Origin of the sequence: Vitreimonas sp. (genome assembly GCF_036392335.1) — a bacterium.
In the GTDB taxonomy this organism is placed as follows: Bacteria; Pseudomonadota; Alphaproteobacteria; order Caulobacterales; family Aquidulcibacteraceae; genus Vitreimonas.
Window position 1 is genome coordinate 57,117 of the sequence record NZ_DASVYD010000014.1, and the last position, 51,719, is coordinate 108,835.

At 63.7% G+C, this 51,719-nt stretch carries 73 protein-coding genes and 1 tRNA gene (2 of these 74 cut by a window edge); 10 read left to right on the top strand and 64 right to left on the bottom strand.

Going from position 1 to position 51,719, the window contains the following annotated elements:
• The 11 genes from VF769_RS02305 to VF769_RS02355 all read right to left on the bottom strand — a co-directional run.
• Positions 1–751, bottom strand: partial view of a phosphatidate cytidylyltransferase gene (locus VF769_RS02305; protein ID WP_331006751.1) — the 5' portion only. 56 nt of this gene lie to the left of the window's left edge; the window shows 751 of its 807 coding nt (coding positions 1–751); it begins with the start codon at positions 749–751; the stop codon falls past the left edge of the window.
• Positions 752–791: 40 nt separating this feature from the next.
• Positions 792–1,535 carry an isoprenyl transferase gene (locus VF769_RS02310; protein ID WP_331006752.1) on the bottom strand — a complete coding sequence of 248 codons (744 nt, stop codon included), beginning with the start codon at positions 1,533–1,535 and terminating at the stop codon, positions 792–794.
• An 81-nt stretch (positions 1,536–1,616) separates the two neighbouring features.
• Complete coding sequence (frr, locus tag VF769_RS02315; protein ID WP_331006753.1) at positions 1,617–2,183, bottom strand: ribosome recycling factor; 567 nt, start codon at positions 2,181–2,183, stop codon at positions 1,617–1,619.
• 11 nt (positions 2,184–2,194) lie between these two features.
• Positions 2,195–2,938: a UMP kinase gene (gene pyrH / locus VF769_RS02320; RefSeq protein WP_331006754.1), complete on the bottom strand. Its 744-nt coding sequence runs from the start codon at positions 2,936–2,938 to the stop codon at positions 2,195–2,197.
• A gap of 141 nt (positions 2,939–3,079) precedes the next feature.
• Positions 3,080–4,021 carry a translation elongation factor Ts gene (tsf, locus tag VF769_RS02325; protein WP_331006755.1) on the bottom strand — a complete coding sequence of 314 codons (942 nt, stop codon included), beginning with the start codon at positions 4,019–4,021 and terminating at the stop codon, positions 3,080–3,082.
• Between the two features lie 63 nt (positions 4,022–4,084).
• Positions 4,085–4,897: a 30S ribosomal protein S2 gene (gene rpsB, locus VF769_RS02330; protein WP_331006756.1), complete on the bottom strand. Its 813-nt coding sequence runs from the start codon at positions 4,895–4,897 to the stop codon at positions 4,085–4,087.
• 152 nt (positions 4,898–5,049) lie between these two features.
• Positions 5,050–6,417: an oxygen-independent coproporphyrinogen III oxidase gene (gene hemN / locus VF769_RS02335; RefSeq protein WP_331006757.1), complete on the bottom strand. Its 1,368-nt coding sequence runs from the start codon at positions 6,415–6,417 to the stop codon at positions 5,050–5,052.
• Between the two features lie 24 nt (positions 6,418–6,441).
• The gene (locus VF769_RS02340; RefSeq protein WP_331006758.1) at positions 6,442–6,867 is read right to left on the bottom strand and encodes a DUF1178 family protein; all 426 of its coding nucleotides are present in this window, start codon (positions 6,865–6,867) and stop codon (positions 6,442–6,444) included.
• Positions 6,864–7,691, bottom strand: coding sequence for a carbon-nitrogen hydrolase family protein (locus VF769_RS02345; protein WP_331006759.1), 828 nt, complete (start codon positions 7,689–7,691; stop codon positions 6,864–6,866). The genes VF769_RS02340 and VF769_RS02345 overlap by 4 nt, the downstream gene beginning before the upstream one ends.
• On the bottom strand, positions 7,691–7,948 hold the full coding sequence (grxC, locus tag VF769_RS02350; protein ID WP_331006760.1) for a glutaredoxin 3: 258 nt from the start codon (positions 7,946–7,948) through the stop codon (positions 7,691–7,693). The genes VF769_RS02345 and grxC overlap by 1 nt, the downstream gene beginning before the upstream one ends.
• 17 nt (positions 7,949–7,965) lie before the next feature.
• Entirely contained in the window at positions 7,966–8,727 is a 762-nt protein-coding gene (locus VF769_RS02355) for a ComF family protein (RefSeq protein ID WP_331006761.1), read from the bottom strand.
• Here VF769_RS02355 and VF769_RS02360 point away from each other — a divergent pair.
• Positions 8,727–9,602, top strand: a complete 876-nt coding sequence (locus tag VF769_RS02360; protein WP_331006762.1) for a methyltransferase domain-containing protein — start codon at positions 8,727–8,729, stop codon at positions 9,600–9,602. The two genes, VF769_RS02355 and VF769_RS02360, sit on opposite strands and share 1 nt — an antisense overlap.
• Here VF769_RS02360 and VF769_RS02365 read toward each other — a convergent pair.
• From VF769_RS02365 to VF769_RS02380, 4 genes are read right to left on the bottom strand one after another with little or no spacing between them, the layout of a single operon-like run.
• A complete protein-coding gene (locus tag VF769_RS02365) occupies positions 9,599–10,213 on the bottom strand; it encodes a GNAT family N-acetyltransferase (protein WP_331006763.1) in 615 nt (204 codons plus the stop codon). The genes VF769_RS02360 and VF769_RS02365 overlap by 4 nt on opposite strands.
• Entirely contained in the window at positions 10,210–10,767 is a 558-nt protein-coding gene (locus VF769_RS02370; RefSeq protein WP_331006764.1) for a demethoxyubiquinone hydroxylase family protein, read from the bottom strand. Before VF769_RS02370 ends, VF769_RS02365 begins: the two co-directional genes overlap by 4 nt.
• Entirely contained in the window at positions 10,764–11,252 is a 489-nt protein-coding gene (locus VF769_RS02375; RefSeq protein WP_331006765.1) for a disulfide bond formation protein B, read from the bottom strand. The genes VF769_RS02370 and VF769_RS02375 overlap by 4 nt, the downstream gene beginning before the upstream one ends.
• Before the next feature lie 52 nt (positions 11,253–11,304).
• On the bottom strand, positions 11,305–11,967 hold the full coding sequence (locus VF769_RS02380) for an exopolysaccharide biosynthesis protein (protein ID WP_331006766.1): 663 nt from the start codon (positions 11,965–11,967) through the stop codon (positions 11,305–11,307).
• A gap of 154 nt (positions 11,968–12,121) precedes the next feature.
• Here VF769_RS02380 and VF769_RS02385 point away from each other — a divergent pair.
• The 3 genes from VF769_RS02385 to VF769_RS02390 all read left to right on the top strand — a co-directional run bounded on the left by VF769_RS02385 (position 12,122) and on the right by VF769_RS02390 (position 14,086).
• A tRNA-Leu gene (locus VF769_RS02385) sits at positions 12,122–12,208 on the top strand.
• Between the two features lie 102 nt (positions 12,209–12,310).
• Positions 12,311–12,553, top strand: coding sequence for a GIY-YIG nuclease family protein (locus tag VF769_RS18410; RefSeq protein ID WP_349258081.1), 243 nt, complete (start codon positions 12,311–12,313; stop codon positions 12,551–12,553).
• A gap of 84 nt (positions 12,554–12,637) precedes the next feature.
• Entirely contained in the window at positions 12,638–14,086 is a 1,449-nt protein-coding gene (locus VF769_RS02390; RefSeq protein WP_331006767.1) for a DASS family sodium-coupled anion symporter, read from the top strand.
• On the opposite strand, the gene gshB is transcribed toward VF769_RS02390, so the two are convergent.
• From gshB to VF769_RS02405, 3 genes are read right to left on the bottom strand one after another with little or no spacing between them, the layout of a single operon-like run.
• Positions 14,083–15,021, bottom strand: a complete 939-nt coding sequence (gene gshB / locus VF769_RS02395) for a glutathione synthase (protein ID WP_331006768.1) — start codon at positions 15,019–15,021, stop codon at positions 14,083–14,085. The genes VF769_RS02390 and gshB overlap by 4 nt on opposite strands.
• Positions 15,021–16,400 (bottom strand): class II 3-deoxy-7-phosphoheptulonate synthase, encoded by a 1,380-nt coding sequence (locus VF769_RS02400; RefSeq protein WP_349258083.1) that lies wholly within the window; start codon positions 16,398–16,400, stop codon positions 15,021–15,023. Before VF769_RS02400 ends, gshB begins: the two co-directional genes overlap by 1 nt.
• 41 nt (positions 16,401–16,441) lie before the next feature.
• Positions 16,442–17,734, bottom strand: coding sequence for an MgtC/SapB family protein (locus VF769_RS02405; RefSeq protein WP_331006770.1), 1,293 nt, complete (start codon positions 17,732–17,734; stop codon positions 16,442–16,444).
• Positions 17,735–17,851: 117 nt separating this feature from the next.
• Here VF769_RS02405 and VF769_RS02410 point away from each other — a divergent pair, with 117 nt between their 5' ends.
• The 3 genes from VF769_RS02410 to msrB are packed head-to-tail and all read left to right on the top strand — an operon-like array spanning position 17,852 to position 20,041.
• A complete protein-coding gene (locus VF769_RS02410) occupies positions 17,852–19,117 on the top strand; it encodes an AAA family ATPase (protein WP_331006771.1) in 1,266 nt (421 codons plus the stop codon).
• A complete protein-coding gene (locus VF769_RS02415; RefSeq protein ID WP_331006772.1) occupies positions 19,114–19,527 on the top strand; it encodes a hypothetical protein in 414 nt (137 codons plus the stop codon). Before VF769_RS02410 ends, VF769_RS02415 begins: the two co-directional genes overlap by 4 nt.
• Positions 19,528–19,576: 49 nt before the next feature.
• Complete coding sequence (gene msrB, locus VF769_RS02420; protein ID WP_331006773.1) at positions 19,577–20,041, top strand: peptide-methionine (R)-S-oxide reductase MsrB; 465 nt, start codon at positions 19,577–19,579, stop codon at positions 20,039–20,041.
• On the opposite strand, the gene VF769_RS02425 is transcribed toward msrB, so the two are convergent.
• Positions 20,038–20,262: a hypothetical protein gene (locus tag VF769_RS02425; protein ID WP_331006774.1), complete on the bottom strand. Its 225-nt coding sequence runs from the start codon at positions 20,260–20,262 to the stop codon at positions 20,038–20,040. The genes msrB and VF769_RS02425 overlap by 4 nt on opposite strands.
• A 222-nt stretch (positions 20,263–20,484) precedes the next feature.
• Between VF769_RS02425 and VF769_RS02430 the strand changes: the two genes are divergently transcribed.
• Both VF769_RS02430 and VF769_RS02435 read left to right on the top strand, forming a co-directional pair.
• Positions 20,485–21,228, top strand: coding sequence for an arginyltransferase (locus VF769_RS02430; RefSeq protein WP_331006775.1), 744 nt, complete (start codon positions 20,485–20,487; stop codon positions 21,226–21,228).
• A gap of 26 nt (positions 21,229–21,254) precedes the next feature.
• Positions 21,255–21,746, top strand: coding sequence for a cupin domain-containing protein (locus tag VF769_RS02435; RefSeq protein WP_331006776.1), 492 nt, complete (start codon positions 21,255–21,257; stop codon positions 21,744–21,746).
• Here the strand turns inward: VF769_RS02435 and VF769_RS02440 are convergent.
• The 22 genes from VF769_RS02440 to VF769_RS02545 form a co-directional block, all read right to left on the bottom strand.
• Positions 21,743–22,264, bottom strand: a complete 522-nt coding sequence (locus VF769_RS02440; protein ID WP_331006777.1) for a hypothetical protein — start codon at positions 22,262–22,264, stop codon at positions 21,743–21,745. The two genes, VF769_RS02435 and VF769_RS02440, sit on opposite strands and share 4 nt — an antisense overlap.
• Positions 22,265–22,421: 157 nt before the next feature.
• Entirely contained in the window at positions 22,422–23,249 is an 828-nt protein-coding gene (locus VF769_RS02445; RefSeq protein ID WP_331006778.1) for an alpha/beta hydrolase, read from the bottom strand.
• A 56-nt stretch (positions 23,250–23,305) separates the two neighbouring features.
• Positions 23,306–24,838 carry an acyl-CoA carboxylase subunit beta gene (locus VF769_RS02450; protein ID WP_331006779.1) on the bottom strand — a complete coding sequence of 511 codons (1,533 nt, stop codon included), beginning with the start codon at positions 24,836–24,838 and terminating at the stop codon, positions 23,306–23,308.
• Positions 24,835–25,395, bottom strand: a complete 561-nt coding sequence (locus VF769_RS02455; protein WP_331006780.1) for a hypothetical protein — start codon at positions 25,393–25,395, stop codon at positions 24,835–24,837. The genes VF769_RS02450 and VF769_RS02455 overlap by 4 nt, the downstream gene beginning before the upstream one ends.
• 9 nt (positions 25,396–25,404) lie before the next feature.
• The gene (locus VF769_RS02460) at positions 25,405–26,121 is read right to left on the bottom strand and encodes an ATP12 family chaperone protein (protein ID WP_331006781.1); all 717 of its coding nucleotides are present in this window, start codon (positions 26,119–26,121) and stop codon (positions 25,405–25,407) included.
• Between the two features lie 5 nt (positions 26,122–26,126).
• Positions 26,127–27,929: a 2OG-Fe(II) oxygenase family protein gene (locus VF769_RS02465; RefSeq protein WP_331006782.1), complete on the bottom strand. Its 1,803-nt coding sequence runs from the start codon at positions 27,927–27,929 to the stop codon at positions 26,127–26,129.
• The gene (locus tag VF769_RS02470; RefSeq protein WP_331006783.1) at positions 27,926–28,921 is read right to left on the bottom strand and encodes an RluA family pseudouridine synthase; all 996 of its coding nucleotides are present in this window, start codon (positions 28,919–28,921) and stop codon (positions 27,926–27,928) included. The genes VF769_RS02465 and VF769_RS02470 overlap by 4 nt, the downstream gene beginning before the upstream one ends.
• Positions 28,918–29,277 carry a fluoride efflux transporter CrcB gene (crcB, locus tag VF769_RS02475; protein WP_331006784.1) on the bottom strand — a complete coding sequence of 120 codons (360 nt, stop codon included), beginning with the start codon at positions 29,275–29,277 and terminating at the stop codon, positions 28,918–28,920. Before crcB ends, VF769_RS02470 begins: the two co-directional genes overlap by 4 nt.
• On the bottom strand, positions 29,274–29,783 hold the full coding sequence (locus VF769_RS02480) for a CC0125/CC1285 family lipoprotein (RefSeq protein ID WP_331006785.1): 510 nt from the start codon (positions 29,781–29,783) through the stop codon (positions 29,274–29,276). Before VF769_RS02480 ends, crcB begins: the two co-directional genes overlap by 4 nt.
• Positions 29,784–29,830: 47 nt before the next feature.
• Entirely contained in the window at positions 29,831–30,544 is a 714-nt protein-coding gene (locus VF769_RS02485) for an RluA family pseudouridine synthase (protein WP_331006786.1), read from the bottom strand.
• Positions 30,541–30,831: a DUF6958 family protein gene (locus VF769_RS02490; RefSeq protein ID WP_331006787.1), complete on the bottom strand. Its 291-nt coding sequence runs from the start codon at positions 30,829–30,831 to the stop codon at positions 30,541–30,543. The genes VF769_RS02485 and VF769_RS02490 overlap by 4 nt, the downstream gene beginning before the upstream one ends.
• A gap of 15 nt (positions 30,832–30,846) precedes the next feature.
• Positions 30,847–31,593 carry a Sir2 family NAD-dependent protein deacetylase gene (locus tag VF769_RS02495; protein WP_331006788.1) on the bottom strand — a complete coding sequence of 249 codons (747 nt, stop codon included), beginning with the start codon at positions 31,591–31,593 and terminating at the stop codon, positions 30,847–30,849.
• Positions 31,590–32,894, bottom strand: a complete 1,305-nt coding sequence (locus VF769_RS02500; protein WP_331006789.1) for a replication-associated recombination protein A — start codon at positions 32,892–32,894, stop codon at positions 31,590–31,592. Before VF769_RS02500 ends, VF769_RS02495 begins: the two co-directional genes overlap by 4 nt.
• 67 nt (positions 32,895–32,961) lie before the next feature.
• Positions 32,962–34,425, bottom strand: coding sequence for a Do family serine endopeptidase (locus VF769_RS02505; RefSeq protein ID WP_331006790.1), 1,464 nt, complete (start codon positions 34,423–34,425; stop codon positions 32,962–32,964).
• A gap of 61 nt (positions 34,426–34,486) precedes the next feature.
• Positions 34,487–34,951, bottom strand: coding sequence for an SRPBCC domain-containing protein (locus VF769_RS02510; protein ID WP_331006791.1), 465 nt, complete (start codon positions 34,949–34,951; stop codon positions 34,487–34,489).
• Complete coding sequence (locus VF769_RS02515) at positions 34,948–35,283, bottom strand: metalloregulator ArsR/SmtB family transcription factor (protein ID WP_331006792.1); 336 nt, start codon at positions 35,281–35,283, stop codon at positions 34,948–34,950. Before VF769_RS02515 ends, VF769_RS02510 begins: the two co-directional genes overlap by 4 nt.
• A complete protein-coding gene (locus VF769_RS02520) occupies positions 35,280–35,753 on the bottom strand; it encodes a VOC family protein (RefSeq protein WP_331006793.1) in 474 nt (157 codons plus the stop codon). Before VF769_RS02520 ends, VF769_RS02515 begins: the two co-directional genes overlap by 4 nt.
• A gap of 114 nt (positions 35,754–35,867) precedes the next feature.
• Positions 35,868–36,287, bottom strand: coding sequence for a 50S ribosomal protein L17 (gene rplQ, locus VF769_RS02525; protein ID WP_331006794.1), 420 nt, complete (start codon positions 36,285–36,287; stop codon positions 35,868–35,870).
• 35 nt (positions 36,288–36,322) lie between these two features.
• Positions 36,323–37,342, bottom strand: a complete 1,020-nt coding sequence (locus VF769_RS02530; RefSeq protein ID WP_349258084.1) for a DNA-directed RNA polymerase subunit alpha — start codon at positions 37,340–37,342, stop codon at positions 36,323–36,325.
• A 64-nt stretch (positions 37,343–37,406) separates the two neighbouring features.
• Positions 37,407–37,796 carry a 30S ribosomal protein S11 gene (rpsK, locus tag VF769_RS02535; protein WP_135210229.1) on the bottom strand — a complete coding sequence of 130 codons (390 nt, stop codon included), beginning with the start codon at positions 37,794–37,796 and terminating at the stop codon, positions 37,407–37,409.
• Between the two features lie 12 nt (positions 37,797–37,808).
• Complete coding sequence (gene rpsM, locus VF769_RS02540) at positions 37,809–38,189, bottom strand: 30S ribosomal protein S13 (RefSeq protein ID WP_135210230.1); 381 nt, start codon at positions 38,187–38,189, stop codon at positions 37,809–37,811.
• Positions 38,190–38,300: 111 nt separating this feature from the next.
• Positions 38,301–38,717, bottom strand: a complete 417-nt coding sequence (locus tag VF769_RS02545) for a helix-turn-helix domain-containing protein (protein WP_331006796.1) — start codon at positions 38,715–38,717, stop codon at positions 38,301–38,303.
• Between the two features lie 75 nt (positions 38,718–38,792).
• On the opposite strand from VF769_RS02545, the gene VF769_RS02550 reads away from it, so the two are divergent.
• Positions 38,793–39,359, top strand: coding sequence for an NADPH-dependent FMN reductase (locus VF769_RS02550; protein WP_331006797.1), 567 nt, complete (start codon positions 38,793–38,795; stop codon positions 39,357–39,359).
• Between the two features lie 87 nt (positions 39,360–39,446).
• Here VF769_RS02550 and VF769_RS02555 read toward each other — a convergent pair whose 3' ends face one another.
• The 23 genes from VF769_RS02555 to rplC all read right to left on the bottom strand — a co-directional run.
• Positions 39,447–41,096 (bottom strand): hypothetical protein, encoded by a 1,650-nt coding sequence (locus tag VF769_RS02555; protein WP_331006798.1) that lies wholly within the window; start codon positions 41,094–41,096, stop codon positions 39,447–39,449.
• A 32-nt stretch (positions 41,097–41,128) separates the two neighbouring features.
• Positions 41,129–41,695, bottom strand: a complete 567-nt coding sequence (locus VF769_RS02560; protein WP_331006799.1) for an adenylate kinase — start codon at positions 41,693–41,695, stop codon at positions 41,129–41,131.
• The gene (gene secY / locus VF769_RS02565; RefSeq protein WP_331006800.1) at positions 41,692–43,044 is read right to left on the bottom strand and encodes a preprotein translocase subunit SecY; all 1,353 of its coding nucleotides are present in this window, start codon (positions 43,042–43,044) and stop codon (positions 41,692–41,694) included. The genes VF769_RS02560 and secY overlap by 4 nt, the downstream gene beginning before the upstream one ends.
• Positions 43,045–43,108: 64 nt before the next feature.
• Positions 43,109–43,594, bottom strand: a complete 486-nt coding sequence (rplO, locus tag VF769_RS02570; protein WP_331006801.1) for a 50S ribosomal protein L15 — start codon at positions 43,592–43,594, stop codon at positions 43,109–43,111.
• Between the two features lie 105 nt (positions 43,595–43,699).
• A complete protein-coding gene (rpmD, locus tag VF769_RS02575; protein WP_331006802.1) occupies positions 43,700–43,885 on the bottom strand; it encodes a 50S ribosomal protein L30 in 186 nt (61 codons plus the stop codon).
• Between the two features lie 3 nt (positions 43,886–43,888).
• Positions 43,889–44,590 (bottom strand): 30S ribosomal protein S5, encoded by a 702-nt coding sequence (gene rpsE, locus VF769_RS02580; RefSeq protein WP_349258082.1) that lies wholly within the window; start codon positions 44,588–44,590, stop codon positions 43,889–43,891.
• A 10-nt stretch (positions 44,591–44,600) separates the two neighbouring features.
• Complete coding sequence (gene rplR, locus VF769_RS02585) at positions 44,601–44,963, bottom strand: 50S ribosomal protein L18 (RefSeq protein ID WP_331006803.1); 363 nt, start codon at positions 44,961–44,963, stop codon at positions 44,601–44,603.
• Between the two features lie 3 nt (positions 44,964–44,966).
• Complete coding sequence (gene rplF / locus VF769_RS02590) at positions 44,967–45,500, bottom strand: 50S ribosomal protein L6 (RefSeq protein WP_331006804.1); 534 nt, start codon at positions 45,498–45,500, stop codon at positions 44,967–44,969.
• Positions 45,500–45,895, bottom strand: coding sequence for a 30S ribosomal protein S8 (gene rpsH / locus VF769_RS02595; RefSeq protein WP_331006805.1), 396 nt, complete (start codon positions 45,893–45,895; stop codon positions 45,500–45,502). The genes rplF and rpsH overlap by 1 nt, the downstream gene beginning before the upstream one ends.
• Positions 45,896–45,908: 13 nt before the next feature.
• The gene (rpsN, locus tag VF769_RS02600; RefSeq protein WP_331006806.1) at positions 45,909–46,214 is read right to left on the bottom strand and encodes a 30S ribosomal protein S14; all 306 of its coding nucleotides are present in this window, start codon (positions 46,212–46,214) and stop codon (positions 45,909–45,911) included.
• Positions 46,215–46,264: 50 nt separating this feature from the next.
• Positions 46,265–46,819 (bottom strand): 50S ribosomal protein L5, encoded by a 555-nt coding sequence (gene rplE, locus VF769_RS02605; RefSeq protein ID WP_331006807.1) that lies wholly within the window; start codon positions 46,817–46,819, stop codon positions 46,265–46,267.
• Positions 46,812–47,141 carry a 50S ribosomal protein L24 gene (gene rplX, locus VF769_RS02610; RefSeq protein ID WP_331006808.1) on the bottom strand — a complete coding sequence of 110 codons (330 nt, stop codon included), beginning with the start codon at positions 47,139–47,141 and terminating at the stop codon, positions 46,812–46,814. Before rplX ends, rplE begins: the two co-directional genes overlap by 8 nt.
• Complete coding sequence (gene rplN / locus VF769_RS02615) at positions 47,141–47,509, bottom strand: 50S ribosomal protein L14 (protein ID WP_325061109.1); 369 nt, start codon at positions 47,507–47,509, stop codon at positions 47,141–47,143. The genes rplX and rplN overlap by 1 nt, the downstream gene beginning before the upstream one ends.
• Before the next feature lie 3 nt (positions 47,510–47,512).
• Positions 47,513–47,752, bottom strand: coding sequence for a 30S ribosomal protein S17 (gene rpsQ / locus VF769_RS02620; protein ID WP_331006809.1), 240 nt, complete (start codon positions 47,750–47,752; stop codon positions 47,513–47,515).
• A 3-nt stretch (positions 47,753–47,755) separates the two neighbouring features.
• Complete coding sequence (gene rpmC / locus VF769_RS02625; RefSeq protein WP_331006810.1) at positions 47,756–47,965, bottom strand: 50S ribosomal protein L29; 210 nt, start codon at positions 47,963–47,965, stop codon at positions 47,756–47,758.
• Positions 47,965–48,381 (bottom strand): 50S ribosomal protein L16, encoded by a 417-nt coding sequence (gene rplP, locus VF769_RS02630; protein ID WP_331006811.1) that lies wholly within the window; start codon positions 48,379–48,381, stop codon positions 47,965–47,967. Before rplP ends, rpmC begins: the two co-directional genes overlap by 1 nt.
• A 6-nt stretch (positions 48,382–48,387) precedes the next feature.
• Complete coding sequence (gene rpsC, locus VF769_RS02635; protein ID WP_331006812.1) at positions 48,388–49,197, bottom strand: 30S ribosomal protein S3; 810 nt, start codon at positions 49,195–49,197, stop codon at positions 48,388–48,390.
• Complete coding sequence (gene rplV, locus VF769_RS02640; protein WP_331006813.1) at positions 49,197–49,595, bottom strand: 50S ribosomal protein L22; 399 nt, start codon at positions 49,593–49,595, stop codon at positions 49,197–49,199. Before rplV ends, rpsC begins: the two co-directional genes overlap by 1 nt.
• Position 49,596: 1 nt before the next feature.
• The gene (rpsS, locus tag VF769_RS02645) at positions 49,597–49,875 is read right to left on the bottom strand and encodes a 30S ribosomal protein S19 (RefSeq protein WP_331006814.1); all 279 of its coding nucleotides are present in this window, start codon (positions 49,873–49,875) and stop codon (positions 49,597–49,599) included.
• A 4-nt stretch (positions 49,876–49,879) separates the two neighbouring features.
• Entirely contained in the window at positions 49,880–50,716 is an 837-nt protein-coding gene (rplB, locus tag VF769_RS02650) for a 50S ribosomal protein L2 (protein WP_331006815.1), read from the bottom strand.
• A 1-nt stretch (position 50,717) separates the two neighbouring features.
• Positions 50,718–51,014, bottom strand: a complete 297-nt coding sequence (locus tag VF769_RS02655; RefSeq protein WP_331006816.1) for a 50S ribosomal protein L23 — start codon at positions 51,012–51,014, stop codon at positions 50,718–50,720.
• Entirely contained in the window at positions 51,011–51,661 is a 651-nt protein-coding gene (gene rplD / locus VF769_RS02660; protein WP_331006817.1) for a 50S ribosomal protein L4, read from the bottom strand. Before rplD ends, VF769_RS02655 begins: the two co-directional genes overlap by 4 nt.
• An 8-nt stretch (positions 51,662–51,669) precedes the next feature.
• Positions 51,670–51,719 carry the final stretch of a 50S ribosomal protein L3 gene (gene rplC, locus VF769_RS02665; RefSeq protein WP_331006818.1) on the bottom strand. The gene runs 760 nt beyond the window's last position, so only the last 50 of its 810 coding nucleotides appear in the window; the start codon falls outside the window, past its right edge — the gene reads right to left on this strand; it ends in the stop codon at positions 51,670–51,672.

The window sequence follows — 51,719 nt, forward strand, 5'->3', positions numbered from 1 at the left end:
CCCCAACCAACAGCGACGCCGCCATAAGACTATCGATCCGGTCGAGTACGCCGCCATGACCCGGGATGAGCCGGCTGGCGTCCTTCACCCCGAAACGGCGCTTCAAGAATGACTCGAATAGATCGCCCATAAGCCCCGTGAACCCAATAACCGCGCCGATGCCAAGCCACGCCAGGCGCAAATTGGACTCGGCTTGAAACAGAAAGCTGCAGCCAAGGCCAGCGGCGGCGCCAGCCAGAACCCCAGCGACGATGCCCGACCATGTCTTGTTTGGCGAAAGCCCCGTCGCGATCTTGGGCCCGCCAATGAGCTTACCGCCGAAATAGGCGAAAATGTCCGTCGCCCAGATGATGGCGAAGAGCGCCAAGATGGTCTCAAGACCTTCAGGCCCGCGGTCGCGCAGCCACAGAAAGATAGCGCACGGGAAGCCAATATAGATGGCGCCGCCGACGGTTTCGACAAAATGGGTGATGGAGCGCCGGCGCAAGCCTGACGCCAACGAACACACCAAGAGCCAGACGGCAGCGTAGTGCAGATGCTGCCAGCTCGCGAACAACACCGCGCCGAGCGAACCCGCGAGTGAGAACACAAATGCCGGCATGAGCGCGTGGGGCTCGCTCATCCGCGCCCATTCATAGCTCATGGCGACAACGGCGGCGCCGCACGCGGCCGCGAGCCAGGGACCGCCGAACCAGGCCGCTGTCGCCCCGGCCGACGCCAACACCAAGCCCGATGCGATCCGAGCGCCCAAATCGGACCAATCACTGCGCGCGGGGTGCGCATCGACGGCCTCAGGACGCGACAGGTTCCGTCCCTCCGAAGCGGCGTTCGCGCTTGTTGTACTCAGCGATGGCGCTCTCAAGCGCACGCTTGTCGAAGTCGGGCCAGAGCGTGTCGGTGAATACGAGCTCCGTATAGGCCGCCTGCCACAACATGAAGTTCGACAAGCGATATTCGTTAGATGTGCGGATCAACAGATCCGGGGGCGGCCAGCCGGCCGTGTCCAGGTAGGCGCCGAACGTGTCTGGATTAATGTCTTCCGTCCTGATCTTGCCGGCGGCGACATCGGCGACAAGCCGGCGTGCAGCTCGGGCGATCTCATCTTGACCGCCATAATTGAAAGCGATGATCAGATTGAGCTTGTCGTTCTGGCGCGACTTGGCTTCGGCGTTTTCGATGATCTCGGCGATGTCCGGTTGGAGGCCTTTGCGTTCGCCGATCACACGCACGCGGACGCCTTCATTGACCAGTTTGTCGAGGTCACGCGCCACATAGAGCCGCAGCAGATCGAACAGCGCGCTCACTTCTTCCGCAGGCCTACGCCAATTCTCGGTCGAGAAGCCGAACACCGTCAGATATTGGACGCCAAGTTCACCGGCGGCCTCCACTGTTCGCCGCAGCGCTTCCACACCCTCGGCGTGGCCAAACGTGCGGGGCCTGCCGCGCTGCTTCGCCCAACGGCCGTTTCCGTCCATGATAATGGCGACGTGGCGCGGTGAAGACGCCGGCGCTTGGGAGGCGGAAGGCTGTGCCATGATGAGCGAATAGCGCCATCGCGAACGGCGAGTAGCGAGCGGGCGTCTCACGCCTCACCGCTATTCCCTATTCGCTGTTCGCTACACTTGCGTGATTTCCTCTTCCTTGTGCTTCAAGGATTCATCGATCTTCTTGATGTGCTCGTCGGTCGCCTTCTGCACCTCGGCGCCGAGCTTCTTATGCTCGTCCTCGCTGATCGCGTGATCCTTCTCGAGCTTCTTTAAATGATCCATCGCGTCGCGGCGGACGTTGCGCACGGCAACGCGCGCGCTTTCGGCGTACTTGCCTGCAACCTTCGCCAGCTCCGCACGACGCTCGCCGGTCAGCGGTGGGATCGGAATGCGCAGGGTCTGACCGTCCATGATCGGATTGAGGCCCAGACTCGAGGAGCGGATTGCCTTATCCACGGCCGAAACCGCGCTCTTGTCCCAGACTTGCACCGAGATCATGCGCGGCTCAGGCACGGTGACGCTGGCGACCTGATTGAGCGGCGATACGGCGCCATAAACTTCAACCGTGATCGGATCGAGCAGCTGCGGCGAAGCACGGCCAGTGCGAAGACCGCTGAACTCGTTCTGCAGCGCAGTAAGCGCGCCATCCATGCGCTTCTTGTAATCATCGAGTTTGAAAGGAGCAGGCGCGGCCATGTTCTTGGTCCCTAGTCGCTAATGGTGGTGCAAACGCCGCGGCCGGCCAACACATCGGCCAAGCCCCCGCGTGTGTGGATGGAGAAGACGACAATCGGAATGCCGTTGTCGCGCATGAGCGAGATCGCCGACGTGTCCATCACGCGCAGGTCGCGGGCGATGACTTCGTGATAGGTCAGATGATCGTAACGCGTCGCATCCTTCACCTTTTTCGGATCGTCGGAATAAACGCCGTCGACTTGCGTGCCCTTGAACAGCGCGTCGCAGCCCATTTCCGCTGCGCGCAATGCGGCGGCCGTGTCCGTAGTGAAGAATGGATTGCCCGTACCGGCGGCGAAGATGACGATGCGGCCCTTCTCCATGTGGCGCATCGCGCGGCGACGAATATATGGCTCGCACACTGTCACCATCGGGATCGCCGACAGCACACGCGCTTGGCCGCCAATGGCTTCGATGGCGTTCTGCATGGCGAGCGCGTTCATCACCGTGGCGAGCATGCCCATGTAATCGGCGCTGGCGCGCTCCATGCCCTTCGCCGCGCCTTGCATGCCGCGGAAAATGTTTCCACCGCCGATGACAAGACACATTTCGGTTCCGGCGTTCACCGCGTCGACAACTTCACGCGCCATGCGTTCGCAGGTCGCCTGGTCGATGCCGTATTGGCCCTCGCCCATCAGCGCTTCGCCGGAGATTTTCAACAGCACGCGCTTATAGGTGCGCGGCGCGGGGCTCGTTTGTTGTTCGGCGAGGCTCATGAGGCAGAATCTATAGACTAGGCGCGGTGCGAGAGTCAGCCGCAAGTTCAGAGGTTTGCGTCTGCGGGGAACATATCCACAACACAAAAAGGGCGCGAGGTGATCCTCGCGCCCTCAAAGCTCAGCCGTTGCTCTCCCGGCTCAGGTCTTTTGGCCCGACATCGCCGCAACTTCGGCCGCGAAATCGTCTGCCTTCTTCTCGACACCCTCGCCGACGCCGAAACGCACGAACGACTTGATCGTGACCGGTGCGCCCGCCGCCTTGGCGGCCTCAGCGACGGCGGCTTCCACCGTTTGATCCGGGTTCAGAACAAAGGCCTGCTTGGTCAGCACGGATTCCTCGAAGAATTTGCGCATGCGGCCCTCGATCATCTTGTCGAGCACTTGTTGCGGCTTGCCGGCGGCCTTCGGGTCTTCCTTCAGCTGCTCCAGCAGAACCGCCTTCTCGCGCTCGACGCGATCAGCCGGGATGTCGGCCTCGCTGAGCGCCAGCGGGTTGGCCGAGGCGATGTGCATGGCGAGCTTCTTGCCGAAGCTTTCCAGCTCCGCCTTGTCGCCCGTGGATTCCAGCGCCACCAGCACGGCGATGCGGCCCAGATGGTCCTGGCCGTCCACCTTCGAGTGCACGTAGGCGGCGATCACGCCATTATCGACCTTCAGCTTCGCCGAGCGGCGCAACGTAATGTTCTCGCCGATCGTGGCGATGAGCTGCGTCACCGCTTCGGAGACCTTTTGGCCTTCGTGCACGCTGTCGAGCAGCGCATCGTGGGTGTCGACCACCAGAGCCAGCTTGGCGAAATCGCCAGCGGCTTTTTGGAAGTCGGCGTTGCGGGCGACGAAGTCGGTCTCGGAATTGAGCTCGACCACCGTGCCGTGATCGGCCGCCAGCGCGATCGCGACGATGCCTTCCGCGGCGGCGCGGTCGGCCTTCTTCGCCGCCTTGGACAGGCCTTTCGCGCGCAGCCAATCGACTGCGGCTTCGAGGTCGCCGTTGGTCTCGGCCAGCGCCTTCTTGCAATCCATCATGCCGACGCCAGTTTTCTCGCGCAGGTCTTTGACCAGCGCAGCGGTAATTTCCGCCATGTTCGTACTCCTAAATTTCGAGCGGGCTCATGCGAAGCGCGCCCAAACTAGACTGCGTGCGTGTCAGTAATTCGCGCCGGTCGGGCCATCCATCGGGCTTTCGACCGGGACCGGCGGACGTTCTTCGCGAACCGCCGCTTCGACCGGCGGACGCTCCGAAGCGCCGATATCGCGACCGCCACGGACTTGGTTTTCCGTGAGACCGTCGAGGATCGCGTCGGCGATCAGGTCGCAATAGAGCTGGATCGCGCGCGCGGCGTCGTCATTGCCCGGGATCGGGAACGTGACTTCATCCGGATCGCAATTGCTGTCGACGATGGCGACAACCGGGATGCCAAGCTTCTTGGCTTCCTGAATGGCGATCGCTTCCTTGTTGGTGTCGATCACGAACATCAGATCCGGCACGCCGCCCATCAGCGCGATGCCGCCGAGCGAGCGATCGAGTTTGTCGCGTTCGCGCGTCAGGTTCAGCACTTCACGCTTGGTGAGGCCCACGCCGCCGCCGTCGATGATGTTCTGCAGCTCGCGCAGACGCGCGATCGACTTCGACACCGTTTGCCAGTTCGTCAGCGTGCCGCCGAGCCAGCGCGAGTTCACAAAATACTGGGCCGAGCGTTGCGCCGCCGCTTTGATCTGATCCGCGGCTTGGCGCTTGGTGCCGACGAACAGCACCCGGCCGCCGTTCGCGGCGACTTCGCGCACCTTCAGCAGCGCTTGGTGCAGCAACGGCACCGTCTGCGACAGGTCGAGAATGTGGATGTTGGCTTTTTCGCCGAAGATGTAGCGATCCATCTTCGGGTTCCAACGGTGGGTCTGGTGACCAAAGTGCGCGCCAGCTTCCAAGAGCTGACGCATGCTGAATTCAGGCAGCGCCATATGTCGTTCCTTTTCCGGTTTGCCGCCACGGGAGAACCTGGGTTGCCCCAGACCGGATGGAGGAAACGGCCGCTTTCAGACCGCCCCGCCGCTCCCGCGTGCGAAGTGAGCCGGGGATATAGAGAGGCCGGGGCGCAGAGGCAAGCGGCACCCTACACCGCCCGCGAATGCCGCGCCGTGCCGGTATCCCTATACGCATCGAAGGTCTGAGCCGCCAATCTGGCGAAAGCGCGCGCAGCGTTCGGCACTGCGATCCGGTCCTCCGCCAATTCGACTAATCCGTCGGCCGCCAGCGCCCTAAGCTCGCTTGCGGCCTCCGGGAACGCGGCCAGCCCGCCATACCCGGCGAGGTCCAGCTCAAAATCACACAACAAGCGCATGATCAGCTCGCGCCGACGGCGATCCTCATCAGTCAGTCCCCTGCCCCGCTTGGTGGCGAAGCCGCCATCCATGACGGCCTTTCGCCAAGCGCCGACCTCGGGCTCGTTCTGAGCATAGCCTTGCGGCAAGGTGGAGATGGCCGAAGGGCCGAGCCCAATCAGCGCATCGCAGGACGTCTCGACGAAGCCCTGAAAATTGCGCGCAAGGAGGCCGCCCTCAGCCGCTATGGCAATGGGATCGTCGGGGCGGGCGTAGTGATCGTAGCCGATTTCAACATAGCCGGCGGACGCGAGCGTCTCGCGGATCGCCTCCGCCAAGTCGTGCCGCGCGGCGGCCCCTGGGAGGGCGGCGCTGTCAATCAAACGCTGGCGAGTCTTGAACCACGGCACATGCGCATAGCCGAACACCGAGAAGCGCGCCGGCTTCAACGACAGCGCCATTTCCGCCGTGCGCCGCACGCTATCGAGCGTCTGCTGCGGCAGGCCATACATCAGGTCGAAGCTCAGCGCCTCCACGCCGCCTGCACGCAGCATCGCCGCCGCGTCGCGCACCTGCTCGAACGGCTGCACCCGCCCGATGGCGCGCTGCACCGCGTCGTCGAAATCCTGTACGCCGAGCGAAGCGCGGTTCACGCCGATGCGCGCCATCGCGGCGACGTGCTCCGGGGTCAGCAAGCGCGGATCAATCTCGACGGCGTGGCGTTCGCAGGCGCTCACATCAAAGCGCTGCGCCAAATGGGCGGCGATAGCCTCGAAGCGCTCAGGGCTCAGCGAATTGGGCGTACCGCCGCCCCAATGGATTTCCGTCACATGCCGCGCGGCTATGGCGGCTGCGACGGCGTCGATCTCGGTTTGGATCGCCTCGACGAATTGCGCCACCGGTTCATCGCGCTTCACCGAGAAGGCGTGGCAGCCGCAATACCAGCACATCTCGCGGCAATAGGGCGTGTGCAGATAGAGTGAAAGCGAAGCGTCCGCCGGCAGTTCGGCAAGCCAGTCAAGGTAAACGCGTCCGTCGACGGACGCGTTGAAATGCGGGGCGGTCGGATAGCTCGTATAGCGCGGGGCGCTCTGCTCAGCGTATTTTAGAAATCTCGTATCCACACGGCGCAGATGGCCCGCGCCGCCGGTCGAAGGCATTGATCTACGTCAAGCGCGCCTGCGTCAGTTGAGCTTCTTCGGCGGCGTTGGCGCAAGGTCCGCTGGCAAGGGGGCCGCCGCGATCCCCTCTTCGGCGAGCTCGCGGGCCTGCTCCGGCGTGGCCTCGCCCCAGATCGCACGTTCTTCGCTTTCGCCGGCATGAATCTTCCGCGCCTCATCGGCGAACTTATCGCCGACATAGTCGAAATTCTCCCGGATGTGCTCGCGCACCTTGGCCGCCATAGCCATGGCGACGGCGCGCTCTTTGCGCGCGTCCTTCTTGCGCCCCGTCACCACCGACGGCGCCATCGGCGCTTTCTCGACATGCTTGGAACCACAATGGGGGCATTCCACCAAGCCGGACGCAGCCTGCTTGTCGTAATCGGCGATCGAGCCGAACCACGCTTCGAACTCGTCGCCGTTGTCGCACCGCAAATCGTAGCGGATCATGGCGCCTTGAATTCCCTCCCGCCTTGCCACGCCGGGATTCTCGCCCGCGCGCTGGCGACCTCATCTAAGTCGAGATCAGCGATGATCAAGCCGGGCTCATCGTGGTCGAGCTGCGCCAACACCTTTCCCCAGGGGTCGATGATCATCGAATGACCCCAGGTCGCGCGGCCGTCCTCGTGCTGTCCACCCTGCGCCGGCGCGATGACGAACGAACCCGTTTCAATCGCACGTGCACGTAGCAGAATTTCCCAATGCGCTTGGCCCGTCGGCACGGTGAAGGCGGCTGGCACCGCGATGATCTCCGCGCCCGCGCGCGCCAGCGATGCATAGAGCGGCGCAAAACGCACGTCATAGCAAATGGTGAGACCGAGCTTCGCGCCCATCGGCCCCTCGACGACAACAGCTTGGCCGCCGCCCTGCACGGTGTCGCTCTCGCGATAATTCTCCGTGCCGCCGAGCGTGACGTCGAACAAATTGATCTTGTCGTAGCGGGCGACAATTCTGCCGTCGGGATCGAAGAAAAACGAGCGGTTGAACACTTTGCCGTCGCCGGCCGCGATCGGACCCGAGCCCATCAGCAGCCACACGCCGAGTTCTTGCGCGGCGCGGCCCCAGGCCAACAATTCTGGATCGCCCTTCTCGGGCCCCACGGCCGCAAACATGCGCGCGCGATTGCGGTCCATGCGCGTGGTGTTTTCCGGCGTCGCGATCAGGCGCGCACCGGCGGACGCGGCCTCGCGCAAGAGCGGCATGGCGGCGGCGCGGTTCGCGGCGGGCTCGATGCCCGAACGCAACTGCACGACGGCGGTACGAAGTCTACGCATCAGGTTCCCGATAGCAGCGGGTCGAGGCCGCCGTCGCGCTCTAATGCGTGCAAATCGTCACAGCCGCCGACATGCGTGTCGCCCACGAATATCTGCGGGAAGGTCCATCGGCCGGAGCGCTGGATCATCTCCTGACGTTTCTCCGGATCGGAAGTGGCGTCGATTTCCGTGACCTGCACGCCCTTGCGCCGCAGCAATTCCATCGCGCGGGAGCAATAGCCGCAATAGGCGCGCGTATAGACGACAACTGGCCGCATAACCGACTCAACACCTCCTAGAGCGTAATATCAGTCGGCCGAACCACCCGCGCCAGGGTCACGGCATGGACTTCAGCAGCGCCAGCCTTACGCAGAGCGCGGGCGCACGCCTCCAATGTCGCTCCTGTGGTGAAAACGTCATCCACCACAAGGATAGTCTTTCCGGCATAGCGCCCCCGCGCCTTGATCGCCCCGCCGACATTGCGCCGGCGTTCCGAGGCGGAAAGCCCGGCCTGGCTCTTGCGCCGCTTCACCCGCGCCAGCGCGCCGGGTTTCCAGGGCTTGCCGCTGGCCTGGGCAAGCGCTTGGGCCAACCAAGCGGCCTGGTTGAAACTGCGGGTCGCCAATCGGGTCCAGTGCATGGGCGTTGGGGCGATCAAATCGGCCCGCGCCAGCGCCTCGCGCGCAGCCGCCCCCATCCAGCGCGCGAAAACCGGGAGCCCGTCACGGCGTCCGCCGTGCTTCAGGTCCAGAACGAGCTTGCGGGCGTTGTCGTCATAGGCGAGCGCGGCGCGCGCCGTGTCATAGGCTGGCTTGCGTCCCGCACAAGCGCCGCAGATGCCAAAGGCGCCGGGATCACTCGGCAGGGGGAAGCCGCAGCGGCTGCATTGCGGATCGCCCAGGAATTGGAGTGCGCCCCAAAGCGCCGGCTCGATCACGCCCGGGCGATCGACGATCTGCTCGGACAAGAGCGAGCGCGGCGGCCAGATCAGGTCCGACAGCCGCGAGATCGCGCCACGTTTCCGGAAAGCGGCGCTTGGGCGATAGGATGCGCGCAATGAATGCTCCCCGCCCATTCGAGCCACGGCTTGTGCGACAACGCAAGCGCCGCGCCCGCGCAACCTTTCGCGACGCTTCGTTTTTGCACGAACGTGTGGCCGCGGACCTGGCCGATCGACTTGAAGCGATCCCACGTCCGTTTCCACGCGTGCTGGCGCTGGGCGGCGAAGGCTTGTTTTCGGAGGAGATCGCGGCGCGACCGGAACTGGCGGCGCGTGTGGGACACGTGGTCGAAGCCAATCTGGCGGAGATTGATCCAGAGCATTTGCCCTACGCCCCGCGCGCCTTCGATTTGATCGTGTCGCCGCTAGCACTGCATTGGGTCAACGATCTGCCAGGGGCGCTGATTCAATTACGCTTGGCGCTGAAGCCGGATGGCTTGCTGCTGGCCTCGTTGTTTGGCGGAGAAACCTTGCACGAGTTGCGCTTGGCGCTCATCGAAGCGGAATCCGAACTGACCGGCGGCGCCGGCCCTCGCGTCGCCCCGTTCGCGGATCTGCAGGACATCGCCGGCCTGCTGCAGCGCGCAGGCTATGCGCTACCGGCGGCCGACCGTGATCTGCTCGTCGTCCGCTACGGCGAGCCGATGCGCCTGTTGGCCGATCTCAGGGCGATGGGCGAAACGGCGGCGCTCGCAGAACGCAGCCCGCGCGGGTTGAGCCGGCGCATCCTCGCCCGCGCATTCGAGATTTATCGTGCGCGCTTCAGCGATGCGGATGATCGCGTGCGCGCCACGTTTGAGATTCTCACCGCGACAGGCTGGGCGCCGCATGAGAGCCAGCAAAAGCCGTTGCGGCCCGGCGCCGCGAAAACCCGGCTTGCCGATGCGCTCGGTACAAAAGAGCAATCCACGGGCGAAAAGCCCGGCGATTAACGCGGCGGGCGCGTCATGCACCAGAAATGCAGGTTCGGCAGTTCGAACTCGCCAGTAATCTCGAAGCCATGCCGTTGATAGAGCGCGACATTGCGCGGGATGGATGCTTCCAGATAGGCAGGCAAACCCTTCTCATCCACGAGCGCCAAAGTGTGCTTAAGGATCGCAGAGCCGACACCATGCCCTTGCGCGCTTGAGTGCACGCCAAGAAAGCTCAGATGCGCGTGCGGTGCGTGCGGATGATGAGTCGAGAGGCGCTTGCCGAGATCCATCGCGCGCGCCATGCCCTCGACGCCCGCGATCGACAGCAGCAACGGCGTCATCACGATCTGCTCGACGAACGTGTAATCAAACGCCTTCGCGCCCGGCGGCAACCAGAGTGCTGCGCCAAGCTGACGCCCATCCGCTTCGGCGATCCACAATTCGCGCTTGGGATGCACGACATTGCGCACGGCGGCGTCGAAAAAGCGCTTACGCACGCGATCCTTCACCGCGCCCTGCTTGAGCCAATAATTCAGGCCGTCCTCGTCGACGAAGGCGTCGGTCAAGATCGCCGCGACCTGCGGGTTTTCGTCGTCGCGCGCACGACGCACGAGGGCGGGCGCGTTCATATTCTCTCGGAGATTCGGATTGCGGCGCGGCAACCGATTTTGATCAGCGCCGACAACACTGGATAACCGGGCGCGTTGCGCGCGCCTTGTTCGACGGCCGTATCCTTATGCGCGATCTCGTCTTCGCGGAACTTGTCAACGACGTGTTTCAATTCCTCGTCGACGCCCTCAAGCGCCGCACTCTGGCGTCCGTAATGCTCTTCGATCACTTCTTCGACGGCTTCGGTGCAGGCGTGCGCCGCTTCCTCGCCCAGCAAGGCCGTCGCAGCTCCCAAACCGAAACCGGCCACGCGCCAAATCGGCGCCATCACGGTGGGGCGCACGTTTCGCTCGGCGATGAGGCGATCGAAAGTGGCCAGATGCTCCTGCTCGCCCGCCTCCATGTCCGCGATCAGTCGCGCGGCGTGCTGCTTGCCCTGGATCCGCTCGAACACCGCGCGTTGGCCGCGGTAAATCTGCACCGCGCCGAACTCGCCCGCGTGGTCGACGCGGATCATCGATCCAATTTCGCGGTCGCGAGCGTTCTCGCCCGGCATCGGTGGATGTGGTCTCATGCTTTGCGCTCCGGACTCAGAGCTATGGCGAACGAGGCGATCGCCAAGAGGGCCGACACGATCGCGTTGTAGCCGGCCATCGAAATCCCAAACATTTGCCAAGCGATCTCATCGCATTTCGGCGCGACAACCGGCGCGTCGAGGTCGAATGATAGGTTGTCTGCGTCGATGCGCGCATCGCAGGTGGCGACAACCCAATGCTGCTCCACGGCGACGTGATACAGCGCCATGCCCATGCTGCCGATGAAGACAAGGCCGATCAGCGCCGCCATCCAGCGGGCCAGATTGGGCCGCATCCGAAGCACGGCGAAGCACAACGCGCTCACGCCGACCACCGCCCAATGCCAATTGCGCTGATCGAGACAGAGCGGGCATGGATAGAGGCCGCCGAAACGCTGAAAGGCATGCGCCGTCGCCAACATCGCTGCGGAGGCCAGCAAAGCCAAAACCGGCCAGATCGGACGCAGTCGGTCTAACAGAGCCATGTGTATTCCTAGCTGGGGGTCCAATAGGCGCCGCCGTGGCGCCAAGCCGCACTCATCGCTCAAACCATTGAAGCAGCCAGGGCGCGTGCGCGGCGACGAAGTCGACCGCGAATCCGGCGCCAAACGCCAAGCCCGCGATTAGGGCCCCGAGTAAACTCACCCAGCCCAGCGCGACCGCGGCGCCTGCCAGCGTGAACAGCCCATCCCGCTGAATGAGGCCAAGCGACAGCAATGTCAGCGCGATAGAGGGAATTGTGTTGGTGATCGGCAGCATCACCGTGAGGGCGGCCAGCGCCATGATCAGCGCCGCAAGGCGCTCCCCCAGGCCTGTCGCCAGGAACCGCCAACGCGGACGCGCCAATTGTTCGGTCCACCGTAAACGCTTGTCGGCGAAGCCGGCGATTGCGGAGAGCCAGCTCTTGCGCACGTGCGCCCGCAGGAACCAGCCCGGCAGCCACGGCTCACGTCGGCCGACAACCACCTGCAGCGCCAGCAAGAATATGCCGACGGCGATGACCTGTGCGCCCGGGAGGCCCGGAACCAGACACGGGATTGTTAGGAGCAGGATCAGCAAGCCGAACGCGCGCTCGTCGAGCCGATCGACGATGCCCGAAACCTTGACGCCATCCTCCCCCGCGCCCGCATCAATGGCTTGGAGCACGTTGATAAAGCTCCGGCTCGGGTCGTCCCGAACCATGTCAGGCGTGGATGTCATGCTTGCCTTCCGGACGACGATCGCGGCTCGGCCCTAGCACGGAGCGGCGCAGGGCGTCAGCTGCCGCTTACCGCAGAGGCGTTAAAGCCAGCCTGCCAAATTGACAGTCCGGCCAACGGGCCCTAACGCTCCTGCCCCGCGCCGTTGGCCCAATGCCCCAGTGGCGGAATCGGTAGACGCAGCAGACTCAAAATCTGCCGTAGGCAACTACGTGCCCGTTCGAGTCGGGCCTGGGGCACCATCCTGCTTCGCCCGTGCGGGCTTCGCAGGACTGGCTAGAACAGATGAGCGGTGCGAAGCAGGATGCCCTCCGAAGCCTTTGGCGTAGGAGGGCCGCCCCAAAATGCACTTCGTGTATCTGCTCAACAGCGTCTCGAACCCGACACAGCGATACGTCGGGGCGACCAGCGACCTAGATTCCCGGCTGGCCGATCACAACGCCGGCAAATCGCCCCATACGTCAAAGTTCAAGCCCTGGCGGTTGGTTACCTACATCGCTTTCACAAACAGGCTGCAAGCTGAGGCTTTTGAGAAATATCTCAAATCAGGCTCCGGCCACGCATTCGCCCGTAAGCGGCTTTGGTAACGACTCCATCCGAAAAATTTGACGGTACAGCCGACGTGGGCAGGATGCGCGCGATCGGCGAGTCACGCCGGCGGGGGAAGCGTCTTGAGCCAAGCCGACATTGCAGTCGAGGAGACTGGCTTTGGCCGGATCGGTCGTTGGGTGGGCCTGATCCTGGGGCCTGCCGTTGCGATCGGCCTCCAATTCATGCCAGCCCCGGACGGGCTCTCCCCGGAAGCGTGGCGCGTCGTGTCATTGGCGGCGCTGATGGTGATCTGGTGGGTGACGGAGGCCATTCCGATCGCCGCCACGGCGCTGCTGCCGCTGGCCGCCCTGCCCTTATTGGGCGCGGGCAGCATGAAGGACGCCGCCGCGCCCTACGCCGACCCGATCGTTTATCTCTTCATCGGCGGCTTCATCCTGGCAGCCTGCGTTGAGCGCTGGAGACTGCACGAACGTATCGCGCTGTCGATCGCCTCAATCGCCGGCGGACGACCAATCGCGCTGGTCGCGGGCTTTATGATCGCGTCGGCGCTGATTTCGATGTGGATTTCGAATACGGCGACCACGTTGATGCTCGCCCCCATCGCCATTGGCGCGGCGCGGGCGCTTTCCATCGACGGCAAGCCAGACATGGCGCTGGGCGGCGCGCTGACGCTCGGCGTGGCGCATGCAGCCAGTATTGGCGGCGTCGGCACGCCCGTGGGGTCGCCCACCAATCTCATCGGCATCGCATTCTTCGAACGCGCAGGTGAGCCAATCGCCTTCATCGACTGGATGGCGAAGGCGCTTCCGCTCGTCTTGCCTATGCTGGTGTTGGCCTGGTTCTTCCTGTGCTGGCCGCTGTTTGGCCGCACGGCGCACGCCAAATTCGACGCCATCGGCGCCGTCGTGAAAGACGCGCTCAAGGCGCTTGGCCCCATGACTCAGCCCGAGATTCGCATCGGCATCGTGTTCGCACTGGTCGCGCTTGCGTGGATGACGCGCACCTTATTGGTGGAGTTGCCAGGGCTCAGCGCGCTCACCGACACCGGCATCGCCATCATCGGCGCGCTGGCGCTTTTCTTCATCCCTTCGGGCCGTTCGCGCGAGGAAAAGCTTCTGGACTGGAAGACGGCTGAGCGCATTCCTTGGGGCATCGCGGTGTTGTTCGGCGGCGGGCTCTCGCTCGCGGGCGCCATGGAAAGCACGGGCCTCGCCAGCTGGATCGGCGATTGGATCGCGGGTCTCGACGGCGTCTCCGCACTCGGCTTGGTGGCTGTGCTGGTCGTGGCGACCATTCTCATCTCCGAACTCGCAAGCAACGTCGCTACGCTGACATCGATGTTGCCGGTGGTCGCCGCCGTCGCCAGCGCGACCGACACGCCGCTGCAACCGCTGGCGTTTCCCGTGGCGATCGCCGCAAGCTTCGCCTTCATGCTGCCGGTGGCGACAGCGCCCAATGCGATCGCTTATTCATCTGGATTGTTGACGCTGAAACGCATGCTCACGGTCGGCTTGGGGCTCAACATCGCCGCGGCAGTGCTGATCATCGCGTTCGCGGCGGCGTCTTAGTCCAAGCCTTCGACCTTGTCCCAAAACGCTTTGGGCAGATCGAGGCCAGTGAAGCGTTTGAGTTCTTGCACGAGCGTTGGCGAGGTCACGTTGATCTCGATGAGCTTGCCGGCGATGACGTCGAGGCCGGCGAAGAGAATGCCTTCTTGCTTGAGCAGCGGCGCGACAGCTGCCGCGATGCGACGATCATTGTCGTCCACCTCAGCCGCTTCAGCGATACCGCCAGCATGCAGGTTGGCGCGGAAATCTCCGCCCTGCGGCATGCGACGCACAGCGCCGAAGGGTTCGCCATCGAGCACGAACAGCCGCTTGTCGCCGCCGCTGACGGCCGGCAAGAATTCTTGCGCGAGAATTGGCTCGCGCCCTGCCGCGTCCATGAACTTGCCGGCGCGCGCGCGAAAATCGGGATCGCTGGATTTGAGTTTGATGACGCCGTCGCCGCCCATCAGGTAGAGCACTTTCAGCACGACCTGATCGAAGCGCTTGGCGAAATCCACCAACGCATCAAGATCGCGCCCGACCCACGTCTTCGGCGTGAGTTCGGGGAAATACATGATCGACATCTTCTCGGAGATGTTGCGCACCGCACGCGGCGGGTTGAGCACGCGCGCTTTGGTCAGCTCCAAGAAATAGGTGTTCGACACATAGCCCATGTCGAAGGGCGGATCCTGACGGATCAGGATGACGTCGAATTCGTCGAGCGCGCGGATCGCGGTTTCGTGCGTCTCATAATGCTTGGATTCATTGAGACTGACCGACACGCGCCGCGCCCGCGCTTTCACCACGCCCGTATCGAAGAACACATCGTTCGGCGTGAACCACCAAGTCTCGTGCCCCCGGTTCTGCGCCTCGATCATCAGCGCGAGCGATGTGTCGCGCTGCACCACCATCGTCTCGATGGGGTCCATTTGCACGGCGATACGGAGCGTCTTCATTACCCGGCTTTCGCCTGCTTCCCGTTGGTCCGGGCGCCGCGCAGCTGTTCAGCGATCAAGAACGCCAGGTCGAGCGCTTGCGTGCCGTTCAAGCGCGGGTCGCAATGCGTGTGGTAGCGGCTAGAAAGATCGCCTTCCGTCACAGCGGCCGCACCCCCAAGGCATTCCGTGACCTGCTGGCCCGTCATCTCGACGTGCACGCCGCCCGGATAAGCGCCTTCGGCGGGCAAGATGTCCGTGAACGAACGCACTTCCGAGAGAATGCGATCGAACGGACGGGTCTTGTAGCCGCTGTCGGTCTTCAGCGTGTTGCCGTGCATCGGATCGCACGACCACACAACGCTGCGGCCTTCCTTCACCACCGCGCGCACGAGTTTCGGCAGGCCGGCCTCGACCTTGTCCGAACCAAAGCGCGCAATGAGCGTGAGACGGCCCGGCTCGTTGGCCGGGTTCAGCGCATCGATGAGACGCAGCAAATCGTCCGGCTCTAGCGACGGGCCGCACTTCATGCCGATCGGGTTCTTGATGCCGCGCATGAATTCGACGTGCGCGCCGTCGAGCTGACGCGTCCGGTCGCCAATCCAAAGCATGTGCGCGCTGGTATCGTAATAATCGCCGCTCGTGGAATCGATGCGGGTCATCGCCTCTTCGTAGCCAAGCAGCAAGGCTTCGTGGCTGGTATAGACGTCCACGTGCTTCATCTGCGGCACGCTTTCCGGCGTGATCCCGCAGGCGCCCATGAACGCCACCGCTTCGGAGATGCGGTCGGCGATTTCCTGATAGCGCTTGCCTTGCGGGCTATCGGCGACGAAGCCCACCATCCAGCGATGCACGTTGTGCAGATCGGCGTAACCGCCATTCGCGAATGCGCGGATGAGGTTCAGCGTCGAGGCGGATTGGCCGTAGGCCTTCAGCAAGCGCTCCGGATCGGGGATGCGCGCTTCCGGCGTGAATTCCATGCCGTTGATATTGTCGCCGCGATAGGACGGCAGCGTCACGCCATCGATGGTCTCGACCGGCTCCGAACGCGGCTTGCCGAATTGACCGGCGATCCGGCCGACCTTCACCACCGGGCGCGAGGCCGCGAACGTCAGCACGACGCTCATCGCCATCAGCGTACGAAAGGTGTCGCGGATATTGTCCGGGTGGAATTCCTTGAAGCTCTCGGCGCAATCGCCGCCTTGCAGCAGAAACGCCTTGCCCTGCGCCACCTGGCCCAGCTGCGCCTTCAGATTGCGCGCTTCGCCCGCAAACACGAGCGGCGGATACGAGCGCAGCGTCTGCTCAACGCGCGTGAGCGCGTCGGCGTCCGGGTAATCGGTCGGGATGTGCTTGGCGGGTTTCGCGCGCCAGCCGGCGGGGGTCCATTTCTGCATAATGCTCGCAACCTACCGAAGACGGCCCGCCCGCGCGAGGCCCTTCACCCGAACATGGGCGCCAAAAGCGGCGTCGCAAGGAACCATACCGCCGCGGCCGCGACGGTCGCTGCAAGCGCCGCGCCAAAATAGAGCGCTCCGTAACGCCAGCCGCCGGTAACCAAAGCGATGCCGCCCTTGGCTAACGTGTTCATGAGCACCGCGACCATGACTGCATGGGCGCCGATCGCGGCCTCCAGCCCCCCGCGCACCAAGCTCCCAGCCGCCAAAGTGACCGCGTCCACGTCGGCCAAACCCGCCGTCGCCGCGAACGGCAACAAGCCCGCTTCGCCAAACGTGCTCGAAACGATGCGGCCCACCACGATCACGGCGCCCAAAAACAGCGCGAATTGCGCCACGGAAACGAGATCGAGCGGGCTGCGCAACTTCTCCGCGGCGGCGCCGCTGCTGCCGTCCTTAGCCAGTGCCCGCATCGCAAAAGCTGCGCCGATAAAGGATAAAACCGCCGCGACCAGCGCCGGGCCCGCGTCGCGCAACAGCGGCGGCGCGGTAATCGCAAGCAAGACGCAAACACGGCCAATGCTAATCGCCGCGGCAATGGAAGCCGCAGCGCCGCCGATCGTGGTCTGCGTTTCCCCTTTGCGAACTTGGCGCCCCAATTCCGCTGTGACGACAGTGGACGAAACGAGCGAGCCGGCCGCCGCGCCGGCGAGGACGCCCACATCGCGTCCGAGCACACGCACCGCCACGTAACCCGCGAACGAGGCGCCTGCGACGAGGATCGTCAGCAGCCATAATTCTCGCGGATTGATCGCGCCCCACGGATCGACCGTCCGGTCGGGCAGCAATGGCAATGCGATCGCCGTCGCCGCCAAAATGATCAGCGCCGAGCGCAGCTCTTTCCAAGTGATCTTGTCGAGCCAGCTGTGCAGCGCCTCCTTGAACGCCAGCAGCGCCACCAGCGTCACGCCCACCGCCGCCGCCACGCGCAAATCGCCCCACATCGCATAGGCGCCGAGCGCGAACACCAGCAGTCCAGCAATCGTGCCGGTGACGGAGAGATCGTTGTCGTGCTGGCTCTCGCGGACTTTGAAGATGATGAACGCCGCCGCAAAGGCCAGCGTCAGCGCCGCGAATCCGATCTGCCCCAACGCCGGCAACATCGCCCCGGCGACCCCGCCGGCCAAGCCGATCACCGCGTGGGTCCGCAAGCCTGCCGCGCGCGAGCCCTCCGGCGCCTCACGATGGCGCCACCCACGCTCGATGCCGATCATGAAGCCGATGCCAAGAGCCATCGCCAGGCGCTGGAACATGTCGATCAGGAGCGGTTCAGGCATCTCACGGCAATTCTTGCTTGGCGGTAGGGGTTCCCGCCCGCGCCCCCATTTGTGGGGTCGCATGGACAAGGCGTAATGCGCCCGACTAGGGTCGCCAACAGGGGTGGTTAAATTCTCATGGCGAATGCGTACCTCGCCTTCGAGCAGGTCGACGAGGAACAGGCGCGCGCCATCGCCGCCGAGCTCGAACGCAACGGCTGGACGGTGACGCCGTCCGGCGGCGAACTGCGTCAGGCCGAAAAGCTGCCGGCTTTAGTGCAGACAATTGGTGAATCCCACATTGTCGTCGTGCTCGCCTCACGCGCGAGCCATGAGAGCCCCTGGTTGCAGCGCGAGGTCGCCGCCGCCCTCAACAACGGCCGGCACATCATCGTAGCGCACACCGGCGATCTGCCGGCGGAGTCCTGGATCCACGCCACGCTCGACACCAGCCAGGCCGTCGACCTGAGCCAAGGCGCGCATACCGAAGCGTTGGCGAAAATCGCCGACGCCGCCCGTACCGCAAAAAGCGGCGGTCGGGTGATCGCCATGCTCAACATCAAGGGCGGCGTGGGCAAAACGGTGCTGGCGGCCAACTTGTTTGCCGCCGCCCATTTGGCCAACAAGCGATCGATCGCGTTTATCGACCTCGATCCCCAGCACAACCTCACCCAATATTTCCTGTCGCCGGGCGAACGCCACCGCATACGCGACCGCAATCACACCATTTACGGCGTGCTCAACCCCCGCGGCGAACACAGTGTGCCCGCGATTGATCTTGGCGGCATAGCCATTCCTCTCAACCGCGCCCGCAAGGGCAAGGACGCGAATTTTGAGCTGGTCGCAGGCGATGAGCGGCTGTTTGAATTCACCCTTGATACCCGTTCGGATCGCGACAAAGCGGAAGCCTTCACCCGCTTTCGCGCGCTGGTGACCGCGCTTCGCGCCCGCAATGACGCGGTGGTGATCGACTCCAATCCGTGCGCGACGTTCTTAACGCGGCTGGCCATCACCACCGCCGACCACATCATCGCCCCGGTCCGCCCCGAGAAATACTCGCTCACCGGTTTGAACATGCTCGAACACGTGGTTCGCGAAGTAAGAGGCAGAGCCTTGCGGTCGTCGGAATTCTCGGTGTTGCTGAACGGCGTGAACGACCGCACCCGATCTGGCGAGACTGGCGACGCCGACGCGCTAACGCGCAGCGAGATCAACGCCGCGCCCTTCTTCAGCGGGGCGCTCCTCTCCGAGGAAATCCCCTATTCGGCGGTGCTCAAATCCGCGCCCACTGATCGCTTTGCCGCCAACCCCATCAATATCACGGCGATGATGCGCGTCGGCGGCCGCCCAGCCAAGGAAGCGTTGACCAACGCCGCAGCCGCCATTCTGAGGCGCGCGCAATGAAACTCGACGCCGCCCAGGCCAAATTGCTGCGCACGGCTTTCAAAGGCCGTTCACGCGCGGAACTGAAGCAGCTCTTTGCCCTCGTCCGCGCCCACGAGGACCGCGCCTTGCTGACCGCGGCGCTGCCGAACAAGAAGCCCACGCCGAAGCGCAAAGCCGATCCGCTCGTCCGAGAGTTGGAGCAAACGCTGAAGCCGATCATGGGGCCGTCGATCGAGAAGGCCGACATGCTGATCGAGCACCTTGCCAAAAAGCATCGCCGCAAACTGGGCATCGAGCCCAAAGGCCTCGCCGACGCCGCCAAGCGCCTGCGCGCGAGCAAGTTCACCGACGAGCAAATCCGCGCTGGCGCGCAGAGCCTGATGGCGCACTTGGCCAAGCTCTACGGCGACCGCGAAACGGTCGTGTAACCAGCGCCTAAACCTGGACGAACTGGGCTCCGCCCCCCAGGATAAACCTATGACATTCTCCCAATCCGGTTTCGACCTCAGTCCGCTAGGCGACGACGACCGTCTGCGCTTGGAAGCGGATTTGAACGAGGAAGAGCGCCGCGTGCTCCTGCATCACGGCACCGAAGCGCCCTTCTGCGGCGGCCTGCTCAATCAGAAGAAGGCTGGCGTGTATTGCTGCCGCCTTTGCGGTCTGCCGCTGTTCCGCCAGGACGCCAAGTTCGAGAGCGGCACCGGCTGGCCGAGTTTCACTGGTCCATATGATCCGGCCCACGTTGTCGGCATTGAGGACAATTCCTACGGCATGCGTCGCATCGAAACCCGCTGCGCGCGCTGCGACAGCCACCAAGGCCACGTGTTCCCAGACGGCCCGCCACCGACGCGGCTGCGCTATTGCATCAATTCGGCGTCGCTCAGCTTCGTGGCCGACGGCGAGGCTCTGCCCGATCCGCTCGGACGCGGCGAACACCTCTAAGTGCGCGCGGAAATCCGCAGCTGTTCGATCATGCGGTCGAGATCGCGCTGCATGGCGCGTTCAAGCACGTCCTCGGGAACACCATCGTGAAATCCGTCGAGCGCACGCCCGATGACGTGGCCGACGAGCAAACTCGCTTCATTCGCATCGCCCGTGAAAAGGCGAGCTTTGCGGGCCAGTTCTTCCTGGCGCGAAAGAATGGCCGTCACAGGTTGCGCCATGGCGCTCTCCTCTGTTTCGGGCCGAACGTTCCCCCAGTCCGGACGGCAGAGAGCTACGGTAGCAGAGTTTTCCCCAGATTGGAGAGGCAAAGCGCCCATCTCACCACATTTTAAGGGCGGAACGAGGATAGCGCGGACGTTGCAAGGCTTTGTTAAGCACGGTGGCGCGCAATGCGTCGGCTCTCTTGACGATCTGCAAGCTTCGGCGACGATGGATTTCGCGTGACCAAGCCGTTTCCAACCAAGAACCTCAGGTTCTTTCTGACCGCGCCCTCGCCTTGCCCCTATCTGCCGGGCAAACGCGAGCGGAAAGTCTTTACCGCGCTCGACGGCTATGATGCCGAAAGCCTGCACGATTTGCTGACGGATTCCGGTTTCCGCCGCTCGCAGAACATTGCCTACCGCCCGTCCTGCGAAGGCTGCGACGCCTGCATCTCCGCGCGCGTGCCGGTGGAACGGTTCGAATTCAATCGCCGCTGGCGCAAGATCATGACGCGCAACGCCGATCTGACGCGCGCGCTGAAGCCCGCCGAGGCCACCCACGAACAATTCTGGCTGCTGCGCCGCTACCTCACCTCGCGCCACGCCGAAGGCGGCATGGCTGACATGACATTCTCCGATTACGCCGCGATGGTGGAAGAAACGGCGGTGCACACGCACATCGTTGAATATCGCTACAGCGACGGCCCAAAGAACGGCGACCTCGCCGGCGCGGCTCTAGTCGACGTGCTCGGCGACGGCCTTTCGATGGTCTATTCGTTCTTCGACCCCGAAGAGAGCCGCCGTTCGCTCGGCATCTACACAATCCTCGATCACATTCAGCAGGCGCGCGCGTCGGGCTTCGGCCATCTCTATCTCGGCTATTGGATCCCGGGCTCCGAGAAAATGGACTACAAGGCCCAGTTCCGGCCGCTGGAATTGTTGCTCGCCGGCGCTTGGCGCACATTCGAGCCGGTGGAGTTCTGATCTACACTTGGTCACCGAGGTAGATCATGGCTGAGTCGAAAAAGGCGCTCTGGCGCGCAGGCGAAATCCAACCGGCGCTGCGCCCCTTCACGCAAAAGCTCAATCCCAATTCGCTTTTCCGCGCCGCCGGCCTTTCGCGTCTGGCCGGCATGAGCCGCGCGCACGTGAGCCTGGTGAAGCTGCCGCCCGGCAAGGATAGCTTCGCCTATCATGCGCACATGCTCGAAGAGGAATGGGTCTACATCATCTCCGGCCGCGCGGTCGCATTGATCGACGGCAAGGAACACGACGTCGGCCCAGGCGATTTCATGGGCTTCGCGACGCCGTCCGCGCCGCATCTGTTGCGCAACACGTTTGACGAGGAATGCGTCTATCTGATGGGCGGCGAGGACAAGCCGATCGATGTCGTCGACTACCCAGATCTCGGCAAACGCTATCTGCAGATGCAGACGGCGAAAGGTGCGGAATTTTACGAACTCGGCGAGCCGACTAATCCCTACGGCAAAGCGCAGGACTAGAGCACCACCCCTTCTTGCGTCCGCGCGCCGCGCGGCGCGCTATAGCCGAAGGTCGCGCAAAGCCGGCTTTGTGTTGCGCTTGAGCTCGGCGGCTCATCGCCGGTGAACACCAACACAGTGACCCGCGTGGCGCGCTCTTCATGCACCAGCGCCACGTATTGTGGCCGATCCGCGCCGCACAAGCTGGGCGCGCCCTCGCGCAGCACCTGCTGGGTCACGCGCCGCAGCTCCACATTCAACGCGCCCGGCCCCACAGCGATCGCGGCGTAGGAATCGCCGCCGCGCGCGACCAAATCATAGCCGCGCCGCGGCTCCAGCGTACGCGTGTAGAGAATGGCGCCCTTGCTAAACATGAGCCCCGCGCGCTCGATCGAGAGATCGCCGGTAAAGTGCTGCGCGGTGTCAGATGCCGCCTCATAGCGGCCAAGCACCTCCCGCGCCGGCGTTTCGTCGCGCGTTTGCAGCGTTTCACCGCAAGCGGCGAGCAGCAGGCAGATGATAATGAACGCGGCGCGCATGACCGCAATCTATGCGCCACACGCGCCGGCAGCGACCCCTCCCCGTCGCGCCATCGGCGCGGCTCGTCGCGTCAACTGAGCATATAAGTGCAGACACCACACAGCGACGTCGCCTGCTGTACTCCACACGAAGCGCGCAAACGCGATCGCGACGCGTTCATCGAAAATATCCTTCGCGGCGCAGGAATGCGCTCGCGAACGCGCCTGCTGCTTCGGAAATTGCCGGATCTGGCGCCGGCGTCTCGCGGTCATTGATGCCGGCAGGCGTGAAAAGGTGGCCATAACCGCGATAGATTTTCAGCACGCAGCGATCGCCAAAGCCCCGCATCGCATCGCAAAACGCCTGCGCCCCGCGCAGGGGCGTCTCGGTGTCGACATCGCCCTGCAGAATGAGCGTCGGCGGCAAACCCGCGCGCATATTGCTGAGCGGCGACAGCGGCCGCGCCGCTTCAGGCCCGCCCATCAGCTGCGCAAACCAACCATCGCGCTCCAGATCAAGCGCCGGCGACACCAACACGATCGCGTTTGGCCGCGCCAAGGCATCGTCGGATTGCGCCGCCGACACCGAAAGCTGCCCGCCAGCGGAGACGCCATAGGCCGCGATCATGGTCGGATTGATGTTCAACGCCGCTGCGTTGGCGCGCAGCCAGCGAAACACGCTGCGCGCATCGGCGCTGGACTGCGCCGGCGTCAAACTGCGCTGGTTGGCCAGCCGATAATCCACGGCCACCGCCAAGGCGCCCTGGCGCGCGAACGCCTCGGCGCGCGGATAAACCCAAGACGCATCGCCCACGACCCAGCCGCCGCCATGCAACAGCACCACAGCGCCACCCGGCGCAGCAGCATTCGGCTCTGGCGCGAAGATATGCGCCTCGAACATCGCCCCGTCCTCGGAGGTCAACCGCTCAATTCGCGACGGCGTCTGCGCGAACGCAGGCGTGAGCGCGGCGGCGAAAAAGGCGAACGTGCAGAAGAGAAAGCGCATCCACCACCCTTGACGCCCGAGCCCCGCGCCGCCACGCCAACGCGGTGGGACTGACCTCACAACGGAATATTGTCGTGCTTCTTCCAGGGGTTTTCTAGTTTCTTGTTCTTGAGCGTCATCAGCGCGCGAATGATCCGCTTGCGGGTTTCGCGCGGCATGATCACGTCGTCGATAAAACCACGCGACGCGGCCACGAACGGGTTGGCGAAGCGCGCCTGGTATTCCGCCGTACGCTGCGCGATCTTGTCGGGATCGCCAATGTCGGAGCGGAAGATGATCTCGACCGCGCCCTTGGCGCCCATCACCGCGATTTCCGCCGACGGCCAGGCGTAATTCACGTCGCCGCGCAAATGCTTCGAGCTCATCACGTCATAAGCGCCGCCATAGGCTTTGCGCGTGATTACCGTGACTTTCGGCACCGTGGCTTCGCCATAGGCGAAGAGCAGCTTGGCGCCGTGCTTGATCAGGCCACCCAGCTCCTGCTTCGTGCCCGGCAGAAAGCCCGGCACGTCGACGAAAGTCACGATCGGAATATTGAACGCGTCGCAGAAGCGCACAAAGCGCGCGGCTTTGCGCGAAGCATCGATGTCGAGCACGCCTGCCAACGTCATCGGCTGGTTGGCGACAATGCCGACGCTCGCGCCGTCCAGGCGGGCGAACGCTGTGATGATGTTCTTGCCGAATTCCGGGCCGATCTCGAAATAATCGCCTTCGTCGACGACCTTCTCGATCAGCTCCTTCATGTCATAGGGCTTGTTGGGATTATCCGGGATCAGGCGATCGAGCGAGGCATCCTCGCGCGTCACGTCGTCATAATGTGGGCGCGTCGGCGGCTGTTCGCGGTTCGACAGCGGCAGGAAATCGATCAAGCGGCGCATCTGCGCCAGCGTCTCGAAATCGTTCTCGAAGGCGCCGTCAACGACGCCCGATTTCGACGCATGCACACGTGCGCCGCCGAGCTCTTCATGCGTGACGATTTCATTCGTCACCGTTTTCACGACCTCGGGGCCAGTGACGTACATATAGGACGTATCCTTCACCATGAAGATGAAGTCGGTCATCGCCGGCGAATAGACGTCGCCGCCCGCGCACGGCCCCATGATCACGCTGATCTGCGGCACCACGCCCGAGCCTAGAATGTTGCGCATGAAAATGTCTGCGTAACCGGCAAGCGATTCCACGCCCTCTTGGATGCGGGCGCCGCCGGCGTCGAAAATGCCGATGATCGGCGCGCCGTTCTTGAGCGCCATGTCTTGCACTTTGACGATCTTGGCCGCGTGCGTGGCCGAGAGCGAGCCGCCGAGAACAGTGAAGTCCTTCGAGAACACATAGACGATACGACCGTTGATCGTGCCCCAGCCGGTGACGACGCCGTCGCCAGGGATGTTCTGATCGGCCTTGCTGAAATCATTGGCGCGCGCTTCGACGAACATGTCGAATTCCTCGAACGAGCCTTCGTCCATCAAGAGTTCGATGCGTTCGCGCGCGGTGAGCTTGCCCTTGGCGTGCTGCGCCGCCATGCGCTTCTCGCCCCCGCCGGCGCGCGCAGCTTCACGCTTGGCTTCAAGGGCTTCGATGATGGTTTTCATGGAGTCGTTCCGGTGCTGATTGCTAACGATGCGAGGAATGCGCGTAGCTCTTCGAGACGCTCCTCAGTTGAGGTGACGGTTTGAACACGGCAGGTCAGCAGGTAGATGACGCCGCTTTCCGAATTCGCGAGGTTGAAGGCGCGTTGCAGATCACGCTCGGCGCGTTCGCCAATCCCGCGTTCAGCGTCCGAGCTAAAAACATGTACGCCGCTCAGAGTGTCTGACGAATGGCCGTGCAGCGTGTCGAAGTTCCGGGCCGAAAGCCAATCCTGCGACCAGCGATCCAAAATCAGATTCAACTCGTCCTGCCGCAAAGCTGGGCCGCCAGGCCGCGCTGCCTGCTCGCGCAGCGAACACACGCGCAAGTCGTCGGAGCCAAAAGTCGCGGGCGTTATCATTAGCAACGTGCCGGGGCCTCCAACATCTACGTTGGTCCATCCAGCAGGCAGTGTCAGACTGATCGCCGCATCTGGCGTCGTCCAAACCTGACCGTTTTGCGCGCGCGCGATACTCGGCGCAGCAAGAAATAGTAACGCAGCAACAACAGCAGCACGCATTCTGTGTCCCTACCCCAGCGCCGCCACAAACCGGGCGATGTTTTCGAACTCGGCGCGCTGTCTGTCCAGCCTTGCCTGGGCTTCCGCATCGGCGCCCCATTTTTCCTGGGACCAGAGATCGTCCAAGGCGGCCGCCTCGAAAGCTGCCTTAGGCGTCACTTTGCCATGCAGCACCGCGAATCCGATGATCGCGGAGCCGGCGAGGCCTGAAGCCTGCGCGAGCGCGGTGAGGCGGAAATCGTCCAAGGCGAGAGCGGCGGCGCGGAGTTTCGCCAGCTCACCCTGCGGCACGTTCGCGGGGAGAATTCCGGTCACAACCGGCAGGTCGGCGCCGACAAACGCATGCAGCCAATCACGCAGCGACGACCAATGCTTGTCCTGGTGCGCGACGAGATCGGCAGGCGAGTCCGCGCGATGGCAGCAAAGATCGGTCTCGCCAAACTTGGCGATGTAATCGGCCACCTCCTCGCGCTTCGGCGCCGTCGCGTCGATCGCGGCGAAGGCGAATTGGGTGAGCGGCATGCGCGTGGGGATGATGTGCTCGCCTTGCGCGTTCCATTCCTCGACCATCGCGTCGGCCAGAGCGCGCGTGGGCGCCGTGAAGGCCGCGCCCTTCGGCGTCTTCAAGCGGCGCTCGTCGAGCTTCAACGCAAAGCCGCCACCGGCTTCGAACACGGAGGCATGCTTGTAGAATTTGCGCGGATATGTGGTGACAGGCGTTTCCATGGCTCTCAGCTCGGCACGATGTCGAAGGCCGCGCTCAAGCGCTCAGGCCCTTCGAACGCAGAGGTGCCGTGCCACATGTAGGAAGGAAAGAGCACCAATTGCCCCAGTTTAGGCTCAAGCCATTTCTCAGGCCCGCACTTGGCCGGCGGCCGGTTGGGTTCGCCAAATTTGAGCCAACCATGGCGCGGGTCCTGCGGCCGCTCCGGCGGCAAGATGGCGACGTAATAGGCCGAACTGATCCAGCCGCGATCATGCGTGTGGTTCGGCAGGTAGCCGCCCGCCTGCACCCTGGCCGACCACAGCCCCTGGAAGCGGAAACGCTCGCGCGTGCGGCGCAGGAACGGATGGTGGGGCTCGGCCTTGAGGCGCGAGATGTAATCGCGCACGGCGCCTTCCACGGCATTGAGGAAACCCTTGATCGCGGGATCGGGCGAATGCAGCAGATTGCGATTGGTCTGCGAGCCGTGCGGGATCTGATGATCGAGCGGGTTCACCGCGCGATGCTGTGCGCGCAACACATCCGCCAGCGAGGCGTTGAAATTCTCGGCGGTGAAATAGCCGCGCGGCGGCGCGATCTCATAGACGCGCACGAAGCGCTCATAATCGCAAATGTCGGGATAGAACGCATCGCCCATCATGCGCAGCGCGGTGGCTTCGCAGGCGATCAGATATTGCTCATCCTGATCCGCCTCGCGCAGCATGCGCGTGATCGCCAGCGCCTCATCCGGCCGGTTGGCGCGCAGCAATGTCGACAGGAGATTGCGCTGCGCCGAGCGCGAGTGCGGGGCCAGCTCCGCCACGCGGCGCAGCGCCTTCAAACCTTCTTCGGGTTGGTTCAGCTCGTCGAGGATAATGCCGTAGGCGCTGAGCAAGGCCGGCGTGTCGGGCGCCAACCGGATGGCGTGCTCCAACGTGTCGCGCGCCCGTTCGCGCATGCCGGCGCGGTGTTGGGAATCGGCGATCACCAGGCGCAAGCCAATGTCGCTCGGCCGGTTCGACCAAGCATCCTCCAGCGGCGAGGTGCTGCTTTCTCCCTCGCCGCGCAGAAAGCGCATGCGTGCGAGCGTACTATAAAGCGGATGCGACGCGGGCCAGAGCTCCAGCGCCTGCTCAACCACCGCTTCCGCTTCCTTTTTGCGCCCCTCCGCGAACATCGTCCGCGCGTAGTTCAGCGCCAATTCCGGCGAATCCAAATCCTTCTTGGCGAGGCCCTCATAGATGTCGAGCGCCTCCTTGATCCGGCCGACGCGCTCCAGCGCGTTCGCGTAATTGTAGCGCAGCCCGCGAAACTTGGGACCGCACTGCAGTGCCGCCAATGAATCGTTCAGCGATTCCTCGAAGCGCTCCTGCACGCGATGCACTTGCGACAACAGCGTCCAGGTTTCCGCGTCCGGCTGCGCGTGCACGCACGCCCGCGCCTCCCGCTCCGCTTCCACGATGTCGCCCGAAGCCAGCAGGCATTGCACCAGATTGATGCGCACCATGGTCACTTCGGGCCGCAGCGCGATCGCGGCGCGATAGACGCGGATGGCCTCCTTGAATTGCCCGCGCGCCTGCAGCACCACGCCCAGATCGTTATAATAGGCGCCTTCGCTCAGATTGTGCGCGACAGCGCTACGGAAATGGCGCTCGGCCTCTTCCAGCTGATTGCGCGCCTTCTTGATGAGCCCCATCAAGTGCAGCGCTTCGGCGTCGGTCTTCAGCGTCTTCAATACAGGCGCAAGCAAACGTTCAGCGCCCTCCGCGTCGCCCTGGCTCAGCAATTCACGGCTGGCCAAAGCGATGGCGGAGGCTTCCGCCGCATTCATCGATTGCCCTCGAACGGCTCGAACGGGTCCTTGGCGTCGCGTTCGTCAAAGCCCAACAGATCGAAGATGGCTTTCATGTGCGGCGGCAGCGGCGCCACCACTTTGAGCTCCCCGCCCGACGGATGCGGCAGCCGCAACGCCCGCGCATGCAGCAACAACGCGCCGGTCAAATCATTCGGCGTTGGCCGATCGCATTTGTATTTCGGGTCGCCCGCTATGGCATGCCCCATCTCGGCCATATGAAAGCGCAGCTGGTGCGTCCGTCCCGTCACCGGCCGCAGCGCCACCCAAGCCGCGCGCCCCGCCGCTTCCGACATCACGACATATTGCGTCACCGCGTGGACCGCGCCCTCGTCCCATTGCACCGCGCGTTGCATCATCTCGCGATCGGCGTCATGCGCGCCAGGCGCCTTGCGCATCCAGGAGCGCAGCTCGCCAATCTTCGGACGCGGACTGCCGACCACGACAGCCCAATAAATCTTATCCGTGTCGCGATCGCGGAACGCTTCGCCCAGAAACGCCGCCGCGCGCGGATGCCGCGCCAGCACCAAGCAGCCGGACGTATCGCGATCCAGCCGGTGCACCAGCTTCGGCCGCTTCTCGTTCTCGAACTTCAGCCCATCGAGCATGCCGTCGATGTGCCGCATGGTCTTCGCACCGCCCTGCACCGCGATCCCATGCGGCTTGTTCAGCACGATAACGTCGTCGTCCTTGTGCAGCACAAGCGAGCGGATGAAATCCTCGTCCTTGCGCGAAAGCCCGCTCACAGGCGCGCGTGGCGCTGCCTCCGGGATCGGCGGAATGCGCACGCTCTGGCCCGGGTTCACGCGATCCGACGCTTTAACGCGCGCGCCATCGACCCGCACTTGGCCAGTGCGGATCATCTTCTCGACTTGGCCCTGTGTCAGATGCGGGTAGCGCCGGCGCAGCCAGCGGTCGATCCGCGCCACGCCATCGTCTTCACCCACTTCGACGGTCTCGACCGACCTCATATGCGCCCCAAACTATAACCCAGCCAGCACGCGCCCACGCTCAAGATGAGCGAGGCCAAAACATAGAGCATGGCTGGCGTTGGTCCCTGCTCCATAAGCCGCACCGTCTCCAGCGAAAACGCCGAAAACGTGGTGAAGCCGCCCAGAATGCCGACGCCGAGGAGCAAACGCAGGTTCTCCTGCTCGGGCCCGATACGCGCGGCCAGCAGGCCCATGGCGAAGCCGCCGACGATGTTAACCGTGAGCGTTCCCCACGGAAAACCCAAGCCCATCCAGCGCGCGGCCGCAAAGCCCACGCCGTAGCGCGCCACCGATCCCAGCGCCCCGCCCAGGGCCACGAGCAGCACTTGCATCATCGCGCGGGCGCGAGCCGTGCGCGGATGTTCGCCGCCACCGCGCGCGCGTCATACGCATTCGGGTCATCCGGCTTCACGCCTTCGCCGAAGCGCACTTCCAGCGTCGCCGATTGCGCGCGTTGGCCGGCCGTGCCGCCGATCGGCACGTTTACACCAACACTTACGCCGCCGCCGCTACGTCCGCCCCAGGAGCCCGCGCCAATGCCGACGCCCACGCTCGGCCCCGAACGACGTGTCGCATCTTCGTCCAGCGTGCGGCGATCGACCCAGAACCAGTCGCGCCCGTTCTGCAGCGTCAGCTCCGCCGCGCGCAGCAGCGCATAATCCTGCACCAGCGCCGCATCCGCCGCGCCCGGGGCGCGATACGTCACGAAATAGCGGTTCGACTCGATCGCCGTTTCCGAATAGCCGGCGCCGCCGCTGCGGGCGGCGGGCGTGTAGGTCGGCGTCGATGCGCAGCCGGCGAGCGCCGCGAGCGCTCCGACAATCAGCACGTGTTTAAGCATGGGCCTAGTCCTTGCTGGAATCCCTCCCCGCCAGCCTAGCAGCTAGATCAGCTACGCGCCTGCTCAAGCCCAAGTGATTTGAGCGCAATCTGGAACGCCGCGGGCGTCGGCGCCTCGAAAAGCCGGCGCCCACCCGCTGGATGCGGAATATCGAGCGCCGCCGCATGAAGCATGAGACCCGGGATTTCGACCCCGCCGACGCTAAACAGGCCGCCGTATTTGCCGTCCCCCGCAATCGGCCGGCCGATGGCCGCCAGATGCGCGCGCAGCTGGTGCATGCGGCCGGTCTCGGGACGCAGTTCCACCAGCGCCGCCGCCGGTGTCGCCACCAGGGTGCGGTAGCGCGTCAGCGCGCTTTGGCCGTCGCGCGCGACCTCCATGATGTCGAGCCCGCGGCGCGAGGATTTCTTCAGCGCCAGATTGATCTCGCCCTCCGCCGGCTCCGGCGCGCCGCCGCAAACGATGGCGAGATAGGTCTTTTGCGCATCACGCCCAGCGAACGCCGCCGACAGAAACGCCGCGGCGGGCTTGGTCCGCGCCGCCACGATCACGCCGGAGGTTTCACGGTCGAGCCGATGCACCAAGCGCGGACGTTTGCCGTTCGATTTGGCGAAGGCGCCAAGCAAGGCTTCCAGACTGCGCGCAACCCCCGAGCCACCCTGCACCGCCAAGCCGGAGGGTTTGTTGAAGGCAAGCACCTGCGCGTCTTCATGGATAAGAAGCGATCGCGCGTACTCGATGTCGGCCGGAGAGAGAATCACGCGCGGCGCCACCGCAATGGCTTCGTCGGGTCACGCACCACAAAGCCTTTGGCTTCCAGATCGAGCTGTACGGTTTTTGTCCACCAAGTCGTGGTGGTTCCAGGGAACGTCTCCAAGGAGAGCGCATTACGCATGGCCGTCATCATTTCGTGCTGCGTCATGCCCGGCGGTTTTTTCGGCAGTACTCTGAGCATGGCCGCGCGCGTAGCGGCATATTTCACGGCATCGACGCGCTCGGTCTTACCCGGGTGATTGACGTTCTCAACCAGCGTCATTTCGCGCGCCATCTCAAGCCTCCTTGCTCATTCCAGCAACGCCAATGTCTCTGTGAGCAGCGGCCCGATCTCCTCCTGCAGCGACAGGTCCGCGATGCGATCGAAATCCGTGGGTTCGCGGTTCACGATCGCCAGTATCGCGCCGGCCTCCTTAGCCACGAGCGGCAAGCCAGCGGCCGGAAACACCACGAGCGACGACCCCAGCACCAAAAACAGATCGCAGCGCTCCGCATGCCAGGTCGCGCGCGCCATCTGCTCTTCGGGCATGGGCTGACCGAACGAAATCGTCGCCGTCTTCAGCAAGCCATTGCACAGCGTGCAGGTGATCTCCTCGTCCGCCCGCCAACGCGGCTCGAGCGGCTCTAGCTCATAGCGCTGCGCGCAATCGAGACACTTGGCGTAGGACGCGTTGCCATGCACCTCGATCACATCGTCCTCCGGCGCGCCGGAATCCTGATGCAGATTGTCGACGTTCTGCGTGATGATTGATTTCACCTTGCCGGCCTTCAGCAGCGCGGTGACCGCGTAATGCCCCGCATTCGGCTGCGCGCCTGTCCATCCCGCAGTGCGATTGAACACACGCGTCCAAGCTTCGCGGCGCGCGTCGCGGGAGCGAACGAAATCCTGAAACATGATGGGCTTCATCTTGCTCCAGACGCCGCCCGGGCTGCGGAAATCTGGAATGCCGCTTTCCGTTGAAATGCCCGCGCCGGTGAAAACCACAATGTTTCTTGCGGCATTGATGTGACGCGCCAGCGCTTGGGCGGGGCTCACGATTTTCGCTCCGCGCGAATTTTTGCCCGATGCTCCAGCCGCTCCTTGATCGCCCCTTCGCGACCGCGCCCCTCCGGCTGGTAAAACACGCGCCGTTTCATCTCGTCCGGGAAGTAATTCTGACCCGAGAAGCCGCCCTCGGCATCGTGGTCGTAAGCATAGCCAGAACCGTATCCCAGATCCTTCATCAGCTTTGTCGGCGCATTGCGAATATGCATGGGCGGTCCGAGCGCCCCCGTCTCCTGCGCCGCCGCTTTCGCCTGCTTCCACGCCGTGTACGCCGCGTTGGATTTCGGCGCGGTCGCCAAATGGATCACGGCTTGCGCCAAATGGAGCTCCGCTTCCGGCGGGCCAATGAAGTGCACCGCGTCCTTCGCGGCGTTGGCGATCAGCAGCGCAGTCGGATCAGCGAGCCCAATATCCTCCGCCGCAGCGCGTACCAACCGGCGCGCGATAAACAGCAAATCCTCGCCGCCATCGACCATGCGCGCCAGCCAATAAAGCGCCGCGTCCGGATCGGAGCCGCGTATGCTTTTGTGCAGCGCGGAGATGAGATTGTAATGCTCCTCGCGATCCTTGTCGTAGGCGGGGGCGCGCTTCTGCAGCAATTCGCCCAAGGCTTTCGCATCGAGCGGCTGAACCGTCTTCAGCGCGAACAATTCCTCCGCCAGCGTCAGCATGTAGCGCCCATCGCCATCGGCGAGATTGGTGAAGGCGATGCGCGCGTCGTCGGTGAGCGGCAGCTTCTTGCCGAGCAGAGCTTCGGCGCGCTGCAACAGCAGCTCCAACGCATCGCCATCTAACCGCTTCAGCACGAACACCTGCGAGCGTGAGAGCAAGGCCGCGTTGATCTCGAAGCTCGGGTTCTCGGTCGTGGCGCCCACCAGCGTCACCACGCCCTGCTCCACGTAAGGCAAGAAGCCGTCCTGCTGCGCCCGATTGAAGCGATGGATTTCGTCCACGAACAGCAATGTGGATTTGCCGGAGGCGCGGCGGCCTCGCGCCGTCTCAAACGCCTTCTTCAGATCGGCCACGCCGGAGAACACCGCGCTGATCTGTTGAAACTCCAGGCCGGTCTCTTCCGCGAGCAGCCGTGCAATCGTGGTCTTGCCGACGCCTGGCGGCCCCCACAGGATCATGGACGCCAGCCGTTTCTGCCCGACCATGCGACCGATCGGTCCCTCGGCCTTCAGCAGATGATCCTGGCCGACGACTTCGCTCAGCCTGCGCGGGCGCAAGCGCTCCGCTAGCGGCGTAGGCGCGCCCTGGTCGAGGCCGGCGGCGGCGAACAAATCAGACATCGCCGCCAATATGAGGCTTCGCGGCAGCCGACGCCAATGCTGGCGTGCTTTTGCCCCCGACCCAGCCTTAGAACCGGATCGTCGCCCGTTGGCCGTTACGCTCCAGGCCGATCACCCAGCCGCGGCCCTGCGCCATGGCGCGGTCGAGTTGGGCGGCGTCGCGGATCGGCTGACCATTGATCTCATCAATGATGTCGCCCGGCCGGAACCCAAGCCGCGCGGCCACGCCGCCGCGATCCAGCGCCTGGATGAAGACGCCGTCGGCGAACGGGTCGAGCCCGGAGGCTTCGGCCGTCGCCGGCGTCAGCGTCACCACGCGCGCGCCCGAGAGCGGATGGCGGCCCGTCAGCTCGCGTGGATCAGGCGCGCCGCCCGGCGGTTCTTCGGCGTTGGCCGTGAGTTCAACCTGGCGGCCGTCGCGCAGCACGGTCAGCGGCACGCGTGCGCCCGGACGCTGCGTGGCGAATTGATAGCGCACGGCCGCGTCATCGCGCACCTGCGCGCCGGCCACGGTCAAGATCACGTCGCCATTGCGCAGGCCCGCGCGTTCACCGGCCGAACGCGGGTAGAGCTCCGTCACCAACACCCCTTCCGGGCGCGGCAGACCCATCGAGCGCGCAAGCTCCTGCGTCATGTTCTGCAAGCGCGCGCCCAACCAAGGCCGCACCACACTCGTGCCGCCCGCCACGGCGGATTCCACCACGCGCCGCACCATCTCGGAGGGAATGGCGAACCCTATCCCGTTGGAGCCGCCGGTCTCCGAGAAGATCGCGCTATTGATGCCCACGAGTGCGCCGCTCATGTCCACCAACGCGCCGCCCGAATTGCCGCGATTGATGGCGGCGTCGGTCTGGATGAAGAAGGCATAGTCGGAAATGCCGACATCAGTGCGCGCCAGCGCGGAGATGATGCCGCTCGTGACGGTCTGTTCGAGGCCATAGGGGTTGCCGATCGCAAGCACGAGATCACCCACCTGCAAGCCGTTTTGCGTGTCGGCGAACGGCAGCGTCGGCATGCGCTCGCCCCCGGTATTGATGCGCAGGACCGCCAGATCGACTCGTGGATCGGCCAGCAGCAATTCGGCGTCAAACTCGCGCCGGTCGGCCATGACGACCTTCAGCGATTGCGCGCCTTCGATGACGTGATTGTTGGTGACGATGATGCCGTCGTTGCGGACGATCACGCCGGAGCCCAAAGATTGCTCCACGCGCGGCGCGCTGAAGCGTCCGAAGAACGGATCGCGCGCCATCGCCCGGCGTACACGTTGCGCATAGACGTTGACGACAGCCGGGCTGGCGCGGGTCACTACCGGGGCAAAGGAAAGCTGCACTTCGCCACGACTGCTGGGCGCGGCGCGCACCAGCGGTTCCGCCTGCACCAGCTGCAGAGAGGGCTCGCCGGCTTGCTGCTGCGCCGGCGCCTGAAACGTCTCCGAAGCGATCGGCGCTATAGCCAAGGCGCCGCCGGCGAAACCGGCAACCAGCGCGATGAAGGGAGACGCTTTGAGCAAACCCGCCCGGGTGATTTTCATGACTCAGCCTCGTTTTGCGGAGCGGATCATGCCCCGCCGCATGGCCGAAACGTGGCGAAGTTCAGACCGTGGGCAGACGGGCGCCGAGGCTTGCGAGCAAGGCGCGCCAATGCTCGGCCTGGCGCTGCTGAAACACCATTAAAGGAAAGCCATGACGGGCGACGTGGTCCTGGGGGATCGAAGCCCAGCCGCGATGTTCAACGGTGACGCGCGTCTCCGCGCCGACAGGTTCGAAGCGTATCGTAACCGTAGTTTCCTGCTCCGGGGCAAACGTCGCCTGGCGCCAGGTGAAAGCCAGCATCTCTCCAGGCGCCCACGCGCTCACCCGGCCGATCTCGAACACTTTTCCATTCGGCAGCGTCGTAATCAGCCGTTCCTGATTTTCAAAACTCAGCACGCCGTCGCCCCGGGGCGTGAGCTGGAAGAGCCCGTTCGGCCGCCACCAAAGCCCGATCTCCTGCGTGAAAACGGCAAACGCGTCGTCCGGCGTGGCCTTCACACGCAGCGAGACGATGACGGCGCTCACTTCCGCTTCTTCTCAATATGCGCCTTGAACGCCGAGAGCTGATCCATCCAAAGCCGTTCGGTGTCGGCGATCCATTTCTTGAGCTCGTTCATCGCGCCCGCCTTCAGCGTATAGATGCGCACGCGCGCGTCGAACTCAGGGTGCGTTTCCTCGACCAAGCCGCTTTGCTTCAACGCCCGCAGATGCCGGCTCATTGCCGGCGCGGGCAGCTTCAGCGCATCCGCCAGCTCGCCTGCGCGGCGCGGGCGCTCGCCCAGCAGCTCGACCACCCGCCGCCGCGCTGGGTCCGCCAGCGCGGCGAGCGTTGAATCGACATTGCGTTTGGCGCTCATAGACGGGTTTGCGTCTTCAAGCCGCCGCCCGCGGCCTTGTCCCATTCGGCGGGCGACATTTCCTGCACCGTGACGCCGAAGGTCCAGATGTGGCCTTCGGGATCGCGGGCGCGATAAGTGCGGTCGCCGTAGAATTGCGTACTGGGTTCCTGAATAATCTCGGCGCCGGCTTTCCGCGCATGCTCGCAATGCGCGTCGATGTCGGCGCCGCGCGCCAACTGCACATGCACGCTCTGCGTATTCTTGCCGCCCATCGATTTGGGGCTCTTGTGATCGGCGCTCCATTCATTGCCGACCATGACGACGCTGTCGCCGTATTTCATCTCCGAATGGGCGATGTTCTCATTCTCATCGAGAATCACCATCAGCGGCTCAAAACCGAACGCCTCCTCCAACCATCGAAACGCCGCCTTGGGATCGACGTAGGTGACGGCGCTGGAAAGCCCTTTCGGGCGATACAAATCTGACATGACGATCTCCTTACCCCGACCGACAATATTTCTATATTTTGATAAGTATGTCGTCAAACGAAAACGGGCCGCCGACGAGGCGACCCGTTCAAAAGTCAAAGACCAGTGCTGCGATCAGCCTTCGTCGGTGTAGATCGCTTCCGGACGCGGGCCGCTGTCTTGGCCGCGGGCGCTTTCATCGCGATCCACGAACTCGATCACCGCGAGCGGAGCGTTGTCGCCATAGCGGAAGCCCGCCTTCAGCACGCGCGTATAGCCGCCGGCGCGCGCCTTGTAGCGCGGCGCGAGCGTGTCGAAGAGCTTCTTGGTTTGGGTTTCGTCGCGCATGCGCGAGAGCACCAGGCGGCGCGCGCCCAGATCGCCCTTCTTCGCCAGCGTGACCAGACGCTCGACCACCGGGCGAAGCGCCTTCGCCTTCGGCAGCGTCGTCACGATCTGTTCGTGCTTCACCAGAGCGGCCGCCATATTGGCGAACATCGCCTGACGGTGGCTGGCCGTGCGGCCGAGCTTCTTATGTCCTGAACCGTGACGCATTGTCTTTTCCTCGCCGGGTCAGCCCCGGCTCTCCGTTAGATTTGGTCTTCGTACTTCTTGGCGAGATCTTCAATATTGTCCGGCGGCCAATTCTCGACCGCCATACCGAGGTGCAGGCCCATCGACGCCAGCACTTCCTTGATCTCGTTCAGCGACTTGCGGCCGAAGTTCGGGGTGCGGAGCATTTCCGCTTCCGACTTCTGGATCAGGTCGCCGATGTAAACGATGTTGTCGTTCTTCAAGCAATTCGCCGAACGCACCGAAAGTTCGAGCTCGTCGACCTTCTTCAGCAGCGCCGGATTGAACGGCAGATCCGGCTTCTCGCCGCCTTCCTTCTTCGCCTTCGGCTCTTCGAAGGTGATGAAGACTTGCAGCTGGTCCTGCAGGATGCGCGCGGCGTACGCGATCGCATCTTCCGGACGAATGGCGCCGTTGGTTTCGACTTCGATGATCAGCTTATCGTAATCGAGCACTTGGCCTTCGCGGGTGTTTTCCACGCGATAGGCGACGCGCTTCACCGGCGAGTAGATCGAGTCGATCGCGATGAGGCCGATCGGGGCGTCATCGGGACGATTCTTCTCGGCCGGGACGTAGCCCTTGCCGTTGTTGATCGTCAGTTCCATGCGGATCGAAGCGCCGTCATCGAGTGTGCAGATGACATGGTCGGGGTTCAGGATTTCCATGTCGGAAACCGTCTGAATGTCGCCGGCCTTCACTTCGCCCGGGCCCGTTTTCGTCAGCATGACGCGCTTGGGGCCTTCGCCGCGCATACGGATCGCGGTTTGCTTCAGGTTCAGCACGATGTCGGTGACGTCTTCGCGCACACCTTGGATCGAGCTGAATTCGTGCACCACGCCGTCGATTTGCACCGACGTGATCGCAGCGCCCTGCAGCGACGAGAGCAGAACCCGGCGCAGCGCGTTGCCCAGCGTCATGCCGAAGCCGCGCTCAAGCGGCTCGGCGATCAGGATCGCACGGCGCGCAGCGTCGTACGAATGCTCGATCACCGGCTTCTTCGGCCGGATCAGCTCGAGCCAATTCTTTTCAATCGACATCATGCTCATGGTTTTCCAATCAACAGGCGCTCGCGAACAACGCGCGCAACCCGACTGAGTCTAATTAGACGCGACGACGCTTCGGCGGACGGCAGCCGTTGTGCGGGATCGGCGTTACGTCGCGGATCGACGTCACGGTGAAGCCCACGGCCTGCAGAGCGCGCAGCGCGCTTTCGCGGCCCGAGCCCGGACCCGACACGTTCACTTCGAGCGTGCGCATGCCGTGCTCCATCGCCTTGCGGCCCGCATCTTCTGCGGCGACCTGCGCGGCGTACGGCGTCGACTTACGCGAGCCCTTAAAGCCCATCGTGCCGGCGCTCGACCACGAGATCGTGTTGCCTTGCGCGTCGGCGATCGTGATCATCGTGTTGTTGAACGAGGCGTTCACGTGCGCGACGCCCGTGACGATGTTCTTACGCTCACGCTTCTTAACGCGCGTTGCTTCCTTAGCCATTGCGGCGTGTCCTTACTTCTTGGTCGCTTGCTTCTTGCCGGCGATCGGTTTCGCCGGACCTTTGCGCGTACGCGCGTTCGTGTGCGTGCGCTGACCACGGACCGGAAGGCCGCGGCGATGACGCAGGCCACGATAGCAGGCCAGGTCCATCAAGCGCTTGATGTTGGTCGCGGTCTCGCGGCGAAGGTCACCCTCCACTGTGTAGTCGCGGTCAATGGTTTCGCGGATTTGGAGCACTTCTGCGTCCGTCAATTCGCTGACGCGACGTTCCGGCGTGATGCCGACCTTGTCGCAGATTTCCTTGGCGTAGTGACCGCCGATCCCATGGATGTATTGGAGCGCGATAACCACGCGCTTCTGGGTCGGAATGTTTACGCCGGCGATACGTGCCATGTGGCAGGGCTCCAAAACGCAATAGGCGCGACGCCGCCGGATCGTTTGATCCGGGGACATCGCGGTTCAGTGTTCGCGAAGGGCGTGGTTATAGCGGGGCGAAATGCCGCGTCAACCAGCGGAAACGCGCTTTTCCTGCGGCGGATCGGCATCCGCAGCAGCGTCAAATCGGGTGCGCGCCGCCATAATGCAAGGCTGGTGGCGCATCGCCCAATCGCCGAGCGCGGCGACCGGGATCAACAGGTCTTTTCCAAGGTCGGTCAGCTCGTAATCCACGCGCGGCGGGATACTCGGCGTCACCGTACGGCGCACAATACCGTCCCGCTCCAGACCGCGCAGCGTGAGCGTCAGCATACGCTGCGAGATGCCATTAATGCCGCGCTTGATTTCGTTAAACCTTTTCGGGCCGTGGCCGAGCATCATGATGATCAGCACGGTCCATTTGTCCCCTACCCGCGACAGGATCTCGCTGACCAGCCGGCAATCGGCGGAGGCCGGGTCGGGGACATGGGTGTTACCGGGTGACATTTTGGTGCCTTCTTGTCGGGTATCTGCAGGCACTCATATAGCCCTGGTCACCTTTTAATACCAGGGGATCAGAAAATGACCACCAAAGTCGCAGTTATCGTCGGCAGCCTCCGCAAGGACTCCGTCAATCGTCTCTTCGCCGAGGCGCTGGGCAAGCTCGCCCGCCCGAAGCTCCAGTTCCATTTCGTCGAGATCGGCGATCTGCCGCTCTATAATCAGGACCTCGAAGGCGACCTCCCCGCCCCGGTTCAGCGCTTCAAGCGCGAGATCGAAGCGGCTGACGCGGTTCTCCTCGTCACCCCGGAATTCAACCGCACCTTCTCGGCCGCGCTGAAAAACGCGATCGAATGGGGCAGCCGCCCCTGGGGCAAGAATTCCTGGGCCGGCAAGCCTGCCGCCATCATCGGCGCGACCCTGGGCGCGGTCGGCACCGCCGCGGCGCAATCGCAGCTCCGCAGCGTCGCTGGCGCGATCGGCCTGCACGTCATCGCCAACCCGGAAATCTACATCAGCTTCCAGGAAGGCCAGGTGGTGAATGGCGAGATCGCCGAAGGCGGCTTGAAGCAGCTGCTGAACGGCTGGGTCGACGGCTTCAGCGAATGGATCGGCCGCCTCACCGGCCCGGTCCGCGCCGCCGCCTAAAAGCTCAAGCCGCGCGTCCCTTCTCACCCTCGTCTGGATGTGCGCAAGCCCGTCTCGCTACCCCCGGAGCGAGACGGGTTTTTTCTTTTAGAGACGCCCTGCGCGCTCAAGCTGAAATATCGCGATCTCCAGCAACGACGCACGTTCGCGCGTATCCAGCGGCAAGTTTGGGCCTCGCGCCAGTTCAACGAACGCTTGCTCCAACATGCGATCGGTACGCGACGCATCACCCATACGCGCGCGTACCTCGGCAATACGAAGCGCCGACGACGTCGCGGCGCGAAGTGTTCTCGCCTCGTTTGAATTGCGCGACAGCGTCAGGAGACGTTCCGCGCATGTCTCCGACCAAGTGGCGCGCGGTTCTGACCAACCACCAAGTTCGGCGCACATGCGCAAAAACTCCGCGCGTCCGCGCTCGGAGGAAATGTGCGCCAGGTGCACGTCGAGATATTGCACCCCTCTTCCTCTGGCGAAATCGGTTGAGAGATATCCAATCGCAGATCCGCGCACCGTGGCCGCCCAGCCGCGCTCCACGTCGCCGATTTCTGTGAACATTTCCATCACTGCGCCGGATGCGCAGAATGGCCGATCGCCGCCGCAGCCGCCGCCATTGGCAAATTGTTCAGCCACGCGCGGAACCCAGAACTCCGCGAGTTCACGCGCGTTGGCGGATTGATCCAACAGGAGCCAGCCATGAACCGCAGCGCTCGCGGCGACTATTGAGCGCACGCTGCTTGTATCTCTGCCGGCGGAATCGAGCTGTTGCGTATAGCGCAAGACTTGTTCGCGCCGTCCTGCGCTCATCAGAGCATCCAAAGCGCGCGCAACGCTAATCTCGGTGAGTGGGCCGCCTTCCTCATCGCGCCGCTCAACGACGATCCGAGCCATCGCCGCGATCACTTCGGGACGACCATCATCGACAGCGAGCGACACAATCTCACCCCTGAGCGTCGCGAACCGTGGCCGCCACCGTTGCTCCAACGCACTCATTGGCGTGGCCGCGATGCGGATTGCTGCATCGACGTCGCGCACCAGCACGGCCGTTTCCAATTGCGCCAAGATCGGTGGGCCGGGAAAGCGCGCCATCACGCGCCGCGCGGCGTCAATGTCGTCGAGTTGCATGTAGAAACGCGCCATCGTCTGCGGATGGGCGGACTCGGTTGGGGCGTTCTCCGCCTCGCAAGCTTCGACGGCGGCGCGCGCCAATGCCAAACTCGGCCGCGGCGTGCGCGGACGAGCCGCGCGCTCCGCCTCCGTGCCGTAGGCGCGCCAGATGTCGTTAAAGCGCATGCAGCGCGCGCCCGCGCCGCCCTGGTCGCCACCCATTGTCTCGACGCCGACGCGGCCGCGCACAAATTGCAGGGCTTCCGCAGGCGTCGCGCCATTTCGATCGGCGACGATCGCAGCCGCGACCGCGGCGTCTGTGGCGTCGAGATGACCATAGACCATGCGCGTCGACGCGTATGGAATGTGCGCGTATTGCCCGCCTACGCGCCCCACCCCAGCCTCGCCCAAAGCACGCAGCACGTCCTCCGCGCCAGCGAGACGCCAATCAGCGGCGTACGGCGAATGCGTTGGGAAATTCGCGAGCGCGCGTAGAATGCAGACCGGCTGGTCCTCGGCGCTGCGGCACGCCGCGATGTCGTGCGTGGAGGTCCGATCAAAGGCAGCAGGTTGCTGCGCCGAAGCCACGCTCTGGAACGCGGCAACAAAGAACGCCGCGATAAGCCATCGCATTATCATCATGCATCCCCCACGAGGGATACACGCTAAGCGCGATCGAGCGTTCCGGCAATTGCGCGCGCCACGGTTTCGACGTCGGCCATGCCGTCGACGCCCGTCAGCTTGCCTTGCTTCTCGTAGTACGGCACGAGCGGCGCGGTCTGCGCGAAATACGCATCGAGGCGCACTTTGTACGCTTCGGGATTGTCGTCGGCGCGGCCTTCTTCTGCGAAGCGCTTGGCGATGCGCGCCATCAGCTGCTGCGAATCCACTTCCAGACGAATGACGCGGTCGATCTGTTTGCCATGCCTGGCCAGCATTGCATCGAGCGCTTCGGCTTGCGCCACCGTGCGCGGGAAACCGTCAAAGATGAAACCCGGCGCGCCCTTGTTGTTGGCCAGCGCTTCTTCGATCAGCGCGATCACGATCTCATCGGACACGAGCGAACCCGAATCCATGATCGCTGCAACTTTGGTCCCGAGTTCTGAACCCGACTTGCGCGCCGCGCGCAGCATGTCGCCGGTCGAAAGTTGAACGAAGCCCCGCTCAGCCGTGAGCCGCTTCGCCTGCGTGCCCTTCCCGGCCGCAGGCGGGCCGAACAGGATCAGGTTCATTTCTTGAGTACTCCTCCCCCGCTGCCGCGCAGTTTCGACTTCTTGATCAACCCTTCATATTGGTGGGCGACCAGGTGCGATTGGATTTGCGCGACAGTGTCGAGCGTCACCGAGATGACGATCAGAATTGACGTGCCGCCGAGATAGAACGGCACCGCGTAATACGAGATCAGGATTTCCGGCAGCAAACAGACCAGCGTGATGTAGGCGGCGCCGATGACGGTGAGACGCGTCAGCACGTAGTCCAGATATTCGGCCGTTTTCTTGCCCGGCCGAATGCCCGGCAGGAAGCCGCCATACTTGCGCAGATTGTCCGCCGTCTCTTCCGGGTTGAACACAATCGAGGTGTAGAAAAAGCAGAAGAAGATGATGCCGATGGCGTAAAGCGCCATGTGGCCGATCTTGCCGTAGCCGAAATAGGCCTCAAACGTCGTCAGCCATTCCGGCGCATTCGCGCCCATCCCAGCGAAGCTGGCGATCGTCGTCGGCAGCAAGAGCAGAGAAGAGGCGAAGATCGGCGGGATCACGCCGGCCGTGTTGATCTTCAGCGGCAAGAACGAGCTCTCGCCCATGAACATCCGATTGCCCTGCTGGCGCTTCGGATATTGCACCACCAGACGGCGCAGCGAGCGTTCGATGAACACCACGAACACGATCACCGCCAGCATGACGGCCAGGATCGCGAAGATCGCGAACGGATTGATGTCGCCGGTACGCGCCAGCGCGAGCGTTTGGAACACGACGCGGGGCATTTCAGCGACAATGCCTGCAAAGATGATGAGCGAGATGCCGTTGCCGACGCCGCGCGCCGTCACCTGCTCGCCGATCCACATCAGGAACATCGTCCCGCCGGTCAGCGTGATCATCGTGGAGGCGATGAAGAACAAGCCCGGATTGGTCACCACGCCCGCGCTCGATTGCAGGCCGATGGCGATGCCATAGGATTGCACGATCGCCAGCACCAGCGTGAGATAGCGGGTGTATTGGTTGAGCTGCTTGCGGCCGACTTCGCCTTCTTTTTTCAAACGCTCAAGCGACGGTACCGACGTGGCCATCAGCTGAACGATGATCGAAGCCGAGATGTAAGGCATCACGTTCAGGGCGAAGATCGCCATCCGCTCCACGGCGCCGCCGGAGAACGTGTTGAACATGCCGAGGATGCCGCCCGCCTGCTGTTGGAAAGCATTGGCGAACGCCGCGGGATCAATGCCCGGAATCGGGATGAAGGTGCCGACCCGATAAACAATCAGCGCGATCAGCGTGTACCAGATGCGCTTCTGGAGATCGGTGGCCTTCGCGAACGCCGCGAAGTTGATGTTTTGAGCGAGTTGCTCTGCGGCTGATGCCATGTGGGCGCGCTGCTCCGAATCTTAGCCGGCGAGGCCGGCATACTCCCCGTCCGGAGAGCGAACCTTAGGCGGCTGCTTCGTCCGCCGTAGGCGGGTTCAGCAGCGTCACCTTGCCGCCGGCCTTCTCGACCGCAGCAATTGCCGCCGCCGAAGCGCCCGAAACGGTGATGTTCACTTTGGCTTTCAGCTCGCCGCGCGCAAGGAGGCGCACGCCGTCTTTCTTACGGCGCAGCACGCCGGCTTCGACCAGCGTGTCTTCGGTAATCTCGCTCTTCGCGTCGATCTTCTTGTTATCAATCGCGTTTTGCAGCGTGCCCAGATTGATCCACTGCGTCGTCTTGCTGTTGAGCGCGTTGAAGCCGCGCTTCGGCATACGCATGTGAAGCGGCATCTGGCCGCCTTCGAAACCATTGATCGACACGCCGCGGCGGGACTTTTGCCCCTTCACGCCGCGTCCGCCCGTCTTGCCCTTGCCCGAGCCGACGCCGCGACCGACGCGCATCAGCTTCTTGGTGGAGCCCGGATTATCGGCCAGTTCGTTGAGTTTCATGTCGCTTACGCTCCGAGGCGAATAGCGAATGGCGAAGTGCGAAGAGAGCTGACGGCTCCAAGATCGCTGGCTTCCCCTATTCGCTACTCCCTACTCACTATTCGCTTATTTTACGATTTCGACCAGATGGTTCACTTTGCGGATCATGCCGTGGATCGACGGCGTGTCCTCAAGCTCAACCACTTGGTTCGCGCGCTTCAGGCCGAGACCCAGCAGCGTCGCGCGTTGATCGCCTTCACGGCGGATGGGGCTGCCGATGCGGCGCACCTTGATGGTTTTCTTCGCAGCCATTTATCAGCCCTCCGCCGGCACGTCGCCCATGCTCGCGCCGTCCTTACGACGGGCGACCACGTCCGACACCTTCAGGCCACGACGGTTCGCAACCTGACGCGGCGAGGTTTGGTTTTTCAACGCGTCGATCGTCGCGCGCACCATGTTGTACGGGTTCGACGAACCCTTCGACTTGGCGACCACGTCCGACACGCCCAGCACTTCGAGCACGGCGCGCATCGGGCCGCCGGCGATGAGGCCCTTACCGGCCGGCGCTGCACGCAGCATCACCTTGCCAGCGCCCCAACGGCCGTCGCCGTCATGATGCAGCGTGCGGCCTTCGCGCAGCGGCACGCGGATCATCGTCTTCTTGGCTTCTTCGGTCGCCTTGCGGATGGCTTCCGGCACTTCGCGCGCCTTGCCGTGGCCAAAGCCGACGCGGCCTTTCTTGTCGCCCACCACGACGAGCGCGGCGAACGCGAAATTCTTACCGCCCTTCACCACCTTGGCGACGCGGTTGATGGCGACCAGCTTGTCGACCAGTTCGCCTTCCGCCCGCTCTTCAGGCGCGGCGTTGCGATTGCGGTCGTCGCGGCGCGGGCCGCGATTGCCGCCCGGGCCACCAGGACCACGGCCGCCGCCAGCGCCGCCGCGGCGCTGGCCGCGCGGACGTTGCTCGGAACCTGTGGCGTCGGCCGGCGGGCCGCCTGCGGTTTCGTCGGTCATCGCTTCTTCCTCAGAACTCGAGACCGCCCTCACGGGCGGCGTCGGCCAGCGCTTTCACGCGGCCATGAAACACAAAGCGGCCGCGATCGAACACGACGCTCTTCTTGCCAGCGGCAAGGGCGCGTTCGGCGATCAGCTTGCCAATGGCGGCGGCGCCTTCCTTGTCCGAGCTCTTCTTGCCGGACTTCTTGAAAGCTTCGTCTAGCGTCGAGGCGGACGCGACGGTCACGCCCTTCTCGTCATCGATGAGCTGCGCCGAAATGTGCTTCGATGAACGAAACACGGAAAGGCGCAGGCGGCCTTCGCCAGCCAGCTTCTTGAGCCGCGAACGGTTGCGTTGGGCCCGGCGGGCCGATGGATCAAGCTTGCGCATGGCTTACTTCTTCTTGCCTTCCTTGCGGCGAATACGTTCGCCGACATAGCGCACGCCCTTGCCCTTGTAGGGCTCCGGCGGACGGTAGGAACGGATTTCGGCGGCGGCCTGGCCGACAGCTTGCGGGTCGATGCCGCTGACCTTGATTTCGGTCGGCTTCGGCGTCGCCAGCGTAATGCCTTCCGGCGCCTGGTAGATGATCTCGTGGCTGTAGCCGAGCTGCATTTGCAGGTTCTTGCCCTGCATCGCCGCACGATAACCAACGCCGGTCATTTCCAGATTCTTTTCGAAACCCTCGGAAACGCCCTTCACGTTGTTGGCCAGCACAGCGCGCGTCGTGCCCCACAGCGCGCGGGCGCGCGGGGTCTCGTGGCGCGGCTTCACCGTGAGCTCGCCATTGCCGAACGCGACTTCGACATCGTCGTGCGCGCGGAAATTCAGCGTGCCCTTCGGGCCCTTCACGCTCACCTCTTGGCCCTTCACCGTGACGGTGACGCCATTCGGGGCGGGGATCGGTTTCTTGCCGAGGCGGGACATTAGTAGACCTCGCAGAGGATTTCGCCGCCGACATTGGCGTCGCGCGCGGCGTTGTCGCTCATCACGCCCTTCGGCGTGGAGAGGATCGAGATGCCAAGACCGTTGCGCACCAGGCGCAGGTCCTTGATTGAGGAATAGACGCGGCGGCCCGGCTTCGACACGCGCTGGATCTCGTGGATCGCCGGCGCGCCTTCGAAATACTTCAGCTCGATCTCGAGTTCCTTGTGGCCGTTGTTCTCGACCTCACGGAAATCGCGGATGTAGCCTTCGTCCTTCAGCACGTTGAGCACGCGCACGCGCAGCGTCGAAGCGGGCGACAGCAGCTTGGAGCGGCCGCGCATCTGCGCATTGCGGATGCGGGTGATGAGATCGCCGACGGGATCGTTCAGATTCATATGATCCCTCCCCTTACCAGCTCGACTTGACCATGCCCGGGATCTGGCCGCTCGAGGCCAGCTCACGGAGCGCGATACGCGACAGTTTCAGCTTGCGGTAGAACGCACGCGGACGGCCCGTCAGTTCGCAACGATTGCGCACGCGCGACGGCGCGGAATTGCGCGGCAGCTGCGCCAGCTTCAGACGCGCGTCGAAGCGTTCTTCCAGAGGAAGGTCTTCGTTCAGCGCGGCCGCACGCAGCTTGGCGCGGCGCGCGGCGTACTTTTTCGCCAAGCGTTCACGCTTCTTGTTGCGTTCGATAGAGCTTGTCTTCGCCATACTCTTTCACTCTCTCCCGATGCGTTCTGGGGTGGATCAGCTCGCGCCGATCAGTTCCGGAACGGGAAATCGAATTCTTTCAGCAGGGCCTTGGCCTCGGCATCGGTGCGCGCGGTGGTGCAGACGATGATGTCCATGCCCCAGATTTGGTCGATCTGGTCGTAGTTGATTTCCGGGAACACGATGTGTTCCTTGACGCCCATGGCGTAATTGCCGCGGCCGTCGAAGCTCTTGCCGTTCAGGCCGCGGAAGTCCTTCACGCGCGGCAACGCAATCGTCACCAGGCGGTCGAGGAACTCGTACATGCGGTCCTTGCGCAGCGTGACCTTCGCGCCGACATTCATGCCTTCACGAAGCTTGAACGCCGCGATCGATTTGCGCGCCTTGGTCGGCACCGGCTTTTGACCCGAGATCGCCGTCAGCGCTTGGATCGCCGAAGTGAGCTTCTTCGAATCGGCCGTGGCTTCGCCAACGCCCATATTGATCACGATCTTGTCGAGACGCGGGATCTGCATCTCGTTCGTGTAGTTGAACTGTTCGCGCAGGCTCTTCTTGATCTCGTTCTTGTAACGAGTCTTCAGCCGCGGCTCGTAAGCCTCAGACATCGATCTGCACTCCAGAACCCTTCGCGACGCGGACTTTGCGGCGCTGGGCGCCCTCGCCCACGAACTTGAAACCAACGCGCGTCGCCTTGCCCGTTTGCGGGTCGCGCAGCGCGACGTTCGAAATGTGAAGCGGCGCTTCCTTGGCGATCACGCCGCCTTGGGGATGCGCAACGCTCGGCGCGGTATGGCGCTTGGCCATGTTCACGCCCTCGACAACGACACGGTTCTCTTCGGTAAGAACCTTCAACACCTTGCCGGTGCGGCCCTTGTCCTTGCCGGCGAGCACGACGACGGTGTCGTCCTTCTTAATACGAGCGGCCATTAGAGCACCTCCGGGGCGAGCGAGATGATCTTCATCTGGTTCTTCGCGCGCAGCTCGCGCGGCACCGGTCCGAAGATACGCGTGCCGATCGGCTCGCCTTGGTTGTTGATCAGCACCGCGGCGTTCGAGTCGAAGCGAATGGTCGAGCCATCCTTGCGCTTGATGTCCTTCGACACCCGCACGACGATCGCCTTACGCACATCGCCCTTCTTGACCCGGCCGCGCGGCATCGCTTCCTTCACGGACACGACGATGATGTCGCCCACGGTGGCGTAACGGCGCTTGGAGCCGCCCAGCACCTTGATGCACATCACGCGCTTGGCGCCGCTGTTGTCGGCGACGTCCAGATTGGTTTGCATCTGGATCATGGCTTACGCTCCGACGCGGCCGACCACTTCCCAGCGCTTAAGCTTGGACTTGGGCGGGCATTCTTGAATGGTGACGACTTCACCAGCCTTGTAGGCGTTGGCTTCGTCATGGGCGTGGAACTTCGCCGAACGACGAACCGTCTTCTTGAGAAGCGGGTGCAGATAGGTGCGTTCCACCTGCACGACGACAGTCTTGTCGCCCTTGTCGCTCACAATCGTTCCCTGCATCACGCGACGTGGCATGGCTTAAACTTTCGCTTTCGGTGACTTCTCACGCAGCACGGTTTGCACGCGCGCGATCGCACGGCGAACTTCGCGCATACGCGAAACCTTTTCGAGCTGACCCGTGGCTTGCTGGAAGCGCAGGTTGAACTGCTCCTTCTTCAGCTTGCCCAGCTCTTCCTTCAGACGGGCGGAGTCCATCTCACGGACGGATTTGATATCGGCGTCAGCCATTAGAGACCCTCCATCCGCGCGACGATCTTCGTGCGAACCGAAAGCTTCGCCGCGCCCAGGCGCAGCGATTCACGGGCGACCGCTTCCGGCACGCCGTCGATTTCGAACATGATCCGGCCAGGCGCGACGCGCGCGGCCCAGAATTCCGGCGCACCCTTACCCGAACCCATTCGGACTTCGACCGGCTTCTTCGACACCGGCACGTCCGGGAAGATGCGGATCCAAACGCGGCCTTGGCGCTTCATCTCACGCGTGATCGCGCGGCGGGCCGCTTCGATCTCGCGCGCATTCACGCGGTTCGGCTCAAGCGCCTTCAGGCCGAATTGGCCAAAGTTGAGAGCGGCGCCGCCCTTGGTGTTCCCTTTGATCCGGCCCTTGTGGGCGCGGCGGAACTTGGTTTTCTTAGGCTGCATCATGACGGGTTAGCCTTCCGAATCCGAAGCGGCGTCTTCGCCGCCGCGCGGCGGACGACGGCCGCGACGCGGGCGATCGGCGCCCGGACGATCTTCACGCGGCGCACGCGGGCCGCGGTCATCACGATCACGACGCTCACGGCTTTCGCCGGTTTCCAGGGCGCGCTTGTCTTGCGCCATCGGATCGTGCTCGAGGATCTCGCCTTTGAAGATCCAAACCTTCACGCCGATCTTGCCGTAGGCCGTGTCGGCTTCGGTGAAACCGTAATCGACATCGGCGCGCAGCGTGTGCAGCGGCACGCGGCCTTCACGGTACCATTCCATGCGCGCGATTTCCGCGCCGCCCAGACGGCCCGAAACATTGATACGAATGCCTTGCGCGCCCAAGCGCATGGCCGATTGCATCGCGCGCTTCATGGCGCGGCGGAACGCAACACGGCGCTCGAGTTGTTGGGCCACGCCTTCAGCGACCAGGTTCGCATCGGTCTCCGGCTTGCGGACTTCGACGAGGTTCAGGTGAACCTCCGCGCCCGGCGCCATCTTCGAGAGCTCCTTGCGGAGCTTTTCGATGTCGGCGCCCTTCTTGCCGATCACGACGCCCGGCTTGGCGGTGTGAACGGTGACGCGGCACTTCTTCAGCGGGCGCTCGATGATGATCTTCGAGATACCGGCCGCCTTCAGCTTTTCGCGGACGAACTGGCGGATCTTGAGGTCTTCGTGCAGCAGGCGCGCGTAGTCCTTCGTGTTGGCGTACCAACGCGAATCCCACGTGCGGTTGACGCCGAGGCGCAGACCGATCGGATTGACTTTCTGACCCATTACGCGGCCTCAGCGGTTTCGGGCTGCTTCGTGGTGTCACGAAGCACGATGGTGAGTTGGGAGAACATCTTTTCGATGCGGACGCCGCGGCCGCGAGCGCGGGCGTGCATACGCTTCATGGTGATGTTCTTGCCGACATGCGCCTGGGCGACCACGAGACCGTCGACATCGAGGCCGTGATTGTTTTCAGCGTTGTCGATTGCCGATTTCAGGCACTTCAGCACGTCCTTGGCGATGCGCTTTTGCGAGAAACGCAGTTCGTTCACCGCCTTCTCAGCGCTCAGACCACGGATCGACTGCGCGACCAGATTGAGCTTTTGCGGGCTGATACGAAGCGTGCGCAGAACTGCGCGCGACTCGTTCGAGGCCTGCTTCGGAGGAGCCTTGGGCTTGCTCATCTTACTTCCTCTTGGCCTTCTTATCGGCGCCGTGGCCGAAATAGTTCCGCGTCGGCGCGAATTCGCCGAGCTTGTGGCCGACCATGTCCTCACTCACCAGCACCGGCGTGAATTGCTTGCCGTTGTGAACTTGGAAGGTGAGGCCGACGAATTGCGGCATGATGGTGGAGCGGCGCGACCAGGTCTTGATCTGCTCACGACGGCCGCCGGCGGCAGCCTTCTCGGCCTTCGCGAGCAGATAACCGTCGACGAACGGGCCTTTCCAAACTGAACGCGGCATCTCGTTAGCTCACTTTCTTCGAGTGACGGCGACGGACGATCAGACGATCCGACGGCTTGGTCTTGCGGGTCTTCGGACCGCGGGTCTTCTTGCCCCACGGCGTAACGGGGTGACGGCCGCCGGAGGTCTTGCCTTCGCCGCCGCCGTGCGGGTGATCGACCGGGTTCATGGCGACGCCACGAACCGTCGGCTTGCGCCCGAGCCACTTCGAGCGGCCGGCCTTGCCCCAGACTTCGTTCATGTTGTCGGGGTTCGACACGGCGCCAATCGTGGCCATGCAAACGTCCTGCACCATGCGCACTTCGCCCGAGGCCATGCGGATCTGGGCATAGCCCGCGTCACGGCCCACGACTTGAGCGTAGGTGCCGGCCGAGCGCGCCATTTGCGCGCCCTTGAGCGGCTTCAGCTCGATATTGTGAACGATCGTGCCGACCGGGATGGCCTTCAGCGGCATCGCATTGCCCGGCTTCACGTCGACCTTCTCGCCAGCAACGACCGTGTCGCCAACCTTCAGGCGTTGCGGCGCGATGATGTAGGCCAGCTCGCCGTCAGCGTACTTGATCAACGCGATGAAGGCGGTGCGGTTGGGATCGTACTCGAGCCGCTCGACCGTCGCTTCCACGCCCCACTTGCGGCGCTTGAAGTCGATCTTCCGGTACGTACGCTTGTGACCGCCGCCGTGACGGAACGCCGTGACGCGGCCGGCATTGTTGCGGCCGCCGGACTTGGTCAGGCCTTCGGTCAGCGCCTTGACCGGCTTACCTTTGTGCAGCTCACCGCGATCGACGATCACGAGCTGGCGGCGACCCGGCGAGGTCGGGTTGAATGTCTTAAGCGCCATCTCAGAGCCCCGTCGTCACGTCGATGGAATAACCGTCGAGCAGGGTGACGACCGCGTTCTTGTGGTCGCTACGCTTGCCCGGGACGCCACGGAAAAACTTGGTCTTGCCTTTGCGGACGATGGTGTTCACCGCGCCCACTTTGACGTTGAACAGTTTTTCAACGGCTTCCTTGATGTCTTTCTTGGTCGCGCTGAGCGGCACGCGGAAGACAACCTTGTTCTGTTCAGACAGAACCGTGGCCTTCTCGGTGATCACCGGCGCGATGATGGTGTCGTAATGCTTGTTGAGCGCGCTCATGCCGCAGCTCCCTTAGCTTCGGTTTTCTTGAAGCGCTCGTGGATCGCGTTCACAGCGTCCTGCGTGAGCACCAGCTTGTCGGCGCGCAGGATGTCGTAAACGTTCAGGCCAGCGTTCGGCAGCACATCCACATGCGGGATGTTGGCCGCCGCGCGGGCGAAGTTTTGATCCACCTCGGCGCCGCCGATGATGAGCGCCTTTTCAAGCTTCAGGGCCGCGAGCTGCTTCTTCAGCGCCGCCGTCTTCGGCTCTTTCACCGCGATCGTGTCGATCACGACGAGGTCGCCCGAATTGACCTTCGACGACAACGCATGGCGCAGCGCCAGCGCACGGAACTTCTTCGTCAGATCGTGCGTATAATCACGCGGCAGACGATTGTGGGCGTGACCACCGCCGCGGAAGATCGGCGCGTTCTTCGAGCCGTGACGCGCGCCGCCCGTGCCCTTTTGCTTATAGAGCTTGGAGTGCGTGACCGACACTTCACCGCGCGATTGCGTCTTGTGCGTGCCGGCGCGGCGCTTGGCGAGTTGGTACTTCACCATGCGCTGCAGGATGTCGCCACGGACTTCCTTGATGCCGAAGATCGCGTCGTCGAGATCGACGGAGCCGGCCTTCTTGGCGTCGAGAGTTTGAACGTCGAGTTTCATGTCCGCCCTCACTCAGCCGCGGCTTGCGCTTGGCGAACGCCAGCAGGCTTCGGCGCTT

What these genes read in the sequence shown, in the direction of transcription:
- rplP (WP_331006811.1), bottom strand. Translation starts at nt 48,381, where the DNA reads ATGATGCAGCCTAAGAAAACCAAGTTCCGCCGCGCCCACAAGGGCCGG.
- crcB (WP_331006784.1), bottom strand. Translation starts at nt 29,277, where the DNA reads ATGATGCAAGTGCTGCTCGTGGCCCTGGGCGGGGCGCTGGGATCGGTG.
- VF769_RS02435 (WP_331006776.1), top strand. Translation starts at nt 21,255, where the DNA reads ATGGCTGAGTCGAAAAAGGCGCTCTGGCGCGCAGGCGAAATCCAACCG.
- VF769_RS02440 (WP_331006777.1), bottom strand. Translation starts at nt 22,264, where the DNA reads ATGCGCGCCGCGTTCATTATCATCTGCCTGCTGCTCGCCGCTTGCGGT.
- rplF (WP_331006804.1), bottom strand. Translation starts at nt 45,500, where the DNA reads ATGTCCCGCCTCGGCAAGAAACCGATCCCCGCCCCGAATGGCGTCACC.
- rplX (WP_331006808.1), bottom strand. Translation starts at nt 47,141, where the DNA reads ATGGCCGCTCGTATTAAGAAGGACGACACCGTCGTCGTGCTCGCCGGC.
- VF769_RS02550 (WP_331006797.1), top strand. Translation starts at nt 38,793, where the DNA reads ATGACCACCAAAGTCGCAGTTATCGTCGGCAGCCTCCGCAAGGACTCC.
- VF769_RS02515 (WP_331006792.1), bottom strand. Translation starts at nt 35,283, where the DNA reads ATGAGCGCCAAACGCAATGTCGATTCAACGCTCGCCGCGCTGGCGGAC.
- VF769_RS02415 (WP_331006772.1), top strand. Translation starts at nt 19,114, where the DNA reads ATGAAACTCGACGCCGCCCAGGCCAAATTGCTGCGCACGGCTTTCAAA.
- rplD (WP_331006817.1), bottom strand. Translation starts at nt 51,661, where the DNA reads ATGAAACTCGACGTTCAAACTCTCGACGCCAAGAAGGCCGGCTCCGTC.
- rpsK (WP_135210229.1), bottom strand. Translation starts at nt 37,796, where the DNA reads ATGGCTAAGGAAGCAACGCGCGTTAAGAAGCGTGAGCGTAAGAACATC.
- VF769_RS02345 (WP_331006759.1), bottom strand. Translation starts at nt 7,691, where the DNA reads ATGCGTAGACTTCGTACCGCCGTCGTGCAGTTGCGTTCGGGCATCGAG.
- rpsN (WP_331006806.1), bottom strand. Translation starts at nt 46,214, where the DNA reads ATGGCGAAGACAAGCTCTATCGAACGCAACAAGAAGCGTGAACGCTTG.
- VF769_RS02520 (WP_331006793.1), bottom strand. Translation starts at nt 35,753, where the DNA reads ATGTCAGATTTGTATCGCCCGAAAGGGCTTTCCAGCGCCGTCACCTAC.
- frr (WP_331006753.1), bottom strand. Translation starts at nt 2,183, where the DNA reads ATGGCCGCGCCTGCTCCTTTCAAACTCGATGATTACAAGAAGCGCATG.
- VF769_RS02360 (WP_331006762.1), top strand. Translation starts at nt 8,727, where the DNA reads ATGAATGCTCCCCGCCCATTCGAGCCACGGCTTGTGCGACAACGCAAG.
- VF769_RS02445 (WP_331006778.1), bottom strand. Translation starts at nt 23,249, where the DNA reads ATGCGCTTTCTCTTCTGCACGTTCGCCTTTTTCGCCGCCGCGCTCACG.
- VF769_RS02370 (WP_331006764.1), bottom strand. Translation starts at nt 10,767, where the DNA reads ATGAGACCACATCCACCGATGCCGGGCGAGAACGCTCGCGACCGCGAA.
- VF769_RS02560 (WP_331006799.1), bottom strand. Translation starts at nt 41,695, where the DNA reads ATGAACCTGATCCTGTTCGGCCCGCCTGCGGCCGGGAAGGGCACGCAG.
- msrB (WP_331006773.1), top strand. Translation starts at nt 19,577, where the DNA reads ATGACATTCTCCCAATCCGGTTTCGACCTCAGTCCGCTAGGCGACGAC.
- VF769_RS02410 (WP_331006771.1), top strand. Translation starts at nt 17,852, where the DNA reads ATGGCGAATGCGTACCTCGCCTTCGAGCAGGTCGACGAGGAACAGGCG.
- VF769_RS02340 (WP_331006758.1), bottom strand. Translation starts at nt 6,867, where the DNA reads ATGATCCGCTACGATTTGCGGTGCGACAACGGCGACGAGTTCGAAGCG.
- rplQ (WP_331006794.1), bottom strand. Translation starts at nt 36,287, where the DNA reads ATGCGTCACGGTTCAGGACATAAGAAGCTCGGCCGCACGGCCAGCCAC.
- rplB (WP_331006815.1), bottom strand. Translation starts at nt 50,716, where the DNA reads ATGGCGCTTAAGACATTCAACCCGACCTCGCCGGGTCGCCGCCAGCTC.
- VF769_RS02490 (WP_331006787.1), bottom strand. Translation starts at nt 30,831, where the DNA reads ATGGCGCGCGAAATGACGCTGGTTGAGAACGTCAATCACCCGGGTAAG.
- VF769_RS02455 (WP_331006780.1), bottom strand. Translation starts at nt 25,395, where the DNA reads ATGCGTGCTGCTGTTGTTGCTGCGTTACTATTTCTTGCTGCGCCGAGT.
- VF769_RS02545 (WP_331006796.1), bottom strand. Translation starts at nt 38,717, where the DNA reads ATGTCACCCGGTAACACCCATGTCCCCGACCCGGCCTCCGCCGATTGC.
- grxC (WP_331006760.1), bottom strand. Translation starts at nt 7,948, where the DNA reads ATGCGGCCAGTTGTCGTCTATACGCGCGCCTATTGCGGCTATTGCTCC.
- VF769_RS02365 (WP_331006763.1), bottom strand. Translation starts at nt 10,213, where the DNA reads ATGAACGCGCCCGCCCTCGTGCGTCGTGCGCGCGACGACGAAAACCCG.
- VF769_RS02555 (WP_331006798.1), bottom strand. Translation starts at nt 41,096, where the DNA reads ATGCGATGGCTTATCGCGGCGTTCTTTGTTGCCGCGTTCCAGAGCGTG.
- VF769_RS02505 (WP_331006790.1), bottom strand. Translation starts at nt 34,425, where the DNA reads ATGAAAATCACCCGGGCGGGTTTGCTCAAAGCGTCTCCCTTCATCGCG.
- rpmC (WP_331006810.1), bottom strand. Translation starts at nt 47,965, where the DNA reads ATGGCTGACGCCGATATCAAATCCGTCCGTGAGATGGACTCCGCCCGT.
- pyrH (WP_331006754.1), bottom strand. Translation starts at nt 2,938, where the DNA reads ATGAGCCTCGCCGAACAACAAACGAGCCCCGCGCCGCGCACCTATAAG.
- VF769_RS02310 (WP_331006752.1), bottom strand. Translation starts at nt 1,535, where the DNA reads ATGGCACAGCCTTCCGCCTCCCAAGCGCCGGCGTCTTCACCGCGCCAC.
- rpsH (WP_331006805.1), bottom strand. Translation starts at nt 45,895, where the DNA reads ATGAATCTGAACGATCCCGTCGGCGATCTCATCACCCGCATCCGCAAT.
- tsf (WP_331006755.1), bottom strand. Translation starts at nt 4,021, where the DNA reads ATGGCGGAAATTACCGCTGCGCTGGTCAAAGACCTGCGCGAGAAAACT.
- rplV (WP_331006813.1), bottom strand. Translation starts at nt 49,595, where the DNA reads ATGAGCAAGCCCAAGGCTCCTCCGAAGCAGGCCTCGAACGAGTCGCGC.
- rpmD (WP_331006802.1), bottom strand. Translation starts at nt 43,885, where the DNA reads ATGGCTGCGAAGAAAACCATCAAGGTGCGCCGCATCGGCAGCCCCATC.
- rpsE (WP_349258082.1), bottom strand. Translation starts at nt 44,590, where the DNA reads ATGACCGACGAAACCGCAGGCGGCCCGCCGGCCGACGCCACAGGTTCC.
- rplR (WP_331006803.1), bottom strand. Translation starts at nt 44,963, where the DNA reads ATGCGCAAGCTTGATCCATCGGCCCGCCGGGCCCAACGCAACCGTTCG.
- VF769_RS02480 (WP_331006785.1), bottom strand. Translation starts at nt 29,783, where the DNA reads ATGCTTAAACACGTGCTGATTGTCGGAGCGCTCGCGGCGCTCGCCGGC.
- VF769_RS02470 (WP_331006783.1), bottom strand. Translation starts at nt 28,921, where the DNA reads ATGAGGTCGGTCGAGACCGTCGAAGTGGGTGAAGACGATGGCGTGGCG.
- VF769_RS02375 (WP_331006765.1), bottom strand. Translation starts at nt 11,252, where the DNA reads ATGGCTCTGTTAGACCGACTGCGTCCGATCTGGCCGGTTTTGGCTTTG.
- VF769_RS02450 (WP_331006779.1), bottom strand. Translation starts at nt 24,838, where the DNA reads ATGAAAACCATCATCGAAGCCCTTGAAGCCAAGCGTGAAGCTGCGCGC.
- rplO (WP_331006801.1), bottom strand. Translation starts at nt 43,594, where the DNA reads ATGAAACTCAACGAACTGGCCGATAATCCGGGCTCCACCAAGAAGCTG.
- VF769_RS18410 (WP_349258081.1), top strand. Translation starts at nt 12,311, where the DNA reads ATGCACTTCGTGTATCTGCTCAACAGCGTCTCGAACCCGACACAGCGA.
- VF769_RS02500 (WP_331006789.1), bottom strand. Translation starts at nt 32,894, where the DNA reads ATGTCTGATTTGTTCGCCGCCGCCGGCCTCGACCAGGGCGCGCCTACG.
- VF769_RS02405 (WP_331006770.1), bottom strand. Translation starts at nt 17,734, where the DNA reads ATGCCTGAACCGCTCCTGATCGACATGTTCCAGCGCCTGGCGATGGCT.
- rplN (WP_325061109.1), bottom strand. Translation starts at nt 47,509, where the DNA reads ATGATCCAGATGCAAACCAATCTGGACGTCGCCGACAACAGCGGCGCC.
- rpsS (WP_331006814.1), bottom strand. Translation starts at nt 49,875, where the DNA reads ATGCCGCGTTCAGTTTGGAAAGGCCCGTTCGTCGACGGTTATCTGCTC.
- rpsC (WP_331006812.1), bottom strand. Translation starts at nt 49,197, where the DNA reads ATGGGTCAGAAAGTCAATCCGATCGGTCTGCGCCTCGGCGTCAACCGC.
- rpsB (WP_331006756.1), bottom strand. Translation starts at nt 4,897, where the DNA reads ATGGCGCTGCCTGAATTCAGCATGCGTCAGCTCTTGGAAGCTGGCGCG.
- VF769_RS02425 (WP_331006774.1), bottom strand. Translation starts at nt 20,262, where the DNA reads ATGGCGCAACCTGTGACGGCCATTCTTTCGCGCCAGGAAGAACTGGCC.
- rpsM (WP_135210230.1), bottom strand. Translation starts at nt 38,189, where the DNA reads ATGGCACGTATCGCCGGCGTAAACATTCCGACCCAGAAGCGCGTGGTT.
- VF769_RS02460 (WP_331006781.1), bottom strand. Translation starts at nt 26,121, where the DNA reads ATGGAAACGCCTGTCACCACATATCCGCGCAAATTCTACAAGCATGCC.
- VF769_RS02655 (WP_331006816.1), bottom strand. Translation starts at nt 51,014, where the DNA reads ATGAGCGCGCTCAACAAGCATTACGACACCATCATCGCGCCGGTGATC.
- VF769_RS02530 (WP_349258084.1), bottom strand. Translation starts at nt 37,342, where the DNA reads ATGTCGATTGAAAAGAATTGGCTCGAGCTGATCCGGCCGAAGAAGCCG.
- gshB (WP_331006768.1), bottom strand. Translation starts at nt 15,021, where the DNA reads ATGAAGACGCTCCGTATCGCCGTGCAAATGGACCCCATCGAGACGATG.
- secY (WP_331006800.1), bottom strand. Translation starts at nt 43,044, where the DNA reads ATGGCATCAGCCGCAGAGCAACTCGCTCAAAACATCAACTTCGCGGCG.
- rpsQ (WP_331006809.1), bottom strand. Translation starts at nt 47,752, where the DNA reads ATGCCACGTCGCGTGATGCAGGGAACGATTGTGAGCGACAAGGGCGAC.
- rplE (WP_331006807.1), bottom strand. Translation starts at nt 46,819, where the DNA reads ATGTCTGAGGCTTACGAGCCGCGGCTGAAGACTCGTTACAAGAACGAG.
- VF769_RS02465 (WP_331006782.1), bottom strand. Translation starts at nt 27,929, where the DNA reads ATGAATGCGGCGGAAGCCTCCGCCATCGCTTTGGCCAGCCGTGAATTG.
- hemN (WP_331006757.1), bottom strand. Translation starts at nt 6,417, where the DNA reads ATGCCTTCGACCGGCGGCGCGGGCCATCTGCGCCGTGTGGATACGAGA.
- VF769_RS02380 (WP_331006766.1), bottom strand. Translation starts at nt 11,967, where the DNA reads ATGACATCCACGCCTGACATGGTTCGGGACGACCCGAGCCGGAGCTTT.